Consider the following 57,671-nt stretch of genomic DNA (forward strand, 5'->3'; position numbering starts at 1 on the left):
GTGTTGCTGCTGTTTTCTGTGGTGTTAGTTCCCATCTGGCTCCAACTGATAGCTGTGTACATCTGGCCGCAGTGCTATTTGCCCTGAGAGTTTTAACATGTTGGTGCTGAGTATCACACTCCAGGCATTTGCCTATTAATCATACCGTTGCTATATGCATATACTCCGTGAGGATTTTTTCACTGAGGGATAAGTGATGTCTTCAATACCTGTTGCAGGGCCGGGGATTGGCATTGTGCGCAACAACATGAAAGAGGCGAGGAAACGCGGTGAACCACGAGGTATGGCGCTTCCTTTAACTTATTACTGGTTCTATCAGAAAGTTCGCAATAAAGGCCCGTGGGACTATAAGCAGTTTGACCCATATTGGGCTGATTTTGGTAACTTTAATTTTGGTGCAACGGGTTTTGCTGCGGGTATTCCGGTTAATATTCTCTTAATGGGAGCCGGATGGGCGCAAACCCGAGCTAAAACATCACGCTCGGAATGGGGAAAATGGTATAAAGATCCTCCCTATGGTGACGATCCCTCCGATCAGTATTGGATAAAGGAAGGAGTCAAATATGCCGCTGAAAACGGTTATTAAGTGGTTTCATTATTCCCTGACTGCCGTCTTGCTGATCGTTGTTATTGGCTTTGTGATACTTAATGCTGATGGGGATAAGATGACAGGCACCCGGTTGGTGAGTTCACAACAGCTTAGCGACAGCACCTGGCTCTATGTCACGGAATATTCAGGCGGCGGGGCCACCGTGGCCAACTCTTACCGCTACTATTTATCCGGGAAGCTGGAGGGGAATGTGAACGCCAGCCTTGCAAAGCAGGTTCCATTTCTGGTCGCTGCGGGTAGTGCAGCAAATGTCAGTGCTGATGGCGATATCATCAATATCAAGTACAGTGGTCGGGTGTTTTCTTTTAGTAATTCTGTGGTTTATGAGGTGAATGGGAAAACACAGATGCCGAATCTTCGGTTTGAGGTGAGTAATTGAATTGATAATGTATTTTTTATGTGTATAACCAATTTATTGTGATGTTTTATTGAGCGTTTTCGAGTGAAGATATAACATTCTCTGCTAAATAGCTGCGCCTAATACCGCTCCACTTTTGCCAGGCCATGTTTTCCTCCGGGGAATGGGCTGGCGGTTTCCATAAAATGCCGTACCTTTTTCAGCAGTTGCCACATTGAACGGCATTGATGGTTGCGCGTTATCGTGTTGTGCAACGCCTGCCATAACCGCTCAACGTGATTCACCCACGGCGAGTAAACCGGCTGATAAATCACCCTGAACTTCGGGTTCTCCTTCAGCCAGCGCTGGGTTTCCCGGCTTTTGTGGATAATGTAGTTGTCCACGATCAGCGTGATGGTTTTCGCCCGCCGGTACGTCGCTTTAAGCCGCTTCAGCAGGCTGATGAACAGCGCCGAACTTTTGCTGTTGCCGCCCACGTAGCTGACTTTGCCCGTGCCGCAGTGCAGTGCTCCGGCCAGATAGTATTTTTCGTTCTGTCCCGGCGTCACCACGCGTTTTTGCTGCCCGCGTAGCTGCCAGTCCGCACCGATTTTGGGATTAAGATGGATATCCACCTCATCTTCATAAAATACCGGATGCTCTGCGCTGCATTCGTCCAGTGCTTTGTGGATTGCCGCCATCTTTTCATCCTTATGCGGGTCACGGATACGCAGAGTTGGCGCGGCCCTGCGCCATACCATCCCGGCCGATGGCAGCCAGCGGCGAAGGGTCCCGGCATGTAACTGACATCCGGTTATCTCATTGATTTTTATTGCCAGCAATTCGGTACTCCAGCGTGAACGCTGATAGCCAAAATCACCGGGAGTGTGTTTTATCAACTCACGTAATAACGTGCAGATATGCTCAAAAGGCCAGCGACGGGAACGCCCTGCGGGGAGTGATTTGAGGCCTTCAACACCTGACTGCGTGAACCAGTTAATCCAGCGTCCGACGGAGGAACGGGCACAGCAGAGCGTTCTGGCAACGTCGATGACGCGGTCACCCCGATGTAGCATCAGCATGGCAGTCAGCCTGCGGGCATAATTTTTATCGTGCGTTTTATGGATTGCTTTCTGCATCAGGCGTCGTTCGTCACGGGGAATAGGTGCTATGATCGGCATCGCTCAGTCCGGTTAGTGATTTGGGATATTCAGCGATTGATCAGATCGCACAATCCGGACTGAGTTCCCTCAAAGTGATCTACTATTCCGCGCAGCTATTTAGGACATGCTCTGCTATTCCTACAGACTCCGGCAGTGGAAGCCCTATCGTGGAGTCAGACTAGGATTGTCTATCGAAATAAGATAGTCTGAGTATTATTACCACGAGTGATTATATTACTTCACAGAAGTGGTTAAATGCTCGGTGGAGAGAACATACATAATTATATAGAATGGGTATTATTCTTCCTTAGGGACCCTGCGGTTATGAGTGCGATCACATTACGTCAAGCATTGAGTGTACTTGCGAAGTCATCCTCTTTCTCCGTTACCACGGTGACAAATAGAAAAAAGGATGAACTCGATGAGTTAAAGGAAAAACTTTTTGTAAAACAAGAGATTGAAGTTGATCTACAACGTCATTTGGATGCTGCTAAGCCCGGTGAAATCATTTTTTTGTGCGGAAGTAGTGGGGATGGAAAGTCCGAAATTTTAACCCGTTGCCAGTCTGATCCTCGTTATCAGCAGCGATTTAGTTTCTATATGGATGCCACGCATAGCTTTGCACCTCGACAATCAGCTATTGATGCATTGAATGATTTATTTTCGAATCACCATCAGCAATCATCTCCGCTTCTCATCGGCATCAACACCGGTATGCTCGCAAATTTTGGCAGAGAAGGTGCTGAATGCCACTATGAGCTCCGGTCTGCAATTGACTCTTTTTTATCTATTCAGCAGAACGCAAACCGTCCTTATCGTAACGAAAATTGTACTTTTTTTGATTTTGAACATTATCCTAAATTCAAATTTGACGAAAATAAACAATACTCATCATTTATTAAAGAACTATTATATAATTTAACTCGTGATGATGAGGGTAATTTATTCTATTTTATTTTTCGGCGTGATGAATCTGTGAACCCTGGCCTGAAAGAGGTCGCGAACTTTAAACTACTTTGCTTACCTGGCGTACAGAATGTTTTAATTACGCAGTTATTTAAAGCCCGGCTAATTAAAGATCAGTTTGTAACAACAAGAACATTGCTGGATTTTTTGCATCATCTGCTGATGGGGCCTGGTTACTTATTTGATAACCTTTTCACTGGTGTAGAAAATGATCTGATTAAAAAGGTTTCTGATTTCGATCCCGCCAGATTGCATACTTATGAACTTGATCAGTTTATTTTACGCTATGAGCTTGGGCTGGCTGATGTAGAACTTGACGATTTTTTAGTCGCACTTGAGACGTTGCACATAAAGTTTGATCGCCAGTGTGTTAAGCCTGGTGACGCAACCTCATTGGTCCGGCTTTTTTGGCTGCTACAACACGAATCGCTGGGGAATGATTATCATCGGAAATTTTCCGCGTTCTTTAACGAATCGTTGTTTGAACGTTACTCAGAAATCTGGCATCTGCATAGAAATTACACAGCAGATCCGGAGCAAAAAAGGTCACTGAATCGCTTCTATATTTTCGAACTTATCGCGGGTATTCAGCGCTATGCGAACCGCAAAGCGCCTGAGTTAAGTATGCAAAAAGAAGAGTTCTTTTTGGGGGAATTCGGTGGGATTAAGATAACCGCACCGGTAGAGGTGAAGCCTGATTGGGATGCCATCCGCAATAAACAGACGGCCCACCCAACTGGCTTCGATGTTTATTTAAAAGTTGGGAAAAATCCACTGCCACATGTCCATGTCGGGCTTAATCTTTTTGAACTATTGGACAAGCTAAATAATGGCTATCGCCCGAATAAATACGATAAAAATGCCATTGTATTGCTAGATGAAATTGTTGATTTGATTGCAGAGCAGGCTAAATCTAGCAATGAAATTAAATTTTATGATGGCGGACAACGGGTTTATCGCGCAAAGGCGGATGACGACATGATCACTATTAGCGGTATGGAGGGCTAGAATAATGTATCCTATCTCAACCGCGTTAAAAGTTGGTAACAATCAAGTGGATAGTTACCTACCAGTTCGCAATAAAAACAATGATGTTAACTGGCAATTTGTCACCGGCCTAGTCCTTAGCTATGCTCTGAAGCGCAAAATAGAAGCCTACGATCCTGATCAATTCCGTGTAGATTGTAAAACATATATGCAGGAGCTGCTTGATGAGCCTGCATTCTGGTCCGTGTTGGAAAGAATGTATTTTTCCAGTCAGGATATTTTCCGTGTTTCCCCACTTTTTTTATTGTTTCACGCTCAGTTTGTGGGTGAAAAAATAAGTGCAGGCTCAACAGCAGATAAACGCCTTGGTACGTTGTTTGCCAATTTGATGGGCGATTTCAGTCTTAGTTATCCCATACGGGATAGACTGAACTTCATTGAGCAGAAAATGCTGAATAAGCTCAATGAAAAAATAAAGGTGTTAGGGAAAGGACCGTTTACCGAAGAGCAACCTTATCTTCCGTATATGGTAACGTGTTTTCAGTCCGATTTGGCGTTTCTGGCGGAACATCCACAGTACCTTTTACAGGAATTGACCAACACCCTGCGCTTGTATGCCTTTAGCTGGTGTGCACAATTGGCGCTCAATCTGGACAACTGGCAAGACGGTGAACCACAAAGCAAATCTCTGTTTTTTATTCTTGACAGTGAAAAAGCCAGCTCCGAGCGAGAAAAGGTGAAGCGTTATGGCTATAAGCTGTTCGCTAGCCAGAGCGAAAAACTTTTCCCGGTGCTCTCTGCGCTGGAGGTTTTACAATGGGGAAAAGGACAAAAAAAGCGTCCGTTATGGCAGATTTATCAAGACGCCCTGAATGATTCAGACTCATCTTTTCAGGTATTAAATGATCTTAACGATTATTTGCAGGAATTTATTATGGATCGCGGTCTTCTGATTCGTGACCGTGCAACAAACCTGGAAAGTGCATTCAAACAGCTATTATCCGTTGCCGTAGAGCAGTTTCAGGGTAAAAAAACTGACCGTGCGACGGTAAATCGTAAATACGTTAATGAATTGGAAAATCAGATTTGCACTGACTTCATTCAGGTGCGCGGCCGTGCGGGGAAAGTGTTAGTGCTGAATCAGGATCGTCTGCTGTTACTAACCAATCTCACCGTGGGCAAAAATGACAAACTCCGCCTGCATGAACTGCTGAGTGGTTTTGAACAGCGCGGTTTTTATCTGGATAACCAGTCGGCGCAAACGCTGGTGGCGTTTTATGAACGCATGGGAAATGTAGAACGAATGAGTGACAGTGGAGACGCCGTGTATGTCCGTAAAACAGTATGAAATCTATCTGGCGGAAACCTTTATTGAATGGGTTGGTGGTATCATCCAGCCGGGTGAGCGCTACCAATTTAAATCTCCCGATCCCGATAATGCTTTAAAACTCTGGGAAGCATTCGTCTCTCTGTCGGACGGTAATCAGCTGGAAATTTCGCCAGGGCAACATATTAATTTCCTCTCTTGCAATGGTATTCAGCTTATTCCGGTACTGCACGGTGTTGAGGCTCCAGCATTCACAGAAAACTATATTTCTCATCTGCGTGATAAAGTGGCTGGGCGCAGCGGCGTTTTCGCCCAAACGGCACTGTTGATTATTCATAACAGTATGCTCGATACCCTGATTAACAGCACGAAAGATGTGGCGGCCTCGGATGCTATCTGGTATCCACAAACCTTCAGTCGTCATCTGGAAAAACTCATTACCACCGACAGTAACCGTTCGGAATTATCCCGCTGTTTGCTCGATGATCAACTAGCGACGGTACTGGATGAGGGTGCTACCGTATTTGGTTTCTCGTCGCTGTATCGCTTGCTGGATGATGGCAATCTTGATTTCTCCGAGCTTCATCTATTTAAAGATGATGAACTACTGAACTATAGCCAGAAACAGTTACGCACCCGACTGAATGAAAATCGGAAATTATATCGCCAGATAGAAGACAGCGTTGAACGCTACGGTGGACAGCTGGAGAATGTACTGCCTGAGTTTAGTACAAAATTCATTCAGGAGCATTTTTACGATAAAGATGACTGGCGTGAGCTCGATTTCTCCGATTATAGGAAAGAGAAAGAACAGAATAGTGAACAAAAACTGGTGCTGGAGAACGTCTCCGTCGAAAACGGCGAGGTTTGGCAACGGGCGAAAAGCGCCAGTAAGGCAGGCAAACGTGATATCAGCCTGCTGGTGCAGGTGCAGCCAGGGCAATCAAAGGCTGAGCTAGAGTTCAGTTTCCAGGGTAATGATCTTCAGGATAACCAGATAAAGATTGCCCATAATCGCCAGTTAAAGAATGCACCTTTCTGGCGCACCAGCCGGGCGGGCGGCAAGACTTCCCGCATTATGGCGTCGGTGCCTTTTGACGGGCATCCCTGCTTCTTTAGTCTCGAACTGACCAACCGCAATAATTCAGCCGAAGAGTATAAATTTCGCCTGTTGTTGGTCGAGCAAGGGCAATTCTGGCTAAACGATATTCAGCACTGCTACCGCGTTGAGCCAGGTAAAGATCAAATAACCCTGCAACTGGAAGATAACACGCTGCGTATTGCCGAGTCTGGTAACCTGATCTGTACGTTGGATGACGAGAGCGAAGACATCGACTGCCAGCATTATGCTCTGGTGAATTTTGAGACGTTGGCAAATCAAAGTGACTTGGTTCAGTTTACGCTCGTTTCCGGTGATTCCCGTCTGTCGTTTAACATCGAGGGGCCGGGAGCCGAAGAGGGGCTAACGCTTCCACTACTTTTTGACCAGAGCCGTTTCAATAAGTTGTTCAAAGAAGAGGGCAATGCGACCTGGAACCGACTAAAAGGGCGTATCATTCTTGATAACACCGAGCACAAGGTCGTCGGTGTTCGTCAGCAGTTGTTGATGCTGGAAGCCTCATTAATTGAGCGCCGTCTGTTGGGGACTGGAAGTGACGATAGCGAGTTTGCGCTGGATGAGCTTCTTGCCAGTTACCCCGATCTCCATAACGCCTATGAGCAGTTATTTGTCTACTATCAGCGTCGTAACACCCTGCCGAGTCTGGTGTCGTGGTCAGCGGAATATCGTACGCTGGTTAGCTACATTGTTACTACGTTTGAACAGGCACTCCAGCAAATCGGCCTGAGCAGAGCGCTGACAGCGCAGGAGAAACGTCTTCTGCATCTGGGGATTTGCCGCAATGATAGCCATGAGCGCCTCTCTCCACTGCATCCGCTAGTGCTGGCCTACCATCTACAACTGGCAGAAACTATCGTTGCGGAGTCGGAACAGCACGATTCGGCTTCATTTGCCACACTACCGCCGATCACTCTTGATCGCTTGATGGTTTCCGGGTTAATGCCGTTTGTTTACCACAGTGAGCATGAATACGCACAACTACAGCCGGTGGAGGAAAACCGCTTCTGGATTGATGTGGTTCCCCAGCGGCAGGTCAGCCATGACTACGTTAAACGTCTGGTAAAAGACAAACTCAATGAGTTCACAGACGCTTACGCCAGGTTGTTCCAGAGCGCTGAAAACAGTGCGTTGATTATCAATGCCATCAATCAGGGGAACGCCAAAGAGCTGTTTCTGGGATTAGTAGAGTATTTTAAGCAGGAAAAAGAGCACGCTATTTCGGTGCATGTGAACTGCTATGATGAACGCCTGCTGCCCAATATGTTCGATCACTTTGCCGAAAGTGGCAGTTATGAACAGCTTAAAAACGATCTCGATCTGAATAGCGGTGTATGGCGGGCGGAAGCTGATATGCTGATTGATTTGCTCCGCAGCCGGTTAACGTTCAGCAAATTTGTTCTGCCGTCAGAAAGCGACAAGCTGGCCTATGCACATCTGGCATTTTTCACCAATACAGCACCTGTAGATTGCCGCCAGATCCGCATTGAAGATGCGTCCAGCGGGGTATTGTGTCATGGATTAATAGCTGGGGAAGGTGCCGAAACGCAGGGGGATGCTTACTTTACCGCGTTTGGACTGCGTGATGTGGATACTGAGTCCTACTGCGCCCTGCGTCTTGCCCGACTAATCGGCTGCCTGTGGCAACCCGCACGTCAAAGCAACAGCCAGTATCATGGGCAAGGGATTGGCCTAGCTGTAAGCGGCAATTTTAAACAGCTACTCAATTACTCCTACAATAGTGCGCTCTGGACCACCATTATCGATCCCAAAGTCACCCTCGACTTTTTCACCAGCCAGAAAGATGTGGTGCTTATCCACTATTCTGACCAGTACACTAGTTGTGCAGGCTATGATGCCGTCACGGTCACGAAGCAGGTTGATTTGTTCCTGCGCCTGCTCCAGACCGGAAGCCAGTCAGGGCAATCAGCTATGGACAGTCAGCATCTGTTGGCTGAATTTAACGCCTTTAACGGCGAATGGCTTTTGAAAATGCTGCGCTCCAGTGAAAAGGAACGTAAAGAGAAGCACGGCATTATTGGCGCGTATAAATTTGTACAATCCATGCTGCATCAGTCCGATATTTGCTGGATTCCGCTATCGGTGGCCGAAATGATCCGCGTGTCTGGCAACGTCGGGCTGAAAATGAAAGAGAGCGATTTATCGAGAAAGTTACAAGGGTATCGTAAAGGTGCGATCTCTGATGATGTGCTCTTTGTTGGATTCAAAGAAAACCGCCTCTATCTGTTACCGCTGGAAGTTAAAACCGGGGCACGACCGGACTACAGCTATGCAGGCAAGCAGGCTCATGAACTGAAACGTTATTTACAGCAGGATATTCTAGAACCACAAACGCTGGCATCACAGCTGTACCGGGCGCTCTTTATACGTCAGGTGTTGATGCAAGTGGAGAAACTGCGTCTGTACGGTGTGCTGGACAGCAACAAACTGGCTCCCTTGCTGGATCGACGTGAATGGTGGTTGACGGGCGACTATCAGTTAGGTGAGTTGGCCGACTATGCTGACGGCTTCGTCGTGGCGCATGTGGACAGCGCAGCCTGCTTCGACCTCTCTTATAAAGAGACAGCGGAGAATATCTTACAGATCGAAATCCCTTATTCACTGCTGCCTTCGCTGATTGCCGCACAGGGGGATGAACTATCTCTTGCCGAACGTTACCGGGTGCCGGAAAAATACCGGCTTAAGCCTGAGTGTGATGCCAGTCCTTCACAACCCGAGGTCGTGGTAGAAGTCACAACGCCGACTGCTGCACAGCCCATTTCGGAACCGGAGTCTTTACTGCCTGCTGTACCGGTGGTGACACCTGATATTAGCGATACTCCATTACAGATCCTGTTTGGTCATGATGCTGTGCGTCAGAGCCCGTTACATTGGGAACCAACCAACACCGCGAAGTTCATGAATACCAATACCGGCATTATTGGAACGATGGGCACCGGTAAAACTCAGTTTACTAAATCGCTGGTCACACAGTTGATTCGTAATCAGTCCTGTAACGTTGATGGTAAACCTATTGGTTTGCTGATCTTCGACTACAAATCAGACTATGTGGACGAGGCTTTTCTTGATGCCACGGGGGCGAAAAAGTACAAGTTATTTAAGCTGCCTTACAACCCCTTATCTCTGTTTGGCGACACGCCAATGCTACCAATCCACACTGCTGGTGGACTATCGGAAACGATGGCGAAAGCCTATGGGCTGGGCCATAAACAGCAGCTCAAATTAGAAAATCTAATTTTAGACTGCTACGAAGCGGCAGGTATTTCTCCAGAAGATCCGACAACATGGTCAAGAACTGCGCCGACGATTGAAGATGTATGGCAGCGCTTCCTCGATCAGGAGAAGGTTGAAGAGGATTCGCTTTACGCAGCACTTTCTAAACTGGCGCGTTACAAGATATTCGAGACTATCCCGGAGAAGATGACCAGCTTGTACGAATTGATTGACGGCGTCACCGTGATCGAACTGGCTGGTTACCCGCCAGAAGTGCAAAACCTGGTAGTCGCGCTCACGCTGGATCTGTTTTACGCTCAGATGCAAAAGCGCGGTAAACCGGTGGTGCGGGGGGATTATCGTCAGCTCACCAAAATGATTCTGGTGGACGAAGCCGATAACTTTATGCGTCAGGATTTTTCCAGCCTGCGTAAGATCCTTAAAGAAGGCCGTGAATATGGCGTTGGTGCGATCCTGTCAACGCAGGAAATTACCCACTTTAAGACAGGGGATAACAACTACGCTTCCTATATTCTGACTTGGGTTATTCATCGGGTGTCAGAGATTAGGAATGCAGATATCAAGGCGGTGTTTAACGTTGACGATAAAGGTGAGCAGGAATCTTTGATGGGGCAGATTCGGCAGCTTGAGAAGCATTTTAGCCTGTATGTTGATGGGGATAAAAAGGTGAGAAAAATGCGCGATAAAGCATTTTGGGAGTTGAGTGGAAATGAGTGATTCAACACCTCAAAATATCTGCACGCTTTTTAGCGAGCTTTGGCGTAGACTGAAATTGGTATTCAGTAATCATTACTTTTTGGGGTTTTTTATATTAATTGTGGTGATTATAGGTAGTATAAGTATTTGGTTTACTGCTGTCTTTAACAATTCACCAGGAAGACTTGACCGATTGATAGTAAACATGAATACGCTTAATTTTCTCGCGTTTTCTGCTCCGCTATTAGCTACTACTATTTTTGAAAAGGCAGTCAATATTATTATAAATCGTAATGAAGTCGATGCTAGTAATATTGCAGTTCTTCTTTGGTTGCTATTTGGTACAGTGTTTACAATTTCAGCCATTATCGTACTGTATAGTATTGGTTCCGGTAATGGAAGTTATTTTTCATGGTATTCATTATTCGCATGGATTATATCTTTAATGTATTGGGCTGTTGCTAACATCGAGAACCCTAGTTACTCAATGAATGTTGATTCAAAGTCTGCATCTGGTGGTGCTGAAGTTGGTTCAGCTAGTTCTTTGAATAGGTGATAAAATGCCATTTTATGAAGGTCAAACAATAAAAGTCAAACAGCCTTTTGGCGACTTTTATATAATTTCGATTCCGGCTAAATTATTAGTTCAAGTTTGTTATTCTTTTGCGGCTAGATATGGTGACGATGTCTTATCGGGAGTGCAACGAGGAATTAATGAAAATAGAGTTAAAGCGATAGCACAATTCTGTGCGACAAGTGATGCAATGTTTCCAACGTCAGTAATTTTATCGGTCAACCTTGATGAGAATGGAGAATCACCATTACATCCTTGGTATATTAATGATGATTCTAAATTAGTTATCCCAACTTCAGATGAGATTGCATCTATTGTAGATGGTCAGCATAGAGTTGAAGGACTTAAAAAAGCATTAGAAAAAAATGAATTATCTGCTGACTTTGATATTGTTTGTGCCATTTACTTCGAATTACCAGCACCGAAACAAGCTGAAGTATTTGCAACAATTAATTTTAATCAACAGAAAGTTGATAAAAGTTTAGCTTATCAGTTGTTTGGCTACGATTTGGATTCTGTTGAAAGCAAGTATTGGTCCCCTGATACACTCGCTATTTATTTAACTAGGTTGCTAGACAAAGAAGATGATTCCCCATTTAAAGGGCATGTCGATTTTGGAATGAAAAAAATGGACCTAGCCATTCAATATGAAGGGGGGGAAGATTCTTTTGATAAATGGTATGTATCTACATCAACTATGGTGCAGGGTATTTCATCGTTGATAACTACTAATCCGTCTAAGGATAGATATTTTTTGCATAAAAAAAGAATAATAAGAAGAAGTCGTGAAGTTCTGAGTGATATAGAAATGAAAATAACTCCACCATTAAGGGGGTATTATATTGAAAATAAAGATGGTCAAGTTTATGATTTAGTAAAAGATTATTTCACTTGCTGTGATGAAATGTTTTGGAGACGAAGTGATATTTCTTTTATGAGAAAAACAATAGGTATTCAAGCATTGTTTGATTTTTTGAAATATGTTCTTAATTATATTAATAAACATGGCCAAAAAATTTCATCTGAACAGGTTGAATTATATTTGAAAAGAATAGATCCTGATAAGCTAATTGGTTTTAATATTAACTACTCAGGGGTGGGGCGTACCCAAATTAGAGACTTTTTAAAATCTGAATGCGGTATTAATTAAACTTGTCAAGAGAGATATGTAATAAGAGCCACTCTTCTAATTTAATTAGAAGAGTGGCTCTTTGCCTCAACTAAACGCCATTAGAGAAATCTTTTAAATTACGATAATTCCTTAGCGCTGCAATTCCATCTTCGACATGCGCAGCCCATGCCTTAATCATCGCCTTCTGCTCCAATTGTGGATAAAGCATCTTTAACACCAGTTCTGTAGCTTGCAGTGTTTCCCCAAGCCACGTAATTTTATCCAGCACTAGCGAGCCATCCAGCTTCTTACTATCCCGTTCAGGCGAATAGCGAAACTCACTCTCCACCGAGCGGAAAAATGCCAGCCGAGCCGCGACATTTGGCGTAATCCCAGTATATCCTTTTAACTTCTTGAGCTGGTCTTCAGTCTGACGACTAAGCACCATTCGATTCGGGAGCATCAGACAGCCTCCTTAGTTAGTTCCCAGAAATAACCGGGTTTCAGCGCAGATGATTTGGTATGCGCGTTAAACACAATCTCATAAGCATGAGAAATATCATCACGCAGTCGATCGACGAAATAACGCTCGTCCACTTCAGTATCGGTGGATAGCAGCACAACCTGATGGCTGGCCTCCGGGAAATAATGATTAATCAACTTATCCCGGTGCTGAGAGTCCAGACGCCCTAACGGTGTATCAATAATCACCGGGAAATCACGCCCAGAGGTTTTTGCCAGCGCCTCAAGAATGGCAATCGCATAAATCTGTTTTTCACCCGCAGAAAGCAGCTTACGATTAATCACCGACCCCTTTTCATCCACCAGTTCAACATCAAATGTCTGTGGATTTATGTGCGCATTAAGCTGTAAATCCTCTTTACGGGCCAGCTTGTGGTAGGCAATTTCAAAGTTAGCAGATAACTTTTTCACTCGCGCCTGCGTTAGTACATTGCTGTAATAATCGAGCAGGTTAATGGTCTCTTGTGCATTTTTAAATGCGCTGCTCAAACCATGCTGGCTACGGGTGATGTCATGTGCTTTCTGTACCTGACGAACACAGTCCAGTTGCTGCTGTTTCGTCCGTTTAGCCTCTTCCAGTAGAGAGCGGTATTTTTGCCGCTGTTTTTCACGCTTATGATCGAGATCGCGTAATGCTGCAAAGATATCCATTAACTGCTCGTCTTCCGGGGCGCGAGCAATATTGGCAGCGGCCTGCTCCAGTTGTTGTTCAATATCCGCTAATTGATGGCGGTACATATCAAAACGCTGCCATGCTTTTTTGCTGTCCTGCTCAATGGATTGCTGGAGCATACCGGCTTCACGTTCAGAAATATCAAACAGCAAATCACCTTTTGGTTTGGCTGCCATATATGCGTCCAAATTATTGGTAATCGCTTCGGTAGCAATGGCTCTGGTACTACTCTCACTGCTGGAACGGAACGCGATATCATTTTTGAGTTGAGTTAAAAATTGATTTAACTCTGTCTCAAAAATTTTCGCCTGCTTGATCTGCGCTTCATTGGCAATTTTTTCCAGCAACCGCGACAACGTATTAGGCGCTAATGCATAGGGCAACGATCCATCGCATTCCTGTCGTAACGCTTTTTCCAGACGCTCTTTTTCTTTTAACAGCGTTTCAACTTTCTGTTTTTCCTGTGCTTTGGTCTGGGCAAATGCGCCGCCCTGCGCATTTAACAATCCCTCATGGCGAATAATGTCCTGGGATAAAAATTCGATCCGCGAGTTGACGAAATCGGCCTCTTCCAGCAATTTCTCTGCCTGACCGGCAAGCGTTTTAATCTTTGTCTCAAGCGCTTCGACCTGCTGTTGCTGGGAGCCACCTAACTGCGCGGTTTGCTGGCGTTTGACAAAAATCATCAGGTCATTTTGCAGTCTGGCAATCAGATCCAGTCCCAACAAACGACGCACCGCTGTACGCAGAATATTGCCGGATTCATCTTCCGCCAACTCTGCAATCTTCTCTCCATCAAAAAAGAAAAGATCGGCAACACCGTGAGGAATTAATTCATTCAAAAACCCCTGGCACTGGTCATAACTGAGTTCACTACGCGGTTGTCCATCCTGCTGCAAAGAGAGACGATCTTTCTTTCCTTTCTTCCAGCTACGCGTGACGGTGAATTCAGTCTCATGACCGTTTTGGTTGTAGGTAAAGGTCAGTTCTACTGCGGCTTCATCCGGACGCTCTGCTGTATACGTCCCGTTGTGCACCAGTGCTCCGAGTTGTTCAACATACTCCTGCTGCTGCATTGCCGAGCCAAACGCTAAACGCCCATACAGTGCCAGTCGAATTGCCGACAAAATAGATGTTTTCCCTGCACCATTTAAACCACCAAATAGCACAATCGGGCGAGGGTTTACTTCATGCGGGCGCTTTCTGGGAGCCAGATCGATGGTGTGTGTGCCGCAAAATACGCGAAAATTATGTAATACTAGTTGCTTAATGAGCACGTTCATTTTCCTCATCGATAAGCACAGACGATTCGCCCGCATCGATAATTCTGCGCTGTAATGTCTGGAGTTCAGCTTCTAGCTTATCCACCTCTTCCTGATGAATATCCCGATCGTTGCGTTTTTGCAGCGTTGCCTGTTGCTGCTGGATCTCTTCTAGGCTGCCCCAGTCCTGCTTCAAAATTGTGCCGAGCTTGTCAAAAATCCCCTGACGACGACTTAACCCTTCCATTGAGGTTTCCAGCTCAATCAGTTTCATTACCATTTCAGGTACTACGTCAAACCCTTGCGTTATCTGTACCAGCAAATCAGCATCGCTGGCATCAAAGCGAGACTGATCGTCAACCACCCAATTCAGATCCTGCTGATATACCTCGCGGTAAATCCCCGGCAATGTATCGTACCAGTCTGGCTCGTTAGGGTCTTTCAACCACTCCTGGCGGATAGCGTGCAGCTCCGGCTGGGTAATTAACGTAATCGTGTGGCCTTGGGCGTTTAAATCACGCTCAATTTCCAGTAAGTCTTTTAACCACTGCTGGCGGTATTTGAGCCAGTAGGGGCCAGGAACATGCTTACGCTCTGCACTGCGATCTTCGCCGTCTTTAGCGTACTGATAGCTCACCTTACCGGTCCGGCGTTTATAGTTGCGATAGGTGTCTTTATTCGCCGGATCGGTGGTAAACGCCAGCAGATCACGATATTTCAGCAATGGCGACATCCATTCTTCGCCATTTTTGATCAGACTTTCCATCGCTTTATCTTTGGTGACTACGGTACAGGTCCAGCAGCCAAAACGAGAGTTCCCGCAAGAGGGGGTACTTTCGTCGATCACCAGGGGACACTCACCCTGTGCGGAAGAGTCCATATACAGCGTCCACAGAGGACGATTGTTTCCACCCCATGGGCTTTCCCATTCGTCGATATCTTCAGGAGCATAGCGGAACGCGCCGCGCAGCAGTTTCCAGACATCTTCTACATCCCAGGTATCAATAGGGGTATAGATAAACGCATTTGCCAGAGTGGTATGCCGGGCTAGGCGTGAGCCATCAATTTTGTGCTTTGCGATTACCTGAGCACGGGAGGCACTCTCGCTGCTACGTGAGCCGAGGACAACAATCACCTCATCAAATTGGCTGACTTTATCTTTAATAAAGTCACTGACCGGGTTGATCTTCATACGCTCGGTACACCAGCGAAAACTACGGGTTGGGGCCGGATAACCTTTCCCCAGTAAATTGACCCAGAAGGTTTCATTAGTCTTAGGCGTTACCGCATGTTGAGTGATTGGCAGACCGTTACGCTTTGCGCCTGCCTCAATCTGCAACATCGTTTTCTTAATCAAATCCACAACTACTGGCGTTTCCACTAGCGTATCGGATGACACCAAAAAAACATCTTTGCTGCGCATTTCCGGAGGCAGACCGAGCAATGCCAAATACACCAATGTGATTACGGCGGAAGAGTCTTTCCCTCCACTGTAGCCAATGACCCACGGACGCTTGTCCGCACAATAAATTCTTTGTACTTCGGCAACATATTCGGCCAGAGGGCGTCCGGCAAACTGCTCCTGATTAATAAAATCTTCATATTCGGCCAGATCAAAGGCCTGGACTAGTTTACTCATAAGACAACCATTTGAGCTTCAAGCTCTTGTTCTTCAAGGGTGAGGGGAAGCGACAATGCATTTTTTAGAGCATTATAAGTCAGTTGAATAGCTATACTGGTTTTACTCAGTTTTCCGTGTTGCATAGCTCGCTTAATCAGGTCGGGATTACTTTTACGCCAGTCAAAGGTTTTGAGTTCAATGATTTTTTGTTGCCATTGCTCAGGATACGTTGTCAACAAGCTACGTCCCAGCAACCCTAATGCTTGGAGACCAATACCGTGCGCATGTACGTAATCTTGACGCAACTGTGCTGGGGAGACCTCTTTGCGGGCTGCGAGTTGCCAGTCTGGCATAACTTGAAAAATAGCTTGCCAGTATGTTGTTGCAATATTTGTGCTTTCTTCGAAATCTTCTTCTTTTGGGTCTTTGCCTAGAAGCGCACGGGTAGACTGTTTGATACTACTTAAGGTGAATAATTTGTTGGATAACGTACTAATGCTAGATTTCTCTAACTCTGTTAGCCCCACAAACGGTTCTACAGACATTGCTAGGTATCGAGCTAGGTTTGAGCTAACATCGCGATGGTCGTATAGTGCTGAAAGAGAAGGACTAGGGCGAATTGCATACTTATTCAAATCAGCAAACATTTGCTGACTACGTTTGAGACCTTCATCGACAAAGAACAATACAGGGATGTTATCCTGGCCAAGCTCCGGCTTTTGTTCTAAGGCATCCTCAATAGCCTTACGGCGATGTTGGCCATCATTGATTAGTATTTGTGCTTCCATCGGTACACGTAACATACCGAGGTTGTTTGAGCCGGAAAATTCGTCAAACTGTACATCAATAGCTATTGATGCCGTCAAGGCAGAAAATATGTAATCTTTTGGATTTTCAAGTAAATACCTAGCCATTTCAGGGATTCTTGACTTGTTTAGGCTCCTTTGTGCCCTGAGCTCAGGCGGCACTTCGTTTTCATCAAAGCTGAAAATTTTAGGGATGACGCGCATTGGGCACATCGCGACATAAAAGGGTTTTCCCGCTTGAATGCCACGTATTGCGGGGAATGAGTAGCAGTAATCTACATCAATATTAGCCATTGCGGTAACCTTCCTTCTAAACTATCCATGTAAAATCATTTACGTCATATTTTACGTAATTAAAATTCAATTTTCACGTAAAAAATGTTGTTGTGCGAAGTTTTTTGAGAAAACAACCTGAAAGAGAGCATGGTTTAACCATGTGGTGTGATACTGATTCCAAATTCTAGATCACACTTTGACCTTTTAATTTTTGTGGGTTTTGGCTTGGTTGTTATCATTATGTGTGAATATATTTATTCAATATGAGAATCACTCCATTTATTTTAAAAGCCACAGAGTAAAAGTAACTAATTAATTACCTTTAGTTTATTCAAACCATTTACCCGATATATCTTAGACCCCACCGATTGACGGTTCAGCTGAGAAAGTGCTCTTATCTCATCCGGTTCAGGATGGCAGGATTTTCATATGGAAAATGGACAGGGTAAGTCATGAACAAATGGATATTATCAGGAGTAATACTCCTGCTGACGGGGTGCCCCTGTAAATAGACCCACTTTAGTTCCATGCACTTTTTGAGATCTCGGCCTGGTAATGCTGTTGGCGATACTCCTCCGGTGTCATATTATTCAGCGATTCATGCGGACGTTCACAGTTATATTCTGACAACCATTTCTCCGTGAGCTCACGCACTTCATTCAGTGTTCGGAACAGATAAAAATCGAGTACTTCTGTACGGTATGTCCGATTAAAACGTTCAATAAAAGCATTCTGTGTTGGTTTCCCCGGCTTGATAAATTCCAGCTTTACTGCATGCTTTTCTGCCCATTCAGCCAGTGTCAGAGAGATAAATTCCGGGCCATTATCCATGCGAAGCATTATCGGATAGCCACGGTTTGCCGCTATCCTGTCGAGAACACGAACCACTCGCTGGGCGGGTAGATTCAGGTCTATTTCAATCGTCAGTGCCTCTCGATTAAAGTCATCGACGACATTGAACGTGCGAAAACGACGACCGCAGATCAGGGCGTCATGCATGAAGTCAACAGACCAGCTCTGGTTCAACGCTTCAGGCGTAGCGAGCGGTGATGGATTACGTACCGGCAGACGCTGCTTGCCTTTGCGACGAAAATTCAGCTTCAGCAGACAGTAAATACGGTGGACCCTTTTGTGATTCCACGGATATCCCTGCCGTCGCAGAACCTGAAACAACTTTGGAAAACCATAGCGTGGATACCGTTCGGCGGCAGCCAGTAAGGCGGAAATAACAGGCTCGTCACGCGTAGTATTCGGGCGGTAATGGTAAACCGTTTCTGCTCAGGTTTAGGCTCCGGCAGGCCTGACGGATACTCAGTCCAAACGTCGTTATCAGATGTGTGACCAGCTCACGCTTAAAGGCTGGTTTCAAAGCTTTTTTTCGATAACGTCTTTCAATGCCCGGTTCTCAAGGCTGATGTCGGCAAACATCTGCTTGAGACGTCGGTTCTCGTCCTCAAGATCTTTTATTTTTTTAATATCAGAAGCTTCCATGCCACCGTATTTAGACTTCCAATTGTAGTAAGTCGCTTCAGAGATACCTGCCTCGCGGCAAACATCCTTAACAGTTCGTCCGGCTTCAACGGACTTAATCACGGCGATGATCTGATGCTCAGTAAAACGGGCTTTACGCATAGCGATCTCCTTCGTTGACAGAGTGAGTATGCCGGAAGATCTCTAAATGTGAATGGTTCGATTATGCGGGGTACTTACAGCTTTAGCACGTGGAGCAATATGTTTGTCGTGGGCGAGTTCTTTTATGCAGCGGTCTTAAATCAGCCGGCGTCGCATGTGATTATCGCCGGGTTTTCTGTGTCTTCTGACAGCACACTGCTCTGACAGGCCGAGTCAGGCGCAGCCCGCAGGCTGCGCTTATCATGATGACGTTAGCCCTTCAGCGTTCCGCCGTGGGTTTTAATCACCTGCTGATACCACCAGAAGCTGTCCTTGCGGCTGCGGTTCAGCGTGCCGGAACCGTCCTGGTTCAGGTCGACGTGGATAAAGCCATAGCGCTTGCCGACCTCCGCCTTGGAGGCGCTGATCAAATCTATCGGCCCCCATGAGGTATAGCCCATCAGCTCCACGCCGTCGTCGATCGCCTCGCGCACCTGCACCAGATGGTCGTTCAGGTAGCTGATGCGGTAGTCATCGTGAATCTGGCCGTCGGCGTCCGGCTGGTCATTGGCGCCCAGGCCGTTCTCCACGATAAACAGCGGCTTCTGGTAGCGATCCCACAGCGTATTAAGCAGCGTACGCAGGCCGAGCGGGTCAATCTGCCAGCCCCACTCCGAGCTGGCCAGATGCGGGTTGGGCACCATATCCAGAATATTGCCGCGCAGCTTCTCCACCAGCGCCGGGTCGGCGGTGACGCAGCCGGTCATATAATAGCTGAAGGAGATAAAGTCGACGGTGTGGCGCAGCGCCGCCAGGTCTTCCGGCAGAATCTGCAGGCTGATGTCATGCTCGCGGAAGTAACGCTGCATATAGCCGGGATAGGCGCCGCGGCACTGCACATCGCCAAAGAACTGCCAGCTGCGGTTGTCCTGCAGCGTGGCGAACACGTCCTCCGGCTTACTGGAGAGCGGATAGGTCAGGCCGCCCAACAGCATATTGCCGATGCGCGCGTCCGGGATCAGTTCGTGGCAGGCCTTCACCGCCAGGCCGCTGGCCACCAGCTGGTGGTGTATTGCCTGATACACCGCCGTGCGGCTGCTGCCCTCCGGCAGGCCGACGCCGGTCATCGGCGCGTGCAGCGACATATTAATCTCATTAAAGGTCAGCCACAGTTTTACCTTGTCGCGGTAGCGGTTGAACACCGTGCGGGCGTAACGCTCAAAGAAGGCGATGACTTTACGGTTGCCCCAGCCGCCGTAGTTCTCCACCAGCGCCCAGGGCATCTCGTAGTGCGACAGCGTCACCAGCGGCTGAATATTGTGGCGCGCCAGCTCATCGAACAGCCTGTCGTACCAGGCCAGCCCGGCTTCGTTCGGCTCCTGCTCGTCGCCCTGCGGGAAAATACGCGTCCAGGCGATGGACACCCGCAGGCAGCTGAAGCCCATCTCGGCGAACAGGGCGATATCCTCCGGGTAGCGGTGATAAAAGTCGATGGCGACGTCTTTAATGCTGAAGTCGCCGGGCGTGCGCTCACGCACCTGGCCGAACACGCCGTCCGGCATCACGTCCGAGGTCGACAGCCCTTTGCCGTCCGTCAGATAGGCGCCTTCAACCTGGTTGGCCGCCAGCGCGCCGCCCCATAAAAAACCGTCCGGGAATGTCTTATTCATGGTTATCTCCTTTGTTGTTGCGCTTAACCTGCAGGAACGACGCGCCTGCATGCACATCAGGGGTGGGATAGATGCTCTCCACGCCGGCGTAATCCTCGCTGTTGCTGATAATCACCGGGGTGCTGAGGTCGTAGCCGGCGCGCAGAATCGCCTCGCGATCGAACTCCACCAGCAGGTCGCCGGGGGCGATTTTGTCGCCCTCTTTGATATGGGCGGTAAAGTGCTCACCGTTCAGTTTTACCGTGTCGATGCCGACGTGGATCAGCACCTCGATGCCGCTGTCGCTCAGCAGGCCGAGGGCGTGCCTGGTGGAAAACAGCGACGCTACCTCGCCGTGAAACGGCGCCACGACTCGTCCTTCGGCGGGAATGATCGCCGCACCCTGGCCCATCAGGCCGCTGGCGAAGGTCGGGTCCGGCACCGCATCCAGCGCGACGGCCACGCCGGTCAGCGGCGCCAGAATATCGTCGTCGCCGGCGGCGGCCGGCGCTGTAGCGGCGTCTTCAGCCGTTGCCGGCTGTTTCGGCAGCCCGGCGATCAGAGTCAGCAGCGCGGCCAGCACCAACGCCACCACGACGCCGATAATTGCGCCCCATACCGTGGTGTCGAAGCCGCTGGCGGGGATGACCTGCGCCAGCGTAAAAATGCTGGCCAGACCAAAGGAATAAACTTTGCTTTGGGCAAGGGCGATAATTGCGCCGCCAACCGCGCCGCCGACGCAGCCGAAAATAAACGGGCGGCGGTTGGGCAGCGTGACGCCGTACACCACGGGTTCGGTAATGCCGAACACGCCGGCGACGGCGCCGGAGCCGGCCAGCGTTTTCAGGCGTGGGTCACGGGTCTTCAGGAACACGCCGATCGCGGCGCCCACCTGGCCAAATACCGCCGGCAGCAGCAGCGGGATCATCGAGTCATGGCCCAGCACCGCCATGTTGTTCATCATCAGCGGCACCAGCCCCCAGTGCAGGCCGAAGATCACGCAAACCTGCCACAGCGCGCCGAGAATGCCGCCCGCCAGCCACGGCGCGAATTGATAAACTACCTGGAAACCGGCGGCCAGCAGTTCGCCCAGCCCGGTCGCCAACGGCCCGATGAGCAGAAAAGTCAGCGGTACGGTGACCAGCAGGCAAAGCAGCGGCGTGAAGAAGTTTTTCACCGCTGACGGCATTACTTTATTGCTCTGACGCTCCAGCCAGCAGCAGAACCAGGCGGAGGCGATAATCGGGATCACCGAGGAGACGTAATTAATCAGCACCACGGGGATACCGAAAAAGGTGATGGTTTCGCCCGCGCTGCTGGCCTGGAACGCCTCCAGCATCAGCGGGTGCACCAGCGCGCCGCCGATCACCATGGTCAGGAACGGGTTGCCGCCGAATTTTTTACCGGCGGTGTAGCCCAGCACGATCGGCAGGAAGTAGAACAGCGCGTCGCTGGCGGCAAACAGCATGCGGTAAGCGCCGCTGCTCTCGCTCAGCAAGCCGCCGACCAGGCTGAGGGCAAGAAAGCCTTTTAAGATACCCGACGCCGCCATCACGCCGAGGAACGGGGTGAAAATGCCGGAAACCACATCGATAAAGCGCGCCAGCAGGCTGGATTTCTCCCCCTGCTGCGGCGCGGCTGCCGGCGACTCGTCGTTCAGCCCCGCGGCGCGGCAGACCGCCTGATACACCTCATGCACATGGTTGCCGATCACCACCTGAAACTGCCCGCCGCTTTCGACCACCATAATCACGCCGGGGTTGTTCTTCAGCCCGGCGGCGTCCGCCTGCGCCGGGTCGTTGAGTTTAAAGCGCAGCCGGGTCGCGCAGTGCACCAGGCTGATGATGTTTTCCCGCCCGCCGACACCTTGCAGAATGTCGCCGGCCAACTCCTGATATTTCATAGTTATTCCTGTTACTTGGCCCTGGGCGTAGCGTCCGGGCATTTCCGTGGTGAGTGCTGGCTGAGGCTGAATAAAATGCAAAAAAAAACCTAAGAGACCTGCGCGCAATCAATATTGGCGACAGGTCTCTTAGGTTTTGCCTGAATCAGTAACAATCCCAGAATGATAAGAAAATACCCCCGACGGCGTCAGGCGTCCAGCGTGTAAACGACTATTCTGTGATGGGGATCAAGATATCATCGTGGCCGAATGCCGATAACCTATTTATTTATAGAAATGTCCGATATTTCTCTGAGTGTCAGCGATAAGGTTAATTACTTTGTTTTCTCGGCTTGATGGCACTGATAAATAACCATTCTTCTAATGCGTTATTTTTATGCGAGCCGTTAGTCAGGCGGAAATGATATGAGAACGATCACATTTCAGCAGGTATAAAATAAAAATGGCGTGTTATTTTATTCTGCTTGGTGTTAACGTTCCGCCTGTTGGATTGTTACTGTACCTTACAGGCAAAACCTACGCCGGATAGCGAAAGCCGTTTGCATAACAGCAACGGTATTTCGGCTATCCGGCGTAGGTTTTTTTGTTTCTGCTCTGCATCAGGGAAAACTTTCATCAGGAAGGAATTAAAAAATGAAAAAATGGTTAGCAGCACTAATATTATGCACCAGCACGGCGGTTGGCGCGGCGGAAAATACGCCGCCGCAGGCCGACGAGGCGATCTCCATCTATTTCGCCCGCCATGGAAAAACGCTGTTTAATACCTTTGACCGCGTACAGGGATGGGCGGACTCACCGCTGACCGAGGACGGCATCCGCGTGGCGCGCTATCTGGGCGAAGGGCTGAAAGGCATCAAATTCGACAGTTATTACTCCAGCGACGCCGGCCGTCAGCGTGAAACCATGGCGGTTATTTTACGCCAGGCAGGGGTAAAAGATTACCAGCTAACCGAGCTGCCTGGCCTGCGCGAGGCCTTCTTCGGCGGCTTTGAGGGCGGCTGGAATAAAGATATGGCGGACGCCGGCGCGCGGCAGTTGGGGATGAAAGACGGCGGCGAGCTGTTCAGCAAAATGAAGGCGGGCGAGCTGACGCAGGATAAGAGCCAGAACGCGCTGGCGGCGGCAGACCCGAAAGGGATGGCGGAAAATTATCAGCAGGTGAAGCAGAGAACGCAGGCGGCGCTGCGCACTATTGTCGATAATGCCAAAGCACGCGGTGATAAAAACGTGCTGGCGATTTCCTCCGGCACCTCGATGCAGATTATGATTTCTGATTTGACCGAGGATCCGGCTAAGAATAAACCGTTGTCGAACGCCGCGGTGGTTAAAGTGGTGTATCAGAACGGCAAATATACGGTGCCGGAAATTGGCTCCATGAAATATGTTGAAGCCGGCAAACAGGCGCTCGATAAAAATAAATAACCATAAAACCTATTAAACATTACATGGACGAATAGGCCAGGGTAAATAACCCTGGCCGGGATCGCTACGATCATTTTCTGGGGATTAATGATGAAAATTAATTTATTAACCATCGCGTTAGCGACGTGGGTTATTCCCGCCTGCGCCTGGTCATCTTCAACCGACGTGCGTATTCAGGAAAAGGATGCTATTGACCAGGTACTGGCAGACCCCTTTTTTACCCAGTCACAGATGACGCTGTCGCTGAAAAATTACTGGAAATATCTGAAGGAAGACAATACCGAACCGAAAAAAGTGCATAACGCCTGGGGGCAGGGCGTGGCCGTGGACTATCAGTCCGGCTATTTTGCCGATGTGATTGGCGTGGATGTGGTGTATTACGGCGCGGTGAAACTGGGCGCCAGCGACTATTTTAATACGCGCGGCGTGCTGTACAACAACGGCAGTGGTAATGATAAAGGCAATGCCGAAGGGTATAGCAAATTTGGCCAGCGCAACCTCAAACTCAGGTACGTGCTCGGCGACGTAGGGTTACATGCCCGCTGGGGCTGGCAGGTGATGAAAAATGTCGGCGTGATCTCTACCTCCACGCGTCTGTCGCCGACCACCTATTCAGGCTGGCTGGGGGCCGTCGACTATGACGGGTTAACCCTGCGCGGCGCGTATATCGAAAGCTCAATGGACCGCAATTCGCCGGATAAAAAACGCTTTCAGACCAACACCGGTAAATACATTAACCATATTGCCAGCGGCGACCTGTCATGGAAAAGCAAACGGTGGGACCTGAAATACGGCTACGGGGAAAGCGAAAATTATCTGCAGCGCCACATCCTGCAGGCGCATGTTATGCCAGCAGAACGCTTAAAGCTCGGCGCGCAAATCTATGACACCCATGCGCTGGAGGAATATAAAGCGATGCCGGCCAGCAAGCGTGATTTCGATAATCACGCGCGCCATTATACGTTGGAAGCTGGCTGGCGGGCGGATAATTGGAGCACCCAATGGGGGCTGGGTTATACCGACGCTAAAAAAGAGCATCAGGTGGGGTTTTATCCGCGCCACATGAGTAAAAACTCCCGCGGTACTTTCGGCTCGATGGCGTATGCCGGTGATGACTACATGCGTGACGGCGAGGTGATGCTGGCGAATATCTCGGACTATAAGCTGACGCCAAATTTTGCGGTAGGCCTGGCGGGCAATATCGGCCAGTTTAATTATAAAGGCAACCACGTGCGCACCGGGGAAATCAGCGCCTTTACCCGCTGGACGCCTTCTCAGATGCCGCTGAAGAACCTGACCGTCTGGACCATGTTCGGGCCGGGCTGGTCGTATAAAGCCAGCGGTAAAACGCCGGTGCTGAATGATGACGGCCGCTATATGCGATCCCACACCCTCTCTTCCGAGGTGATTATCGAATACAAATTTAAACTGCTCTGATCCCGGTATGGCGACGCCGTCCCGCGTCGTTTTTATTCGCGATCCCGCTCACGTTTCTCCCGTTGCAAGCGCCCCCGGGCGGGGGAAAATGGTAGATTGCAGACGTGGATTGTTACTGCTAAACGCAGGCAAAACCTGATTTCCCGGCCTTCGTCGGGGTCAGGTTTTTTTGTTTCCGGGGTTCAGATGAAAATCGCCAAAATACTTAATAATAATGTGGTGGTGGTTCTGGGTGAGCATCAGCGTGAGCAGGTGGTGATGGGGCGCGGGCTGGCGTTCCAGAAGCGCGTAGGCGACCCGTTGGATGCCGCTCTGATTGAAAAAGTGTTCGCGCTGCAGAGCGATGAGCTGGTCAGCCGGCTGGGCGAGCTGCTCAGCCAGATTCCGCTGGAGGTGATGACCGCCTGCGACCGTATTATCGAGCTGGCGCGCGCGCGTCTGGGGAAGCTGCAGGAAAGCCTGTATATCACCCTGACCGACCACTGCCACTACGCCATTGAACGGCAAAAGAGCGGGCTGGCGATCAAGAACGCGCTGCTGTGGGAAACCAAACGCCTCTATCCCAGGGAGTTTGAGCTGGGCCAGGAAGCGCGGGCCATCATCGCCCGGCGGCTCGGCGTGGAGCTGGACGAGGACGAGGCCGGTTTTATTGCCCTGCATCTGGTCACCGCGCAGCTAAACAGCGCGATGCCGGAGGTGATGCACGTGACTCGGGTGATGCAGGAGATCCTGCAGCTGGTGAAGTACCAGCTGCGGCTGGAGTATGATGAAGAGTCGCTCAGCTACCAGCGCTTTGTCACCCACCTGAAGTTTTTCGCCCAGCGCATGCTGACGCGCACCGTGGTGCCGGACGACGACGTCACCCTGCACGGGGCGGTGAAGGACAACTACGCCAAAGCCTGGAAGTGCGCGGAGAAAATTGCGCAGCACCTGCGCAGCGGCTATCAGCGCGATCTGACGACGGAAGAGATTATGTTCCTGACTATCCATATCGAGCGGGTACGCAAAGAGGGCAACAAGCGAACAGGGTGATTTACCTTGCCGATGCCGTTGTAGTTGTAAAACGCATAGCGGAATCATTTTGCACCGTTAATGATTAGAACTGCTCCTCATCATCTTGCGGCTGGGCATCCCGCATCTTCTTTTTGCCGTTTTATACGGCTTGCTGGCAACCAGGCTTAACCATCGTGTTTGCCGCCGTTTCAGAAAAACTCATCCAGCAGCCGGTAATAATCCAGGCGCGCTTCATCCGGCACGATGCCATACGCGCGGAAAAACGGCGCCACCCAGACGCTGCCCAGGTTGTAGTCGATGCTGCGCGACGCCAGGGCCAGATCCTGATAGCGGTCGGCATAGCCCAGATGGCCGCAGTCGATATAGCCGCTAAAGCGATCGCCGTCCGCCATCAGGTTAGGCAGGCACGGGTCACCGTGGGTCACCACTATATCTTCCGCCTCCGGCGCGGGGCGTCCGGCTAGCAACGTTGCGAACAGCTCGGCGGCGGATTTGCCCTGTCGGCTGGGGTCGAAGTCCGACTCGTCCACCAGGCCGCTCTGCAGGCGCTGCTGCGCCTGTGGGATCAGTACGCTCAGGCGTTGATCGAACGGACAGGCGTGATAAGGCAAGTCATGCAACTGTCGCAGCGCCTGCGCCATGATGGCGACCACCCGTTCAGGCGGCAGCAACGGCTCAGAGGCCAGATCCCGCCCCGGCAGGGCGCTCATCAGCAGCCAGTGATGCTCGGCGTGGCGGGTAAATTCCACCACCGCAGGTACCGCCAGCCCCTGCTGGCCCATCCAGCTCAGCTTTTCCACCTCGGCCGGCAGCCCGCTAAACGCATCGGCCCGTTCCGATTTTAAAAACAGGTCCTCGCCGTGCCGCCGCCGCAGGCGGAAGACGTCCGCATCAGAGCGGCCGATATGCTGCCGCTCAAGGTAGCCCTGTTCCAGCAGCGGCTGCCAGGCCGGGGGGAAGAGCGGGATATTTGGGGTGTCCGCCATGCGAAATTTCCTGTTTATCCTGACTGAGGTTGACTCATTCCTGAATGCGGTAGTATCAGGGATGCGAGTAAATAGTAGTTGCTAATATTATGAAATGTGGAGTCATATGATAATAAAAAATATTGTTTGATATTTTTCATCATGTTTATGACTCCATCATTAATCATTGAAAATAACGATAAGGAAAGTCGTAAAGATGAAGAAAGAAGGAAGTCTGAGACTACTGACGCCAGGGGAAATTGGATTGGCCAGAAGCGTATTTGGCGGCTCAATTGTTTACAGCAAAGTGTGGGTACATCATGATAGTTACCTTCCGTTTGGTCTGCAGCATCGCAATGCAGCAATGGCACCTAACGGTGAGTTGTACTTCAGGGACTGGTATGCCGATGATTTTTCCAAGAAGGATTATCGTTATAACCATCTGTTTATCCATGAAATGGCTCATGTCTGGCAGTTTCAGAAGGGGATGTGGGTTAAGGTCAGAGGGTTATATAGCTGGTTGGCGCGCTATTCCTATGAGCTGGACGGAAACCGGATGTTAAAGCATTACCCTATGGAGCAGCAGGCGCAGATTATTGCAGACTATTATGTTTTTTCAGCAATGGGGTATGCTCGCTGGAGAAACTCGCGAGGGAAAGAGGTTACTTACTCGGGTAAAGATTATGTTGATGCCAAAATAGTGAAAGAAAAATATAAAAAAGTGTTGGCTGGCTTTCCTTATAAGTAAGGGTAAAAGAAATGAGTTATAGATTAATATTGACGATCGCCGGCATCAGTTTACTCAGTGGTTGTTTCGGCGACCGGCTGGACCGGCGTTATGTGCCTGACTTACCGATAGAGGCTTCACTGCGCGCCAATCAAGACGTTTGTATTTATCCGCCGCAAAAAGATGGCGAGCTGCAGGATACGCTGCTCATCACGGATGGTGCGGAAGACAAGCTGCTGGAGGTGGGCGGGCGGGCATTGGCACAGGGACTCTGCGTTACTCCGCATGACTACCGCTTTCAGGCCGGCCGTCTTTATAGCATGAGGCTGAACTTTGTGCCTGAAGAGCCGCGCCGGCAGCTGCAGGATCGCTATGCACGGGCTTTTGTCGCCAGGTTTAAGATCATCGAGCAAAACGGGCAGCGGCGGCTTGATAATCTGCCTGTTGAAAATGGGAAGCCGTGAAGATACCTCTCCTGAGGCTTGGTGGCAAAAAGGGTGAGTAGGACATGGAAACCCCCGTGTCCTGCTATTGTTGTTGCCTTCTCGCTTTTATTCCATTGTGTTGACCAATCCCGAATTGGCATTCTTGTCCTACATTTGCTCAATCTGTTTTATCTGGTGAAGTATTCTCAGGCGTTTTAATTATCAAACTTGCCGTTGACTCTCATCTTTAACTGACCTGATCCCGGCAGCTGATGATGAAAATTTATCTTCGGATAATTTATCGTTATTTATAAGAATAATTCTTGATACTGGCATGTTCTCTATATACACCAACGTCATTTATCTCGGTTGTTTCTTACACAAACAATCAGAAAGCCTAACCAATATTTCCATCTGCGGCGGCTTATGTCATTCTTTGCCTCCTGTTGAGTAAAAGGACCTTGCGTAATGCCTGATTTCTCCCGTTGCGCCTTTACCGAAGGCAGCGTCAAGCTGCCTGAAGGCTACCGCGATCGCAGCGTTAACGTGCTGTTGGCCGGGGATGACATCTCCCCCTCTTTAAATATTTCCCGCGATGAACTGCTGGCGGACGAGACGCTGGCGGACTATGTGACGCGCCAGCTGGCGACGCTGGCCGACGGCCTGAAAGGCTGGGTGCAGAAAAGCCGTGAACCGGCGACGCTGGGTAATGGCGTCCTGAGCGGCGAGTGCGTGCATGCCAGCTATATGCGTGACGGCAAGCGCATCTGGCAGCGTCAGGCGGTGTTTGCCCTGCCGCAGGGGCAGGTATTGGTGTTCACGCTGGCGCAGCCGCGCAAGCTGACGGCGCAGGACGAGGCGTTGCTGCAACAGGTATTGGCGAGTTATCAGCCGGCGGCGGATGCCGCCTCACGGGCGTAAAAGGAGCAGGAACATGGGTGAAGCAGCGCGCGTCGGGGACAGCATCGGCCATTCCCACGCGCTGGCAGGGATGATTGGCGGCACGCTTATCGGCGGCCTGATTGCCGCCGCCGGGGCGGTGGCGGCGGGCGCCCTGTTTGTCGCCGGGCTGGCGGCCTCCTGCGTGGGCGTCGGCGTGCTGCTGATTGGCGCCAGCCTGGCGGTGGGCTACCTCTCCGGCGAGCTGGCGACCCAGGCGCGCGACGGCATTGCCGCCGCCGGCGCCGGCAGTTTGTCGCCCAGGGGCACGATACTGACCGGATCTGGCAACGTGTTCATCAACGGCAAACCGGCGGCCATCGCCACCGTCAGCCGCGTCGCCTGCGAGGACGACGGCCCGAGCATGCAGATGGCGCAGGGCTCGGACAAGGTGTTTATCAACGGTTATCCGGCGGTGCGCAGCGGCGACAAGACCAACTGCGACGCGCAGGTGATGGCCGGCTCGCCCGATGTGCGCATCGGCGGCGGCACCGTCACCACGCTGCCCATCAAGCCGGAAGTGCCCGACTGGCTGTATAAAATCTCCGACCTGACGCTGCTGTTTGCCGGCCTGATAGGCGGCGTCGGCGGTGCGGCCAGCAAGCTGGGGGCGCTCGGACGCATGCTCAGCAAGGCGCCGGGCATCAACAAACTGGGCCGCGTCGCCTGCCGCGCCGGCGCGCTGATGACCGCCACCGCGGCGACGGGCATTATCGCCCGGCCGCTGGACGTGGTCAGCGGCCAGAAATTTCTCGACGGCGACGACGAGCTGGACTTTGTGCTGCCGTCGCGCCTGCCGGTGGCGTGGCAGCGCTACTGGCGCAGCGGCAACCCGGCTGAAGGCGCACTGGGGCGCGGCTGGAGTCTGTTCTGGGAGAGCAGCCTGCAGACCTGGCAGGAAGGGCTGGTGTGGCGCGCGCCGTCCGGCGACTACGTCGCCTTCCCGAGGGTGCCGCGCGGCCACAAGACCTACTGCGAAGCGGAAAAATGCTGGCTGATGCACAACGCCGACGGCAGCTGGCAGGTGTTCGACGTCAGTGAACAGGCGTGGCACTATCCGCGTCTGGAGGCGCAGCAGCCGAGCCGGCTGAGCATGATGACCGATGCGGTCGGCAACGCCACCTCGCTGTTCTACAACGACGCGGGGCAGCTGAGCGAGCTGGTGGACAGTGCCGGGCTGCGTCTGGCCTGCCGCTACCTGACGACGGCCGGCGGCGCGGTGCGGCTGGCGGCGGTAGCGTGGCAAAACGGCCAGGACACACAGGTGCTGGCGAGCTACGAGTACGACGACGACGGGCAATTGGTCACCGTCCGCAACCGTGCTGGTGAGATGACGCGGCGCTTTGGCTGGCAGGACGGGCTGATGGTCAGCCATCAGGACCAGAACGGCCTGCTGAACGAATACCGCTGGCAGGAGATTGACGGCCTGCCGCGGGTGGTCGCCTACCGCAACAGCGCCGGCGAGCAGCTGGATATCCATTACGATGTTGCCAGCGGGACGCGCCGGGCGGTGCGTGACGACGGCAAACAGGCGCTGTGGCAGCTGGACGATGACGACAACGTCGCGCAGTTCACCGACTATGACGGCCGCCGCTACGGGCTTATCTACGACGCGCGCGGCGAACTGTGCAGCGTGGTGCTGCCGGGCGGCGCGCAGCGCCAGAGCGAGTGGGACGCGTACGGCCGCATGCTGAGCGAGACCGACCCGCTGGGCCGCACCACCACCTATCAGTATTCCCGCAACAGCGGCCGTCTGTTCTCGGTCACCTATCCCGACGGCAGCCAGGCGTTTCAGCACTGGGATGCGCAGGGGCGGCTCGGCAAACAGACGGACGCGCAGGGCCATGTCACGCGCTACCACTATCCCGACGATGAAGAGAGCCTGCCGGACTGCATCACCGACGCGCTGGGCGGTGAGGTGCGGCTGACCTGGAACGCGCAGGGGCAGCTGACGCGCCATACCGACTGTTCCGGCAGCGTCACCGCCTACAGCTATGACGCGCTGGGCCAGCTGACGCACCGCACCGATGCGGAAGGGCTGCTGACCCGCTACCGCTGGGACGCCGCCGGCCGGCTGCAACAGCTGCTCCACCCGGACGGCAGCGAAGAGCAGTTTGGCTGGAACGCGCAGGGCCAGCTGGCCGCACACCGGGACCCGCTCGGCAGCGAGACGCGCTGGCAGTACAACCCGCTGGGCCAGCCGGTCAGCATCACCGACCGCATCAGCCGCACGCGGCGCTACCACTACGGGCCGCGCGGCTGGCTGACGCGGCTGGAGAACGGCAACGACGCCGACTACCAGTTCAGCTACGACGCGGCGGGCCGCCTGCAGGTGGAGCAGCGGCCGGACGGGCTGCGGCGTTACTACCATTACGGCGCCGACGGGCTGCCGACGATGCTGCTGGAGACCGGCGCGCAGGCCGCCGACGGCACACAGGCGGAGCGCCGGCAGCACTTCCGCTTCGATGAGGCGGGCCAGCTGACGGCGCGTACCACCGACAGCGCCGAATGGCGCTACGGCTATGACGCCGGCGGGCGGCTGACGACGCTGACGCGCACGCCGACCGCCGCCGGCGCGGCGCTGGGCATCGAGCCGGACAGTATCCGGCTGCGTTACGACAACGCCGGTAACCTGCTGAGCGAGCAGGGCGTTAACGGCGAACTGCAGTATCAGTGGGACGCGCTGGGCAACCTGCTGGCGCTGACGCTGCCGCAGGGCGACCGGTTGCAGTGGCTCTATTACGGCTCCGGCCACGCCAGCGCCATCAAGTTCAATCAGCAGCTGGTGAGCGAGTTCAGCCGCGACCGGCTGCACCGGGAGACCGGACGTACGCAGGGGGCGCTGCACCAGCGGCGGCAGTACGACGCGCTGGGCCGCCGTAGCTGGCAGAGCAGCGGTTTCAGCCACGGGCAGCTGACGAAACCGGAAGACGGCGTACTGTGGCGGGTGTACCACTACAGCGGCCGCGGCGAGATAGCCGGCGTCGACGACGCGCTGCGCGGAGAAATCCGCTACGGCTACGATGCGGAAGGACGCCTGCTGCAGCACCGCGAGGCGCAGCAGGGCAAGCCGGGCCACCGTCTGCAGTACGACATGGCGGATAACCTGCTGGGCGCGCAGAGCGCCAGCCGCACGCTGGAGGAGCAGTTGCCGCCGGCGCCGCTGGGAGACAACCGGCTGACGCACTGGCAGCAGCTGTTCTACCGTTACGACGCCTGGGGCAACCTGATAAGCCGGCGCAACGGGCTGTACGAGCAGCACTATGTCTACGATGCGGACAACCGGCTGACGGCGGCGCACGGCCGTGGCCCGCAGGGCGAGTTCCGGGCGCAGTATCACTACGATGCGCTGGGCAGGCGCACGCGCAAGCAGGTGGACTACAAGGGCAAGGCGGCGCAGAGCACGCGTTTCCTGTGGCAGGGCTACCGGCTGTTGCAGGAGCAGCGGGACGATGGCACGCGCCGCAGCTGGAGCTACGAGCCGGACAGCCCGTGGACGCCGCTGGCGGCCATCGAGCAGGCGGGGGAGAGCCGGCAGGCGGATATCTTCTGGCTGCACAGCGAGCAGAACGGCGCGCCGCTGGAGGTGACGGACGGCGAGGGCGGGCTGCGCTGGTCGGGGGATTACGACACCTTCGGCAGGCTGAAGGGACAGACGGCGGCGGGCATCATGCAGCGCCGGGGAGCAGCCTATGAGCAGCCGCTGCGCTACGCCGGGCAGTACCAGGATAGCGAGAGCGGGCTACACTATAATTTGTTCCGCTACTATGAGCCGGAGGTAGGTCGCTTTACTACCCAGGACCCGATAGGGCTGCAGGGTGGGCTGAACCTGTATCAGTATGCACCTAATCCGTATGGGTGGGTGGATCCGCTGGGGTTGAGTAAGTGTGGGAGCTTTACAAAGAATCCTGACGACATCCATTTCATGCAAAGTTCAATCAAGAATCAAACGGGCGAGTATACCGTTCTTAGTAACGCAGCGGCTCTTAAAAACGGTACTCTTAAGCCTACTGATTTACCGGCAATTAAGATCTGGCAAGACTCGAGTGGAAAATTATGGACTCTGGACCACCGGAGACTTGCCGCATTCAAGCTGTCAGGGCTGAAAGAAGTACCGGTTCAGTGGGCTACGGAGAAGGAAATTGCCGGTCAAATGTGGAAGATGACCACAAAAACTGAAGGGAAAAGTATCATTCTTAAAATGGGTGATGGTATTAAGAAAGTTATAGGTGGTTGAAATGTTGGATGATTTATTACCAGTTAGCAGTAAAGATGGACTTGTTAAACTTGTATTGGCTCTGGCGAAAGATCTTAAAGACAACCCAGATGAATGGGAAAATAAAGATCTCAGCTCTTATCTTGAAGCTATAGCTTCATGGATAGAAGATATGGATGGGTATTATGAAAATACTAACCAGCCGTTACCAAAGGATACGAACTGGAAAGTTCTTGCAGATATTTTAATGGCTGCAAAGGTCTACGAATAATAAAAGCCGGAAGGATCTTCCCGATTCTTCCGGCTTTTTGTTTTAGCCATCTGTTGTCTGCTCCGTCGTCAGGATCAGGCACGCGCCGAAGCTGGAGCTACGAGCCGGACAGCCCGTGGACGCCGCTGGAGGTGACGGACGCCGGGGGGGCAGCTGTGCTGGTCGGGCAATTACGACACCTTCGGCAAACTGCAGGGGCAGACGGCGGCGGGCATCATGCAGCGCCGGGGTGTAGTTTATGAACAACCGCTGCGCTATGCCGGGCAATACCAGGATAACGAGAGCGGGCTGCACTATAATCTGTTCCGCTACTACGAGCCGGAAGTGGGGCGCTTCACCACCCAGGATCCGATAGGGTTGCAGGGCGGGCTGAACCTGTACCAGTATGCGCCGAACCTAGCAGGGAAGATACGCCCCGCAGGAGTGAGTTCTATAAACCTGTCAGAGACAAAACGCTCAAGCATTCAGTCTGGAGCTAGAAGCCCTGCTGTATTGCAGGCTTGGTTTTCAGGAGGATAGCAGCACGTCAGGGAAACTCCCCCTTTAGAGATGTAAAGGGGGAGGAAGGGGTTAAGAAAGGGGTTGCGTACCGTTCTTCAACTGACTTTTTCTTTTCTTGAAAAAGTTGATGGTTGGCAGCTCAATCATCTTATGCGAAATGATACCGACGATTAAGGACAAGATAACGGCACCAGATATTGTTACTACAGGAGGAAGGTGCAACATCTTATTGGCAACCACATACACAGCATTGATTGATAGAATATGGGTTAAGTATGCAGCGTAAGAGGAGTTGCCCAGCAGCACTAAGAAATCCACTTTGCGGAACTGACGTTCCAGTGCAACCGTGCCAATAAAAATAATGGCTGCAGGGAGGCCCCACAAGAGCACTCTGTCGAAGCCTGTGCCGTCTATCTCGTATCCTGGAATTGTGCACAAAAGCCCAGCGCCTAGAGCAATAAGCAGTAATGATAGTGCTTTTCCTGGCATTCTTTCTGGTTTATAAAGGAATTTATAGATGGCCATTCCCATAATGAACTCTAGAACTATTGCTGACTTTATAAATGGGATGTTAAATATTTGGCCAATGGTCAGTAGCAGTAATATTAAAGCCGATGAGGTCCAGAATAGATCTCGCTTGAGGAACAGGCCTATGGCGAACATAAAATAGAAATAAAACTCAAAGGTTAATGACCATGCAACAATATTAACCAGCCCTCCATTAACCGGAAGTGGCAAGAGACTGATAGACTTAAATATAGATGGCGTCTGACTGGCATGAGAGTTAACTAACTCTGGATATAGCATAAAAATTGCCAAATATGGGGTTAACAGTATAAGATATGTGGGATATATCCTGATTAATCTACTTTTAAGAAATGAAATAACTTCGGTGTTTTTATCTGAAATATAGATGATAATAAAACCAGAAATTACAAAAAAAAGATCCACCCCAGATGCCCCCATGTATATATGATATGGAATATCACCGTTTAGGAGCATTTTTTTTGTAATATGTAAAAGAATAACAAGGAAACAGGCAATGGCCCGAAGGTACTGCAAAGATATAATCATTATTAAAACCCAACCGTTTATGTTTTATTAACTATAGTTCATTGATTGATATTATCGCTGGGCCCGGATCTTTGCTATAAGGGTGGTTTTTTTGTATTTACAGTTTTTTTGTGTCAAGGGAAAGAATACAAACAGTTTTAACATGAAAAATAAAGCACTATAAATTAGCCACTTAACATCATTACCCCTACTACTGCCGTGACATCTTATCTTATAAAAATTAAAATAAATTAGCGTATGAATAATGGAAAAAATCTTAAAAATTATCCTTTATTTTCAGATTATTCCCTATCCGTGGGCACAGGAAAAGACAAACGGCATAGGAGCTGAGCTAGTGTTATTCAACATGAGTTATTACGGGAAATAGACCGATGTCAGGAAGGAGTGAGATTTCACTTGTTTCTGATTGCAGTACCGGGAGTAGAAAAACCGCCCTCAGCGAAGGCGGTATGCGAAGCCGTGCAGCGCAAGCCGGCGCATGCCGTCAGCAGCGCAAGCCGGCGCATGCCGTCAGCGGCGCTGGCCGGCGTCTTTGTAGCTCAGGTAACTGCGCTGGGTAGCGATATGGTCGGCAATGTATTTTGCATCGTGCCAGACGCCCCAGAGTGGGGGAAATTCAGGGCGCCGGCGCTGCAGTTTGCCGAAGAGAAAGCCAGCCGCCGGCGCTGGTGGCGACCCACGGCGAGATTGATGAACTGCTGGAGAAAACCAAACGCGCGGTGGACCGCACCGCCCGCGATCTGGGGCTGCTGTAACGCCAAACGGCCGCCGGCGTGGATACGCCGGCGGCATAACCGCGCTTTAGAACTGCCACTGCAGGGTGAAGCCGAGGTTGACCGGGCTGGTGTCGAATCCTTTGGGTTTGGCAAGCGGCGCGCCGACAAAGGCGTCGTAGCCGATCCGGCCGATCCTTCCCCTGAGGCCGAGCACGCCGCCCGCCAGATTCCCGCGGGAAAAATCGTTGTTGCCACCGCTCACCCGGCCGTAATCCAGCCCCATATATAGCTGCTGGTTATAGTTGGGCAAGTTCAGGTTCAGGTCGTTGCGCAGCACGTAGCCCCGATTTGCGGAAAGATTATACTCGCCGTCAAAACCACGCACCGTCCAGCGGTTGCCGATGCTGAACTGATCCTGCGTCGCCAGGCGATCGCGGCTGTGCTGCTGCTGATAGCGCGGTTGGTAGCTCATTGACTGCCCGAGCAAAATAAACGGGACTGAGGCGCTGATATCCAGATTGACGGCGCGGCTGTGCGGGCTGGCGGCGGCCTGCGGTTTGGCGCCGAACCAGGAGGTATTACGCTGGTAGCTGACCATCGCGTCGACGATGGAACGGCCGATATAGTGGCGGTGATTCAGCCTGACGATCGCTTTGGTGACCTTGCGCTCCCGGATAGTCAGCCTGATGTCATTGATAAAATAACTGGCGTCATTTTTTAACAGCTGGATGCTGGCCGTCGTTTTCTGGCTGGCGTTGCGGTACAGCAGGCGGTTGACCTTCAGGCTCAGATTGCGGCTTTTGCCCTGGTACTGCAGGTCGGCCCAGGTGCCGTTGAGCCGCTGAAGATATTCACTGTGGCTGGCGTACATATCCAGTGACCAAAAGCCGTAGGGCACCGAGTAGTACAGCGAGCTGTTTTTGGAGTTGCGCCATTTCTGCCACGCCAGATCGCGGCCAAAGGAGACATAGAACAGATCGTTCAGTGAGGTCGGGTTATCCAGATAGAGCGCCAGGCCGCCCTGATAGCGTCCGGTATAGCGGCTGCCGGCGTCGTCGAACCAGCCGCCAATCCGCCAGAATGAAGGTTGGCTGCGTGCGATCTCAATATCGGTTTCCCCTGCGCGGTCCCCGGGGCGGAGGATCACGTTGGCGTCGGCGCCGGGAATGCGCTGGATATTCTCCAGCCCCTGTTCAATCGCGCGCAAATCCAGAATATCGCCTTGATGGCCGGGGAAGGTGGTGTACAGGTTGGCGTATTTATCGCTGTTTTCGCTGAAGGAAATGTTGCCAATCACGCCGGGTAAAATGGTCAGCGTCAGCACGCCGGCGTTGAGATCTTGCCGGGGCACCACCACGCGGGTGGTGATGTAGCCGTGGCGGATTAATTTGTTCTGGATGGCGTTGGCCAGCGTACGGACCCCCTGGATGCCGAGGCATTGTCCTTCAGCCTGAGCGGTTAGTTTGCGCAGCGGCAGCCAGTGCGGAATCTTGTCGTCTTTATTGAGAATAACCTGCGACACAGCGAAACAGTTGGCTTCGCGGGGAAACGTTATTTTCGCGCTTTTTTCTGCGCCGCTGTCGGCCGCGCGGACATCTTTCCCCTGCGTTTCCAGCTGGCTGTAGCGCGCCCTTTCTTGTTCTTGCTGGTGGCTGGCCTGTTGTTCAATCAACCGCCCGCTTTCTGCGCCTTGAACGAGGGGAATAAAAAATACCAATAGCAGGGAAGCGGAAAAGTGAACGCGCATGTTGGTTAATATCCTTATCGTGCTTTTTGGCATCCGTTAGCCGTTTATCGGGCTGTAGCCGGGAAAAATAGCGGCAGTGTTGGTTGATGACGCTCCTGAGACGGCCCCCGAAGAGGCCGCCTGCGTTGGCAGGGTTACTGCTTGTTGATGGTGATGGTGCCGTTAACGGTACCGTTGTTGGTGAAGGAACCAGGCTTGCCCAGCATCAGTTCAACGCCGGCCGGGCTGTCTACCAGCGCGTTTCTCTGGTTGGCGAAGCTGCGGCTGTTAATGATGGTTTTACCGTTGGCGGACGCCAGAGTGCCGTAGTTATAAACGGCGCCTTTCTCGGCGTTAATACGGATGTCTTCTTGTGCGCTCAGCGTGCCTTGGTGGCTATAGCCGACGGCCAGCGTCAGCGTTGCCTCACCGCCGGCGTTGATCGTGCCTTTGGTGTTGCTGACGGAGCGGGCGTCAATCACCACGTCTTCAGCCGCGTTGATCGTGCCGTTGTTGTTATTGAGGCTTGAGGTGGTCACCAGGACGCTGCCATTGCTTTCGATCAGGCCGTTGGCGTTGCTCAGCGAGGATGAGGTATGGGTGATGATATTGCCGTTGGAGACCACTTTCCCGTTGTTGTTGTTGATGGAGCTGGCGACCAGCGTCATGCCGCCCTTGCCGCTGAACAGCCCTGCTTCGTCGGTGTTTCTGGCATTGTTGGTGTTGGTAATACTGCTGCCGTTGGCGTTGATGTTCAGGTGGTTGTCGGCCATGATGCGCCCGGCATGGTTATTGACGCCGAGGCTGCTGATCGACACGTCGTTACCGCCGCGAATCACGCCGGACTGGTTGGTTAGCGAACGCCGGTTGGTGTTAATGGTGACGTTCTCGGTGGATTGAATTAAGCCGGCGTTATTCGTCAGCGTACCGACATCCAGATTCAGTTCACAACAGGATTCGATGGTGCCGCGGGTATTGGTCAGCGTGTAACCGGCGGTGTGAATATCAACGCCGCCCATATCACTCTTGATAAGCCCTTCGGTATTGTTCAGACCGCGCGAGGAAATAGCCACGCCGTTGAAGCCGTGGATGACGCCGCCGGCGTTGTTTAACGTTCTGCTGAAGCCGTAATGGTAAGGGGCATTGCGCATATTGACGGCACCCTGACTGTGTATATTGCCGTATCTGTTGTCGATATCACCACTGACGATATTGATATCACCGTCTGCCAGCAGTTCGCCGCCGCTGTTGCTCAGTTTGCTTTTGGCCAGATCGATGTTGATATTTTTGCCGGCGCTGATCACGCCGTTCGCGGTGTTGTTTAATGTACGACCGTGCGCATAGTAATAACCGCCGTTGCGGTTGCGCCCCTGCGTCGTGTCAATATTGACGTCGTGGTGTGCGGAGATGGTGCCTTTATTTTCCAGCACGCCGTCGGTGGTGATATTGACGTCGCTTGCCATGGCGCCGATGGTGCCGGCGTTACGCACCCCGACGCCGTAATCGGTGCTGACCAGGGTGATTTTATTGGCGTACATCCCGCCTAACTTGGCGACGTCGATGGCGATTGACGGCCTGCTGCCGCCCGCCGTCAGTTCGTTAATCTGCGTGTTGTCCGCATTGACGTTGTTGCGGCCGGCGGTGATCTTCAGATCTTTGGCGACGATATTGGCGTTAATCTGTACGGCGCGCGCGATAATATCGGTGTAGTCGGCATCGCCGGTATTCAGGCCGTCGCCGTTGATGATGACGCTGCCTTTCTCCACGGTATAGCCCAGCAGCGTGCCGTTGGCGACCTGTGCTTTACCGGTGGTCAGGGTTGCGCGATCGGCGTTGATAAAGCCGCAGCCGCTGCAGCTGATGCCCGATGGGTTGGCGACAATCACCTGCGCTTTGTCGCCGGCGACTTCGATCAGGCCGTTCAGCTGGCTGGCGCGGGTGGAGTTGACTTCGTTCAGGATAATGGATGCGGAACCGCCGGCCAGATTGGCGTTACCGGCGATATTGCCGGCCAGGTGCGAGGTTGAGCCGGTGGCGCTGTTATTGAGCACTACGCCGCCCCGGTCTACGTCGAATTCCGAGTAGATGTTGTGGGAAACGCCGCCTTTGCCTGCGGTATTGATGTCGATAACGGTACTGCCGTTGGCGCCGGCGCTGACGGAAGGGCCACCGTTCATCGGTGCCGACGGGGTGATGGCCGCGTGGGCGACCGCGCCCCAGGAGAGCAGGCTCAGAAAACAAATGGGAGAGAGTTTGGCGATCAGCTGGTTTTTTTCTTTTCTGTTCATTTAAAGTATTCCTTTCCTTAATTGGGCGCTAGATATCCATATACAATCAAAATAAATTGATTGATATATTTTAATGAAATTGATTTTTGATTTATTTTGCCTGTTCGACTTAGGCATGAATATTGTATCAGCGGACACTGAGGGTGTAACTGAGCGGTAAATAAACAGGATTTTTCTGTTGTTTAATTGAGGGGGGAGGGAGTTTATTCTGGTGTGCGAAATGATTTTTATTATTAATAAATATATAGGTAATTTATTTTTATTATTTTTTATTTTAGTTTTGGTTATTAATTGATATAGCCAAGATAAATTTTGGCAGTCGCGTGCCGGGATATTCACGATTCCCGCATGGCCATATAGGCGCGCGGCGGGCTGCCGGTCATATTCCTGAAGAAGGTGGCAAAGGCGCTGTCGCTGGTGAAGGCCAGCCGGGCGGCGACGTCGCACTGGCGATGTCCTGCGGCCAGCAGTTCGATCGCGGTAATCAGCCGCCATTGCTGCCGCCACTGCTGGTAACTCAGCCCGGTCTCCCGCCGGAAAATGCGGCTGATGGTCTTTTCCGAGGCGCCGCTGTAACGCGCCAGTTCGTGCAGCGGCGGCAGGGTTTCCAGGCCGGCCAGATGGCGCAGACGCCGGTCGGCGGGCAGCGGCAGCAGCGTCAGTTCCCGCGGCGCCTGCGCGATCTCATCCAGACAGACCGCCAGAATATTGGCGGTGGGGCCATGTCGCCAGTCGGTGTCGAAAGCGGCGAGGGCGATGCGCTCCAGCGCCGCGCGCAGCAGCGGCGTGGCCGTCAGCACCGTCAGTCCTTCCGGCAGGCCGGGATAAGGCGCAGTGTCGAGGTATACCGAACGGTAGCCGACGACGCCGCTGACCTGTACGCGGTGCACCACCCGCGGCGGGATCCAGGCAATGCGCGCCGGCGGTAGCATACAGATGCTGTTATTCAGCGTAATGCGCATGCAGCCCTGTTGGCTGAACAGCAATTGTCCCATGGCGTGTTGGTGTGGGCCGGAATCGTGCCGTGCCAGCTCGGCGGCAATGCCCAGTACGCTATTATCGAGCTCGTCGGGATCGAAATGATCCTGGGCGCTGAGCCATGTCATCATCTTGTCCGATTTTATCAATTTTTTGTCTTTTATATTGTAATGGCCGCCGGTGCGAAGATGCTAGTTTGTCCCCCTGTTTTGAGGGAAGGGATAGAGGCGATGCAACGCAAACTGACGTTGACACTGGCAACCGTGATGATGATGTTCCCCCAACTGGCGGAGACGATTTACAGCCCGGCGCTGACGCACATCGCCACCGGGTTTCAGGTGAGCGCGGAAATCGCAGCGCAAACCCTGTCGTGTTATTTCTTCGCTTTTGCATTCGGGGTGGTGGTGTGGGGGCGCCTGTGCGACCTGATCGGGCGTCGGCCCACCCTGCTGGCTGGGCTGGCGTTATACCTGTTGGCTTCGCTGGCGGCGCTGTGCAGCGGCAGTTTCAGTATGCTGCTGGCGGCGCGGATAGTGGCGGCTTTTGGCGCGGCGGTCGGGTCGGTTGGTACCCAGACCGCCATCCGCGATCGTTTCGACGGCGAGCAACTGGCGCGGGTATTTTCGCTGATGGGGATCGCAATGGCGCTCAGCCCGGCGCTCGGCGTGTTGAGCGGTTCGCTGTTGAGCCATTACTGGGGTTATCAGGGGGTGTTCGTTGGCCTGGCGCTGCTGGCGGCGCTGCTGCTGGCCTATGCCGCCTGGCGGCTGCCGGAAACCCGGCCGCAACGGCTGGCGCCGCCGGCCTTCTGCGCCACGCTGGGGCGCATGGTGCAAGACGCCGACATCTGGCGCAGCGCGCTGCTGGTGGCGCTGTTTAATATCTGTATGTTCAGTTACTACCAGCTGGCGCCGTTCCGCTTTGCGGCGCTGGGGATCCCCGCGCCGTGGTTCGGCTACAGCGGTCTGCTGCTGGCGGCTGGGGTGGGCATCGGTGCGGCGATCAACAAGCGGCTGCTTACCGCCGGCTGGCGTTTTGGCGCGCTGCTGACGCTGGCGTGCGCGCTATCGCTGGGCGGCGGCGTGCTGGTGTGGCTGCTGGAAGAGACGCGCGGGTTCGCGCTGCCGATGCTGCTGGTGGTGATGGCGTACGGTATCGCCATTCCCAATATTCTGGCGCGCGCGCTGCGCAACTATAAGGCATGTATGGGGACTGCCGGTGCGCTTCTCGGCCTGATGTACTACCTGATGCTGGGGGCGGGGCTGACGCTGGCCGGGCTGGCGCAGCGGCCGGGCGTGGTGCTGACGCTCGGCAGCCTGTGTGCGCTGGGGCTGGCGTGGCGCGTTTGTTCGGCGAACGGCAAACAGGGCGAGGGAGCGCCTCGCCCTGAACGGTGCGATTAATTCAGCTTCGCTTTGGAGAAATCACTGCCGTTGACGTCCACCACGTAGCCGCTGAGGTTGTTGCGGGTGGCGTAAAACACCTTGCCGTTCGCCAGCGGCAGCCATGGCGCCTGTTTGGCAAACACTTCCTGCGCCTGCTGGTAGAGCTTGCCGCGCTCTGCCGGGGTGTTGACCGCAATGGCCTGCTTGATCAGCGAGTCATACGACTTGTCGCACCAGCGGGCGACGTTGGCGCCGCTCTGCACGCCGTCGCAGCCCAGCAGGGTGGCGAAGTTGTCCGGGTCGCCGTTATCCGATACCCAGCCGTACAGCGCGCTGTGCTGCTCGCCCTTGCGCAGCCCGGCCAGATACTGGCCCCATTCCCAGGTGACGATTTTGGCTTTGACGCCCACCTGCGCCCAGTCGCTCTGAATCATCTCGGCGATGCGGCGCGAGTTGGGGTTATAGGGGCGGGCGACCGGCATTGACCAGATATCGGTGGTGAAACCTTTCTCCAGCCCGGCCTGCTTCAGCAGTTCGCGCGCTTTTTGCGGGTTGTATTCATAGCCCGGTAGCTTATCGTTGTAGCCCAGCATGCCCGGCGGCAGCAGCGAACTGGCCGGTGAGCCGCTCTCTTTAAATACCGCAGCGACGATGGCTTTTTTATCCACCGCATAGCTCAGCGCCTGGCGCACCAGCAGGTTATCAAACGGCTTTTTGGCGGTGTTGAACGCCAGATAGCCGACGTTCAGCCCGTCGATGCTGTGCAGCTGCAGGTTCTTGTCGCGTTTAATCGCGTCGAACTGCTCGGGCAGCGGCGCCGGGATAATCTGGCATTCGTTGGTTTTCAGCTTCGACAGCCGGGTTTGCGCGTCCGGGGTGATGGAGAAAATCAGGTGCTTGCTGGCTACCTCGCCCTGCCAGTAGTGCGGGTTGGCGATGTAGCGGATCAGCGAGTCCTGTTTGTACTGCTGCAGCGCGTAAGGGCCGGTGCCGATCGGCCAGTTGTCGACATTCTCCGGCGTGCCTTTCTTCATCATCGCATCAGCGTATTCCGCCGACAGGATCGAGGCGAAGTCCATCGTCCAGTCGGCGAGGAACGCCGCGTTGGGCTGGGTCAGAGTAAAGCGCACGTGATAGTCGTCCAGCGCCTCGACCTTGGCGATCAGCTTATCCAGCCCCAGATCGGTGAAGTACTCGTAGTTACCGCCGGACACCTTGTGGTATGGGTGGTTGGGGTCTTTCTGGCGCATTACCGTAAACACCACGTCTTCGGCGTTAAAGTCGCGGCTGGGGGTAAAGAATTTATTGCGGTTGAACTTCACCCCTTTGCGCAGGGTGAAGGTGTAGGTCTTGCCGTCCGGGCTGATGGTCCAGTCGGTGGCCAGCGAGGGGGCAGGCGTTTTGTCACTGCCGCGCAGCGTCACCAGGCGGTTGTACAGCATCTGCGAGGTGGCGATAAAGGTCGGCCCGGAGGTGGACAGCTGCGGGTTGAATGATTCCGGCGAGGCCACGGTGCAGTAAATCAGCGTATCAGAGGCGGCCAGCGCGTTATTGGCCGACAGCAGGCCGGCGCCCGCCAGCAACAGGCCCAGGGTTGTTCGTTTTAATGGCATACAGGTGATGATCCTCTGAGTGATGACTGCCGGTGCGCATCGGCACACGGCTGCAAAATAAGGGCGGCGCGTCAGCGCGCCACTCCATGATTAAAGTACTCAGATCGAGGATTCGTCAAAGCCTGTTTGCGGCGACGGCGGTTTTATTGCTCAGCTCAGGGCGGCAAAGCGTGCGCGGATCTCCGCTTCCGGCAGGTCGATGCCGATAAACACCAGTGTGCTCTGGCGCGGCTCATCCGGCTGCCAGTCGCGGTCCCAGTCGGCGTTGTACAGCCGCTGCACGCCCTGAAACAGCAGGCGGCGCGGCTCGTCTTTGATCGACAAAATGCCTTTGTAGCGCAGCAGATTGTCGGCAAACTGCAGCAGCAGTTCCTCCATCACCGTGGAGATCTGCGCCAGCTCCAGCGGCGGCTGGTGGTAGAGCACGATCGAGTGAATGCTGTTCTGCGGCTCCGCGATGCGGCGGAACACCGGCGTGCTCAGGTTCAGCCTGTCATTAAGCACGAAGCCCTCAATATCAAACAGCACCTTGAGATCGATATCGCCGTGCAGCGCCTTGTGCACCGGGGCGCGGGCGTTGATACGCTGCAGGCGCCGGATCAGCGCCTCGCTGTCGCCGGCGACGTCGGTTTTGCTCAGCAGAATACGGTCGGCATAGCCCACCTGCGACTGTGCGATGCTGTATTTATCCAGCTGCTGTTCGGCATGCACCGCATCCACCAGCGTGATGATGCCGTCCAGCAGAAAACGTTCGCAGATCGCCGGGTGGGTGAAGAAGGTCTGGGCGATCGGGCCGGGGTCCGCCATGCCGGTGCATTCGATAATCAGCCGGTCGAAGGTCAGCTCGCCGCGGTCAATGCCGTCCAGCAGGTCGAGCAGCGCGTCCTCCAGTTCATTGGCGCGGCTGCAGCAGATGCAGCCGTTGCTCAGCGTGGTGATGCGGCTGGCGCGATCGCCGATCAGCGCGTGGTCGATCGGCACTTCGCCGAATTCGTTTTCAATCACCGCGATGCGATAGCCGTGGTCGGCATGCAGGATATGGCGTAACAGGGTGGTTTTACCGGCGCCCAAAAAGCCGGTCAGAATGGTGACTGCGATGGGTTTCATTGCGGATCCTTAATGCTCGGGGCCTAGCAGCAGCGCATGCCGCCTTTACCGTCGCCGCCGTAGCGCGCTTGCTGGCGCTCGCGGAAGAATTCTTTATAGCTCATCACCGGCTTATCCGGGTGGTTGTCCTGCATATGCTGGACGTAGGTGTCGTAGTCCGGTACGCCGACCAGCATCCGCGCCGCCTGTCCCAGATATTTTCCCGCCTGACCAAGATTGCCGAACATAGGTGTACTCCCGGAAAACGTGGTTAACGGGCGCCGCACGCAGCGCCCGTGACTCACTCTATTATGCAGGCAAATTGCCGTTAATGCTGGGGTGAAACTTTGACCTCGCCCTCAGAGTTGGACGCCGTCTGTTCCGGCACCGGCACGTAAGGGGCTTCCTGGTCGCTGCGCTGCGGGTTTTTGCGCGCCGCCAGCGCGGTTTTTATCCCGTAGAAGATAATGGCGTACACCACCAGCAGGAACAGAATGCTCAGGCCGGCGTTGGTGTAGTTGTTCACCACGATATGCTGCATATTGGCGATCTGCTGCGGGCTCAGGTCGCCGCCGGCGGCAATTTTCTGTTTGTACTCGTTGGCGAGATAGAAGAAGCCTTCCAACTGCGGGTTATCGCTCAGCAGCTTCAGCCCCAGCGCATAGGTGGTGCAGATCAGCAGCCACACCGCCGGCAGCACCGTCACCCAGATGTAGCGGGTGCGCTTCATCTTGATCAGCACCACGGTGCCGAGCACCAGCGCCACCGCGGCCAGCATCTGGTTGGAGATGCCGAACAGCGGCCACAGGCTTTTCACGCCGCCGAGCGGGTCGACCACCCCCTGATACAGCAGGTAGCCCCACAGGCCGACGCAGCCGGCGGTGCCGATAATGCCGGCCACCAGCGAGTCGGTTTTTTTCAGGAACGGCACGAAGTTGCCCAGCAGATCCTGCAGCATAAAGCGGCCGGAGCGGGTGCCGGCGTCCAGCGCGGTCAGGATAAACAGCGCCTCAAACAAAATGCCGAAGTGATACCAGAAGCCCATATCCGCCGCCGGCATGATCTTGTGGAACACGTGGGCGATGCCCACCGCCAGCGTCGGTGCGCCGCCGGCGCGGTTCAGCACCGACGGTTCGCCGATGTCTTTCGCGGTTTGCAGGATCTGCTCCGGGCTGATGACAAAGCCCCATGAACTGACGGTGGCGGCGGCGTGCACCGTCACATCCTTCAGCTGCGCCATAATCAGCGGCGCGTTATCGCCCCCCAGTTCGTGCAGGTTCGGCATGGTAATGCCCAGCGCCGCCGGCGGGGTATTCATGGCGAAGTACAGGCCCGGTTCGATAATCGATGCCGCCACCAGCGCCATGATCGCCACGAAGGATTCCATCAGCATCGCGCCGTAGCCGATGAAACGCGCGTCGGTTTCACAGGCCAGCAGCTTCGGCGTGGTGCCGGAGGCGATCAGCGCGTGGAAGCCGGAGACCGCGCCGCAGGCGATGGTGATAAACAGGAATGGGAACAGCGAGCCTTTCCACACCGGGCCGGTGCCGTCGACAAACTGGGTGACCGCCGGCATTTTCAGATCCGGGTTCAGGATCACGATGCCGATCGCCAGCCCGACGATCACGCCGATTTTCAGGAAGGTCGCCAGGTAGTCGCGCGGCGCCAGAATCAGCCACACCGGCAGCAGGGCGGAGATAAACGCGTAGCCGATCAGCGTGTAAGTGATGGTGGTGTCTTTAAAGGTCAGCGCCGGGCCCCAGTACGGATCGTGGGCGATCACGCCGCCGAACCAGATGGACGCCAGCAGCAGCACGATGCCGATCACCGACACCTCGCCGACGCGGCCGGGGCGCAGGAAGCGCATATAGATCCCCATAAACAGCGCGATCGGCACGGTGGAGCAGACGGTGAACACGCCCCACGGGCTTTCCGCCAGCGCTTTCACCACGATCAGCGCCAGCACCGCCAGAATGATGATCATAATCAGGAAGCAGCCGAACAGCGCGATGGTGCCCGGCACCGGGCCCATCTCCTTCTTGATGATCTCGCCGAGCGACGCGCCGTTACGGCGTGAGGAGATAAACAGCACCATAAAGTCCTGCACCGCCCCCGCCAGCACCACGCCGCCGAGCAGCCACAGCGTGCCCGGCAGGTAGCCGACCTGCGCCGCCAGCACCGGGCCAACCAGCGGGCCGGCGCCGGCAATGGCGGCGAAGTGGTGGCCGAACAGCACGTTTCTGTTGGTCGGCACATAGTTCAGGCCGTCGTTATTCACCACCGCCGGGGTGGCGCGGCCGGCGTCCAGCTTCATCACCTTGGTGGCGATATACAGGCTGTAGTAACGGTAGGCCACCAGATACACCGCGATCGAGGCGACGATGATCCACAGTGCGCTGATGTGTTCGCCGCGCCGCAGCGCCACCACGCCGAGACAGGACGCGCCGAGTACCCCCAGCAGCATCCATGGGAGATGTTTGAAAATCCCCGTTTGTTTCATGAGATATTCCTTATTCCAGTCTGCAAAAAATGTGTAAAAGCATCCGCTTATAGATTTTTAGGGTGCGGATGTGGTCAGGTACGTCTTCCCCGGTAATAAGGGGCAGGTTTAGGAACAGCTCATCATCGCGCGCGGCGTAAAGCGATGGCAGATGAAATTGGCCGAGCGGTGCGATAGCCCGCCGAGCGGTTGAAATCGTCGGCTGAGCGGTTCCACCGCGCAGGGCGCGCGGCGGGCGGGGGCGTCAGCACAGCCGGCTGGCGTGCTGCGCGTCGGGAAAGATGGCGGTGCTGAAGATATGGCCGTCGACCTGATACTGATTGTCGGGCAGCGGCTCGACCTGGTAGGCGTTCGCCAGATAGTTGTGGAAATTATTGGCGTCGCCGAGGCTGCGAAAACCGATCAGATCGTAATAGAGCAGCGACTCAACCAGCTCGCGGTGCTGAGGAATGTTCTTCAGCAGCGGCGCGGCGGGAAACGGCAGCGCGAAAAAGAAACCGCACGGGTTAAGCAGCCCCTGTTCCTTCAGCGCCGCGCCGCAGGGCAGCAGTTGATAATCATCAATGCAGATCAAATCGCTCGGGCAGATGTATTCGCTGGCGATGGCGGCGATCTGCCGGTTGACCTGCCGGTAGGCCTGGTAGTTTTCCGGCGTGAAATGGGCCAGCTCGGGGCGGTTGTGGAACACCGGCCACAGCCCGTCGTGGTAGTAGCCCTGATAGTGGTAGTGAAACTCGCGGGTGGAAAAGGGAAAGGTCACCAGTTCATAACCGTTGCTGTGCTGCACCTGTACCGGCCGGTCGGCGGCGTCGGCGAAGTTTTCCACATTGCTGTCCCAACCCAGCCACAGCCCCTGGCTTTCATCGGTCAGGGTATTCAGCGCGTAGTCCTGAACGGCGGCGATAATATCATTGGCGTCACAGTGTTTATTGGAGAGCAGAACCAGACGAGACATCAAAGGGCTCCTTGGTTATTCGTCATCAATCGGGATTACAGCGGCCAGGCGCGTTCGGCGTCGGTAATCAACTGCTCAAACTGCGCCAGCTCCGCGCTTTTACAGCTGTGCCACAGGTCGCAGAATGCCGGGCCGAGCAGGCGTCGCAGCGCCGCACAGCGTTGAAACAGCGCCAGCGCCTGCGGCTGGCCGAGCGGCAGCGGCGTTGCCTGCGGATCGTCATAGCCGTTGCCGCAGCTGGACGGCGGCAGCGGCAGGTTCTGCTCCAGCCCGAACAGCATGCCGGCGAGGATGGCGGCGACGGCCAGATAGGGGTTGGCGTCGGCGCCGGCCAGCCGGTACTCGATACGCTGGTTGGCCCGATCGGCGCAGGGCAGGCGCAGCGCCACGGTGCGGTTGTTGTAGCCCCACGAGGCGCGCAGCGGCACATGCATCTCGGGGCGGAAGCGGCGGAACGCGTTGACGTTGGGCGCCAGCAGCGCCATGGAAGCCGGCATCAGCGCCAGCATGCCGGCGAGCACCTGGCGCATGGCGTCGCCGGGGGCATCGTCCTTCATGCTCAGGCGGTTGCGGCCCTGCGCATCCTGCAGGCTGATGTGGAAGTGCAGACCGCTGCCGGCCGTCTGCGCGTCCGGCTTGGCCATAAAGCAGGCATGCTGCCGGTGCTGCTGCGCCACCTGACGCACCAGCCGCTTCAGCGCCAGCAGCTGGTCGCAGCTGGTCAGCACCTCGGCGCTGTGGCGCAGGTTCAGCTCATACTGGCCGGCTGCCGCTTCGGCCACCACGCCGGTCAGCGGCAGTGCCTGCAGCCTGGCGTGGCGGGCGATATCCTCCAGCAGCGCACCGTGGCACGCCGGCGCATCAACGGCAAAGTTCTGCGATAACAGCGCCTCTTGCTGCCCGGGGCGCTGTTGCGGTGCATGGAGATAAAACTCCAGCTCGGCGGCGATCACCGGGTAATAGCCGAGGCGGTGCAGCCGCTCAAGCAGCTGCGCCAGCACCACGCGCGGCTCCAGCAGGCAGGGCGCGCCGTCCGTTTCTTGCATGGTCAGCAGCAGCTGCGCGCTATGCTGCGGGTCTTTGGCGCAGGGGCGTAGCGTGCCGCACACCGGCAGGCACAGCCTGTCGGGTTCGCCGGCCTGCTGGCCCAGACCGCTGTACTCCACCACCTGGCCGTTGAGATCCATTGCATACACCGACTGCGGGAAATAGCAGCCCTGCCCCAGGGCGAACAGTTCCGAGACGGCGATGCGTTTGCCGCGGATTTGGGCGTTCAGATCGTGCAGATAGATATCGACGAACTCGGTGTCGGGATAATTGTGCAGATAGTTCTCGACCTCGGCGGCGAACGGCGCTTGCCGCGCCGGTTCCGGCGCGGTTAACAGCGGATGAAAATCGATGATATTAGCGTACATGGCGGCCCCCGGTGCATTGCGGGACGCGCCGGGAAAAGGCGGTGATAACGTGCAGAGATAAATGCATGAGGAGTGCTCTCAACAGGCCATAGCGGCGACATGATGATGTTATCCGGCACGCGTAAAACCGTCTGTAAAAACGCCGTAACGATTGCGCAGGGGGAGATAAAAATGGCGTAAATAACGGGGGAAGGGGGAGTTTATGTGGCGGTGAATACGCGAGGGTTTATAGGGCGATAGTGTAAAAGGAATTGCCGTTCACGTCAGTAGCAGAGGAATACTGCACGTTTACGGCAATGCCTATGAGGCCATCTGCGCAGGGATCCCCCTGCGCTCTGGGGACGCAGGGTTATTTCAGGCTGACGCGAATAACATCGTCAGGAGCGGTAGCCTCTTTCTCGCGGCTGGCAGCCTGTTTCACGCTGACGTACAGCGTCTTGCCGTCCGGCGACAGCGCCAGGCTGTTCGGGTGGGTCGGCGTTTTCAGGGTTTCCCGCACCTGGTAGGTTTTGGCGTCAATCACGCTGACGGCGCCGGCCTTACGGTGGGTGACGTACACTTCGTTGCGCGCCGGGTTAAACAGCACGGCCAGCGACTCCGGCACGTCGATTTTCTGCAGAATATCGCCGTTGCGGGTATCCACCACCAGCAGCTGCGGCTGTTTGGAGTCGGTGATAAAGGCGCGGTGATTCGCCGTATCCAGGCTGATATTCAGGAAGAAGTGCTCTTTGGATTCATCCAGCTTCTTGCGCGTCAGCACCTTGTTGGCAGCGGTGTCGATGGTGACCAGTTCGCCTTCGCTGTTGGTGACGTACAGGCGCTTGGCGGCGGCGTCCAGCGCCAGGCCGGTGCCGAATTTGCCGGTGTCGGTAATGGTGGTGCGCAGGGTCATATCCTTGCCGTTTACCACCCAGACCACGCTGGACTCGCCCAGACCGGTGATATAGACGGTATCGGTGCTTTCATCCGCCACCAGTTCGCGCGGCGCCAGCGGTTTCACGCCTTCGGCGCGTTTGCGCGCATCCAGCACCAGCCGGCCTTTCACCTCGCCGCTGGCGGCGTCGATGGCGGTGACGGAGCTGTTGACGGTGTTGCCGAAGAACAACGTGTTGGTTTTGTTATTGATTGCGGCGCCGAACGGCTTGATATCGTTGTGAATAATCTGGGTTACGTCCAGCGTGGTCGGATCCAGGCGATACACCACGCCGCCTTTGTCCAGTTTACGGCTTTGCGAGGTCGCCAGATACAGCGCGTTTGCGCTTTGGCTGTACGCCATTTCATAGGCGCCTTTACCGACCGGCTTGCGCAGCAGTTCGGATTCGGCCTGCGCCTGGGACGCGGTGGCAAACAGCATGGTGGTCAGCAGCATCAGAGGGAAAACCGCGCGCCCGCCAAGGCGACGGCCGGTTGTCATTACAGCGTTCATAACATCTCCATATGGTTAAAATTATTATTGCCGCGCAGCGGCCGGAACGGCTCAACATTGGCTTCAAAGGCAGTAGCCTGCCGGGCGTGTCGTCGCACGCCGGTTATTATTTGAGAATAATAATCATTATTTATACGAAAGGGGAGCGGTTTATTGCCGACGGGCCGTTGAATGGCCGTCTGCGCAGCGCTCAAGGGCGGAGAATCAGCCGGCCGTCGGGGGTTTTGGCGAGGGAAAATTCGTGGGTATATTTACGCCGCTCACGATCGTGATTAAGCGAGACGCCCATCATCACCGCATAGTTGCCAACCTGCCAGGCGGCCTGCGGGTATGTGACGCACCGGCCGGGCTGCAGTGCCGGCAGCGGATGAATGTCAGGCGAGGTCCAGACAATATCCCATTGCTGCGATGACTGCCGGGAGACGATGATGCCGCGGTTTTGCAGGCTATCGTGAGGGCTGACGCTGTCGGCAGGTACGGCGAAGCAGGGCTGGTTATCTTGCAGCGAAACCTGCAGCGGGTAATACCACTGTTTTTCCAGCTGGCAGCCGCTTAGCGTCAGTAGGCTAAGCAATATCCAGGGTATTTTTCTCATGGTAAATTCCTTCTATTTGCGGGGTCTTTCAAAAATAGTCGTAGAACCCATTCGTAGCGCCTTTTTAAGTCAGGTCCTTTTATCCCCTGCATATTTGATATGGCATCAAATCCGTTACGCCCGAATTTGATTAAATAAAAATAATCAGCAAGAATGCTTGCCTGAACTTCCATTCCATAATCTGATAATAACCTATAGTCTGGCAAGGAATACTTGTATGACACAGCCCAGCTACCTAACCCTCTAAGTCGTACATTTACGCCCAGTTGATACTGCCAAACATGAGCCATTTCATGAATGAACCAATGTTGATCATTAGCATTGGCTATGGAAAAATCTTCTTTGAAATGTTTGGGCATAAAGTATATTTCACCGTTCGGTGTGACGGCTGTGTCTTCGTTTTGTAGTCCAAAAGGAAAATAGCTTCCGTTATGAACCATCACTCGTGAATAGTCGATTGAGTTCTTATATATATAGCGTGATAAAGTTATTTCACCAGTACTAAGTTTTCTTGACTTCCCTTTTGGAATGACCATTTATTTTTGTCCTTAAAAATAATTTTGGAAAAAATATAATATCTTTACATCAATGGAAATGATCCATGACATGTTTATCGCTGTTATTTTTTCGTCCTATTTTCCTGCCCCACCGGCGACGGCCGGCGCGTCGATGGATGGCGGGTGTTGACCGATCTGGCCTATCTTGAAAGAGAAGACGGCGCATTTGTACTGCGCGAACGCGCGCCGGACGTGGCGCTGGCGCCCCCCTGAGCAGAGGAGCATGAGATGCAGCAGATGAACACGATGGTACTGGGTGCGGGGCTGATGGGCATCGGCATCGCTACGCATTTTGCCCGTCACGGGCGGCCGGTGCTGCTGTACGACACCGACCCCGCGCGTCTGGCGGAGGTGCCGGCGGCGGCGGGCAGCATTCTGGCGGAGCTGGCGGCGGCCGGACTGGCCGATCCGCAGGAGAGTGTGGCCACGCTGGCGCGTCTGCACACCACGAACGAGCTGGCGCAGGCGGCGTCGGCGCAGCTGCTGATCGAGGCGATCCCTGAACGGCTGGCGCTCAAACACACGCTGTACGCCCAGCTGGAAGCGCTGATCGCCGACACGGCGATTATCGCCAGCAACACCATCGGCCTGCCGCCGGACCAGCTGGCGGCACCTCTGCGCCATCCGGAGCGGCTGCTGATCGCCCATTTCTGGAACCCGCCGCATCTGATTCCGCTGGTGGAGATCGTGCCCGGCAGCGCCACCGAAGCGCGTCATCTGGCGACGGTCGAACGGCTGCTGACGGCGCTGGATCTGGAGGCGGTGGTGTTGGATCGTGCTGCGCCGGGCTTTGTCGGTAACCGCCTGCAGTTTGCGCTGCTGCGCGAGGCGCTGCATATCGTGCAAAGCGGCATCGCCAGCCCGCAGGTGGTCGACCAGGTGATGCGCGCCTCGCTGGGGCGGCGCTATGCGATGGTCGGGCCGCTGGAGGCGGCCGATATGACCGGGGACACCGTGGCGGATATCGCCCGTCATCTGTTGCCGACGCTGGCCGCCGGCGACGGGATGATGACGCTGGTGCAGGAAAAGGTGGAGCAAGGGCAAACCGGCCTGCGCAGCGGCGACGGCTTTTATCGCTGGGACGACGCGCGTAGGACGCGCATTGCGCAGCGGCGTACCCATCAGCTGCGCTTTGCGCTGAAGCCTTAAACCACCGCGAGCATCAGATCGATGCCGGCCATGAATGCATTGGTCGCGTTAGCGGCCTGCAATATGGACGGCGGCTGGCTGGCGCAATAAATAACGCTTTGGCGGATGCCGCCGCGACGGCATCCGTTAGCCAATATTTCCATGTGGTAATTATCACGCCCCGCACCTATTTTAACGTCCGTTTTATTTTTTCTGATTTGTTATGAAATATTAATGGCCGGCCGTATTATCGGTTAGAGAACGACATTTATGCTGATTATTTGCACATCATTTATTGTTTTGTTGCCGTTGGTAGCATTCTGATACGTTTTTATTTCTTCGCCGCTGCCATTTATCTTTTTATGTATTAGGTCATGAGATTTTATCCCTTGCGTCGCTTTGTTATATCGGGTAATTATTAATTTATGGCCAAGAGCCATGGCAGTTAATAATAAGAAAAACTTATTTCAGACAGGGGTAGTAATGAAAATGATAAAAACGCCAATTATTATTGGCGGCGTCCTGCTGTCGGCGTTATCCGGCGCCGCGCAGGCGGAAATTACCATCTTGGAGAAAAACCCGCAGAGCAATGTGTTGTTGGCGCCGCTGAGTTTAAAAGTGGGCGGCAGCATTCGGCCGGAATGGATTTTTAATAATGGCCCGGAGCCGGGCTATGATAAAAACGGTCATGACGGCGGCACGCGCTTTCGTTTCAGCGCCGATTACGCCCTGAGCCAGCATACCTCAGCCATCGGCTACTACGAATGGGGTGTGGATCTGGCGCACGCGCTGAGCTGGGACGGGCATTACGACGAAGACGGCAAGCGCGACTATCAGCGCCAGCTGTATGGCGGTTTTAAAGACGATCGCTACGGTACGCTGACCTATGGCCATCAGTACGGCATCTATTATTCCGTGGTCGGAATTAAAAGCGACGTCTGGGATAACGATGGTCACGCCGGCGGCACCGGCATTGGTATTTCCGGCGACTATGACGGCGGGAATAAACCCAAAAACAGCCTGAAATATACCAATGACTTTGGTCCGCTGACGCTGTACGCCAACTATTTGCTGCCGGAAGATGATTTGCACACCGCCAATAACCTCAGCTACCGGCGTTCCGGCGGCGGCGGGCTGGGGTTCGATTATAAAATCGATCCGACGCTGACGCTGAGCGCGGCGTATAGCTACACCGACGCCAAGGTGAAAGATGACCGTTATAACGAGCAACAATATCACCAGCAGCTGTCAGGGACGGCGCTGACCTGGCAGCCGGACAACTGGTATATCGTCGGTACCGCCAGCTACTATAAAGATTATGTGCCCAGCACCCGCGAGCGCAGCCTGTCGCACTTCTTTGCCGGCGACGGTTACGGACTGGAAGGGTTTGTCGGCTATACCTTTAATATCGACAAGCCGTTCCTGAAATCTGTCCAGCCTTATGTGGCGGCGGACTCGCTGCGGCTGAAAGGGCAGGAAGATTACCACGCCAATCACGTCTATCTGGGGGCAGGCACCACCATCGGCTACGGCCTGTCGGTGTATGTTGAACGCACGCTGGCCAACAGCAGCGACAATGAGCCGGACTCCACCTGGGTGACGGTGTTTTACGACTTCTGACCGCCGGGCGCCGCGCTCGCGGCGCCTACATGGCGATGGTGCCGGACGGCATTGGGCCGTCCGCCGCCTTTTCCGCCAGATAGCGCGCCGGCGGCTTGCCGACCGCTTTCCTGAACATGGTGACAAAGCCGCTGGCGCTCTCATAGCCCAGGTCCAACGCCACGCTCTGCACGCTGACGCCCTGCGTCAGGCGTTGCAGCGCCAGCATTACGTGCAGCTGACGTCGCCAATGGCCGAAACTCATCCCCAACTGCTGCTGCAGCGTACGGCTCAGCGAGCGTGTGCTCATGCCGATATGCTGCGCCCATTGCGCCTGCGTGCGCTTATTCGCCGGGTCCGCCAGCAATTGATCCATCAGCTGGCGGATACGCGCGTCCTGGGAGACCGGCAGATGCAGATTTTCCACCGGCGCCGCCGCCAACTGATCCAACAGCACCGTCGTCAGCCGGCCCTCGGCCCCGTGCTGATCATACAGCGGGGTAAAGCGGCTGGCAGCCAGCAGCAGTTCGCGCAGCAGCGGTGAAATGGTCAGGGTGCAACTGCTGGCAGGCAGATCGCCGGCGGCGGCCGGGTCGACAAACAGGGCATAACACTCGGTGGTGCCGGTGCCGCGCGCGCTGTGCAGCACATTGCCGGGCATCCATAGCGCACACTGTGGCGGCACTAGCCACAGCCCGTTTTCCACCTCGCAGCGCAGCATGCCGCGCGCGGTATAAATCAGCTGCGCCTTTTGGTGACGATGCGGCTCGACTTCCCAATTTTCGTGAATCGTCGCGCCCTGCACGGCGAACACCGGGCGCGGCACGTTATCAATGTCCAGACAGGCCTTTTTGGTGACAAAAGACATGAGAATGACTCTCATTTTGGCGTAAATGAAAAATAGTATGTCCTGATTGTGCAATGCGGTCTAGTGCCGTTGTCGATAAAGTAAGCGGCAATCCGATAACTGTTTGCAGGAGATGCAAGATGTCCTTTGACGCCGCAACCTTCCCTTATGTCCGCATGTATCGGCCCGCCGGGCAGCCGCGTGACGTCGTCGCCGAATTTGCCGAATTTGGTGCGCTGCTGGCGCGGCGGCAGCCGTTTGTGATTGTGTGTGAACCGCGCTCTGACGAGCAGGGAGAGCCGACCCGCGATGAACGCACGCAGGTCGCGCTGTGGAAACGCGAACACCGCGCCGCGCTGAAACAGTATGTAAAAGGCATGGTGATGATCGAGCCGGATAGCGCGCGGCGACTTGCTGCGGGGCCGTTTGCCGAGTACTCCAGCAAGTTTTGGGGATACCCGGTCGAGGTTGTGGCTGATAGCGAACAGGCGCATCGGCTGGCGCAGGCGTGGTTGAATCAATAAGGGGGCTATATGCATCAACGGGAGGTGATTAATCAGCTGCTGGCGTGGATCGAACAGAATCTGGAGCAGACGCTGTCGCTGGATGAGATCGCGGCGAAAGCCGGCTATTCCAAATGGCATCTGCAACGGATGTTCAAACGCCAGACCGGCCACGTGCTGGGCACCTACGTGCGGCGCAGAAGACTGAGCGCTGCGGCGCGCGAACTGCGGCTGACGGGCACCAGCGTGGCGATTATCGCGGATAAGTATCAGTTTGACTCCCAGCAGACCTTCACCCGCGGTTTCCGCCGGCAGTTCGGGCTGCCGCCGGCCGCCTACCGCCGCAGCGCGGAGTGGCCGGGCTACGGCATGCAGCCGCCGCTGCGCTTGTGCGCGCCGCCGCTGCCGGCGGCGGATTTTGTCGAACTGCCGGCAATGCGGCTGGTGGGGCGGACGCAGCGCCGCACGCTGACGTTAAACGAACTGAGCCGGCGGAAAAAAGAGCTGCGTCAGAGCGCCTGGAATGCGCTGCGCTGCCCGCTGTCCGGGCCGCCGGCGGTGGCTTACGGCCTGGCCCGGCTGGATGTCGACAGCCGCCAGCAGGATCGTCAGTGCATGGCGTACACCGTTGCCCTGGACGATGAGCAAACGGCGGGGGAGGAGGTGAGGATTGAACCGGGAGAGTACGCCAGCTTTGTCTACCAGGGGCAGGCGGAGGATTTCCAGAATTTTATCGCCCGCGTTTACGACAGCGTGATGCCGGCGTTGAACGTGGTGCGCCGTCCGGGCAGTGATATTGAGCGTTTTTACCCCGCGCAGGGCGGGTTTTACCATCAGGCCGGCGCGGCGATCCACTGCGAATATCTGATCCCCATCCGCCGTTTATCGGCGTCGAGT

The 57,671-nt window shown here is 54.2% G+C and carries 44 protein-coding genes and 2 pseudogenes (1 of these 46 running past the window's edge); 22 read left to right on the plus strand and 24 right to left on the minus strand.

Annotated elements, in window-relative coordinates; genetic code table 11:
* Window positions 1–196 precede the first annotated feature (196 nt).
* Window positions 197–586 carry a polymorphic toxin type 44 domain-containing protein gene (locus tag CLM71_RS02465; protein WP_105229596.1) on the plus strand — a complete coding sequence of 130 codons (390 nt, stop codon included), beginning with the start codon at window positions 197–199 and terminating at the stop codon, window positions 584–586.
* Window positions 564–989 carry a hypothetical protein gene (locus CLM71_RS02470; RefSeq protein WP_105229597.1) on the plus strand — a complete coding sequence of 142 codons (426 nt, stop codon included), beginning with the start codon at window positions 564–566 and terminating at the stop codon, window positions 987–989. The genes CLM71_RS02465 and CLM71_RS02470 overlap by 23 nt, the downstream gene beginning before the upstream one ends.
* 98 nt (window positions 990–1,087) lie before the next feature.
* On the opposite strand, the gene CLM71_RS02475 is transcribed toward CLM71_RS02470, so the two are convergent.
* Window positions 1,088–2,128, minus strand: a complete 1,041-nt coding sequence (locus tag CLM71_RS02475; protein ID WP_004966524.1) for an IS630 family transposase — start codon at window positions 2,126–2,128, stop codon at window positions 1,088–1,090.
* 306 nt (window positions 2,129–2,434) lie between these two features.
* On the opposite strand from CLM71_RS02475, the gene dptF reads away from it, so the two are divergent.
* The 5 genes from dptF to CLM71_RS02495 are packed head-to-tail and all read left to right on the plus strand — an operon-like array spanning window position 2,435 to window position 12,182.
* A complete protein-coding gene (gene dptF / locus CLM71_RS02480) occupies window positions 2,435–4,084 on the plus strand; it encodes a DNA phosphorothioation-dependent restriction protein DptF (protein ID WP_105233198.1) in 1,650 nt (549 codons plus the stop codon).
* A 4-nt stretch (window positions 4,085–4,088) separates the two neighbouring features.
* Window positions 4,089–5,411 carry a DNA phosphorothioation-dependent restriction protein DptG gene (dptG, locus tag CLM71_RS02485; protein ID WP_105229598.1) on the plus strand — a complete coding sequence of 441 codons (1,323 nt, stop codon included), beginning with the start codon at window positions 4,089–4,091 and terminating at the stop codon, window positions 5,409–5,411.
* Window positions 5,392–10,479, plus strand: coding sequence for a DNA phosphorothioation-dependent restriction protein DptH (gene dptH / locus CLM71_RS02490; RefSeq protein WP_105229599.1), 5,088 nt, complete (start codon window positions 5,392–5,394; stop codon window positions 10,477–10,479). The genes dptG and dptH overlap by 20 nt, the downstream gene beginning before the upstream one ends.
* The gene (locus CLM71_RS23830; protein ID WP_158684777.1) at window positions 10,472–11,014 is read left to right on the plus strand and encodes a hypothetical protein; all 543 of its coding nucleotides are present in this window, start codon (window positions 10,472–10,474) and stop codon (window positions 11,012–11,014) included. The genes dptH and CLM71_RS23830 overlap by 8 nt, the downstream gene beginning before the upstream one ends.
* Before the next feature lie 4 nt (window positions 11,015–11,018).
* Window positions 11,019–12,182, plus strand: coding sequence for a DGQHR domain-containing protein (locus tag CLM71_RS02495; protein WP_105229600.1), 1,164 nt, complete (start codon window positions 11,019–11,021; stop codon window positions 12,180–12,182).
* A 70-nt stretch (window positions 12,183–12,252) separates the two neighbouring features.
* On the opposite strand, the gene dndE is transcribed toward CLM71_RS02495, so the two are convergent.
* The 7 genes and pseudogenes from dndE to bglF all read right to left on the minus strand — a co-directional run bounded on the left by dndE (window position 12,253) and on the right by bglF (window position 22,466).
* Window positions 12,253–12,606, minus strand: coding sequence for a DNA sulfur modification protein DndE (dndE, locus tag CLM71_RS02500; protein ID WP_105229601.1), 354 nt, complete (start codon window positions 12,604–12,606; stop codon window positions 12,253–12,255).
* The gene (dndD, locus tag CLM71_RS02505) at window positions 12,606–14,615 is read right to left on the minus strand and encodes a DNA sulfur modification protein DndD (RefSeq protein WP_105233199.1); all 2,010 of its coding nucleotides are present in this window, start codon (window positions 14,613–14,615) and stop codon (window positions 12,606–12,608) included. The genes dndE and dndD overlap by 1 nt, the downstream gene beginning before the upstream one ends.
* Window positions 14,605–16,239 (minus strand): DNA phosphorothioation system sulfurtransferase DndC, encoded by a 1,635-nt coding sequence (dndC, locus tag CLM71_RS02510; RefSeq protein ID WP_105229602.1) that lies wholly within the window; start codon window positions 16,237–16,239, stop codon window positions 14,605–14,607. Before dndC ends, dndD begins: the two co-directional genes overlap by 11 nt.
* Window positions 16,236–17,321 (minus strand): DNA sulfur modification protein DndB, encoded by a 1,086-nt coding sequence (gene dndB, locus CLM71_RS02515; protein WP_105229603.1) that lies wholly within the window; start codon window positions 17,319–17,321, stop codon window positions 16,236–16,238. The genes dndC and dndB overlap by 4 nt, the downstream gene beginning before the upstream one ends.
* 501 nt (window positions 17,322–17,822) lie before the next feature.
* A pseudogene (locus CLM71_RS02520) lies at window positions 17,823–18,935 on the minus strand (IS3 family transposase).
* A gap of 251 nt (window positions 18,936–19,186) precedes the next feature.
* Window positions 19,187–20,584 carry a glycoside hydrolase family 1 protein gene (locus CLM71_RS02525; RefSeq protein WP_105229604.1) on the minus strand — a complete coding sequence of 466 codons (1,398 nt, stop codon included), beginning with the start codon at window positions 20,582–20,584 and terminating at the stop codon, window positions 19,187–19,189.
* Window positions 20,577–22,466 carry a PTS beta-glucoside transporter subunit IIABC gene (gene bglF / locus CLM71_RS02530; RefSeq protein ID WP_105229605.1) on the minus strand — a complete coding sequence of 630 codons (1,890 nt, stop codon included), beginning with the start codon at window positions 22,464–22,466 and terminating at the stop codon, window positions 20,577–20,579. Before bglF ends, CLM71_RS02525 begins: the two co-directional genes overlap by 8 nt.
* A 633-nt stretch (window positions 22,467–23,099) precedes the next feature.
* Between bglF and CLM71_RS02535 the strand changes: the two genes are divergently transcribed.
* From CLM71_RS02535 to licT, 3 genes are all read left to right on the plus strand, one after another.
* Complete coding sequence (locus CLM71_RS02535) at window positions 23,100–23,888, plus strand: histidine phosphatase family protein (protein WP_105229606.1); 789 nt, start codon at window positions 23,100–23,102, stop codon at window positions 23,886–23,888.
* Window positions 23,889–23,978: 90 nt separating this feature from the next.
* Window positions 23,979–25,325: an OprD family outer membrane porin gene (locus CLM71_RS02540; protein WP_105229607.1), complete on the plus strand. Its 1,347-nt coding sequence runs from the start codon at window positions 23,979–23,981 to the stop codon at window positions 25,323–25,325.
* A gap of 186 nt (window positions 25,326–25,511) precedes the next feature.
* Window positions 25,512–26,357 (plus strand): BglG family transcription antiterminator LicT, encoded by an 846-nt coding sequence (gene licT / locus CLM71_RS02545; protein WP_105229608.1) that lies wholly within the window; start codon window positions 25,512–25,514, stop codon window positions 26,355–26,357.
* A 170-nt stretch (window positions 26,358–26,527) separates the two neighbouring features.
* Here licT and CLM71_RS02550 read toward each other — a convergent pair whose 3' ends face one another.
* Entirely contained in the window at window positions 26,528–27,325 is a 798-nt protein-coding gene (locus tag CLM71_RS02550) for an APH(3') family aminoglycoside O-phosphotransferase (RefSeq protein WP_105229609.1), read from the minus strand.
* Between the two features lie 196 nt (window positions 27,326–27,521).
* On the opposite strand from CLM71_RS02550, the gene CLM71_RS02555 reads away from it, so the two are divergent.
* From CLM71_RS02555 to CLM71_RS24405, 6 genes and pseudogenes are all read left to right on the plus strand, one after another.
* A complete protein-coding gene (locus tag CLM71_RS02555) occupies window positions 27,522–28,052 on the plus strand; it encodes a type IV secretion protein Rhs (RefSeq protein WP_105229610.1) in 531 nt (176 codons plus the stop codon).
* A 29-nt stretch (window positions 28,053–28,081) separates the two neighbouring features.
* Complete coding sequence (locus tag CLM71_RS02560; RefSeq protein WP_234008609.1) at window positions 28,082–28,495, plus strand: putative T6SS immunity periplasmic lipoprotein; 414 nt, start codon at window positions 28,082–28,084, stop codon at window positions 28,493–28,495.
* A 429-nt stretch (window positions 28,496–28,924) separates the two neighbouring features.
* Window positions 28,925–29,377: a DcrB-related protein gene (locus CLM71_RS02565; RefSeq protein ID WP_105229612.1), complete on the plus strand. Its 453-nt coding sequence runs from the start codon at window positions 28,925–28,927 to the stop codon at window positions 29,375–29,377.
* Window positions 29,378–29,390: 13 nt separating this feature from the next.
* The gene (locus CLM71_RS02570) at window positions 29,391–33,632 is read left to right on the plus strand and encodes an RHS repeat-associated core domain-containing protein (protein WP_105229613.1); all 4,242 of its coding nucleotides are present in this window, start codon (window positions 29,391–29,393) and stop codon (window positions 33,630–33,632) included.
* 1 nt (window position 33,633) lies between these two features.
* The gene (locus CLM71_RS02575) at window positions 33,634–33,882 is read left to right on the plus strand and encodes a hypothetical protein (protein WP_105229614.1); all 249 of its coding nucleotides are present in this window, start codon (window positions 33,634–33,636) and stop codon (window positions 33,880–33,882) included.
* 74 nt (window positions 33,883–33,956) lie between these two features.
* Window positions 33,957–34,311, plus strand: a pseudogene (locus CLM71_RS24405) (RHS repeat-associated core domain-containing protein); the annotation flags it as partial.
* A 141-nt stretch (window positions 34,312–34,452) separates the two neighbouring features.
* Here CLM71_RS24405 and CLM71_RS02585 read toward each other — a convergent pair.
* Window positions 34,453–35,457, minus strand: a complete 1,005-nt coding sequence (locus CLM71_RS02585) for an acyltransferase (protein ID WP_105229615.1) — start codon at window positions 35,455–35,457, stop codon at window positions 34,453–34,455.
* Between the two features lie 581 nt (window positions 35,458–36,038).
* Between CLM71_RS02585 and CLM71_RS24085 the strand changes: the two genes are divergently transcribed.
* Entirely contained in the window at window positions 36,039–36,212 is a 174-nt protein-coding gene (locus CLM71_RS24085) for a hypothetical protein (protein WP_199776395.1), read from the plus strand.
* 46 nt (window positions 36,213–36,258) lie between these two features.
* Here CLM71_RS24085 and CLM71_RS02595 read toward each other — a convergent pair whose 3' ends face one another.
* The 3 genes from CLM71_RS02595 to CLM71_RS02605 form a co-directional block, all read right to left on the minus strand.
* Entirely contained in the window at window positions 36,259–37,845 is a 1,587-nt protein-coding gene (locus tag CLM71_RS02595; RefSeq protein ID WP_158684778.1) for a ShlB/FhaC/HecB family hemolysin secretion/activation protein, read from the minus strand.
* A 209-nt stretch (window positions 37,846–38,054) separates the two neighbouring features.
* Entirely contained in the window at window positions 38,055–40,187 is a 2,133-nt protein-coding gene (locus CLM71_RS02600) for a filamentous hemagglutinin N-terminal domain-containing protein (RefSeq protein WP_105229618.1), read from the minus strand.
* A 335-nt stretch (window positions 40,188–40,522) separates the two neighbouring features.
* Window positions 40,523–41,293: a helix-turn-helix domain-containing protein gene (locus CLM71_RS02605; RefSeq protein ID WP_105233200.1), complete on the minus strand. Its 771-nt coding sequence runs from the start codon at window positions 41,291–41,293 to the stop codon at window positions 40,523–40,525.
* Between the two features lie 102 nt (window positions 41,294–41,395).
* Here CLM71_RS02605 and CLM71_RS02610 point away from each other — a divergent pair, with 102 nt between their 5' ends.
* Window positions 41,396–42,568 (plus strand): MFS transporter, encoded by a 1,173-nt coding sequence (locus CLM71_RS02610; RefSeq protein WP_105229619.1) that lies wholly within the window; start codon window positions 41,396–41,398, stop codon window positions 42,566–42,568.
* Here the strand turns inward: CLM71_RS02610 and CLM71_RS02615 are convergent.
* The 9 genes from CLM71_RS02615 to CLM71_RS02655 all read right to left on the minus strand — a co-directional run bounded on the left by CLM71_RS02615 (window position 42,565) and on the right by CLM71_RS02655 (window position 52,676).
* Window positions 42,565–44,163 (minus strand): ABC transporter substrate-binding protein, encoded by a 1,599-nt coding sequence (locus CLM71_RS02615; protein WP_105229620.1) that lies wholly within the window; start codon window positions 44,161–44,163, stop codon window positions 42,565–42,567. The genes CLM71_RS02610 and CLM71_RS02615 overlap by 4 nt on opposite strands.
* Before the next feature lie 150 nt (window positions 44,164–44,313).
* On the minus strand, window positions 44,314–45,270 hold the full coding sequence (yjiA, locus tag CLM71_RS02620) for a GTPase (protein ID WP_105229621.1): 957 nt from the start codon (window positions 45,268–45,270) through the stop codon (window positions 44,314–44,316).
* Between the two features lie 23 nt (window positions 45,271–45,293).
* The gene (locus CLM71_RS02625) at window positions 45,294–45,497 is read right to left on the minus strand and encodes a YbdD/YjiX family protein (protein WP_015670749.1); all 204 of its coding nucleotides are present in this window, start codon (window positions 45,495–45,497) and stop codon (window positions 45,294–45,296) included.
* Between the two features lie 80 nt (window positions 45,498–45,577).
* The gene (locus CLM71_RS02630) at window positions 45,578–47,749 is read right to left on the minus strand and encodes a carbon starvation CstA family protein (protein WP_105229622.1); all 2,172 of its coding nucleotides are present in this window, start codon (window positions 47,747–47,749) and stop codon (window positions 45,578–45,580) included.
* 244 nt (window positions 47,750–47,993) lie between these two features.
* Window positions 47,994–48,704, minus strand: coding sequence for a trehalose-6-phosphate synthase (locus CLM71_RS02635; RefSeq protein ID WP_105229623.1), 711 nt, complete (start codon window positions 48,702–48,704; stop codon window positions 47,994–47,996).
* Between the two features lie 35 nt (window positions 48,705–48,739).
* Window positions 48,740–50,119, minus strand: coding sequence for a glutamine synthetase family protein (locus tag CLM71_RS02640; RefSeq protein ID WP_105229624.1), 1,380 nt, complete (start codon window positions 50,117–50,119; stop codon window positions 48,740–48,742).
* 349 nt (window positions 50,120–50,468) lie between these two features.
* Complete coding sequence (locus CLM71_RS02645; protein WP_105229625.1) at window positions 50,469–51,545, minus strand: YncE family protein; 1,077 nt, start codon at window positions 51,543–51,545, stop codon at window positions 50,469–50,471.
* Between the two features lie 190 nt (window positions 51,546–51,735).
* Window positions 51,736–52,140 (minus strand): putative T6SS immunity periplasmic lipoprotein, encoded by a 405-nt coding sequence (locus tag CLM71_RS02650; protein WP_158684779.1) that lies wholly within the window; start codon window positions 52,138–52,140, stop codon window positions 51,736–51,738.
* On the minus strand, window positions 52,137–52,676 hold the full coding sequence (locus CLM71_RS02655) for a hypothetical protein (protein ID WP_105229627.1): 540 nt from the start codon (window positions 52,674–52,676) through the stop codon (window positions 52,137–52,139). Before CLM71_RS02655 ends, CLM71_RS02650 begins: the two co-directional genes overlap by 4 nt.
* Before the next feature lie 249 nt (window positions 52,677–52,925).
* Between CLM71_RS02655 and CLM71_RS02665 the strand changes: the two genes are divergently transcribed.
* On the plus strand, window positions 52,926–53,846 hold the full coding sequence (locus tag CLM71_RS02665) for a 3-hydroxyacyl-CoA dehydrogenase family protein (RefSeq protein WP_105229628.1): 921 nt from the start codon (window positions 52,926–52,928) through the stop codon (window positions 53,844–53,846).
* On the opposite strand, the gene CLM71_RS23835 is transcribed toward CLM71_RS02665, so the two are convergent.
* A complete protein-coding gene (locus tag CLM71_RS23835) occupies window positions 53,843–53,989 on the minus strand; it encodes a hypothetical protein (RefSeq protein WP_158684780.1) in 147 nt (48 codons plus the stop codon). The genes CLM71_RS02665 and CLM71_RS23835 overlap by 4 nt on opposite strands.
* Before the next feature lie 319 nt (window positions 53,990–54,308).
* Between CLM71_RS23835 and CLM71_RS02670 the strand changes: the two genes are divergently transcribed.
* Window positions 54,309–55,445 carry a porin gene (locus CLM71_RS02670; RefSeq protein WP_105229629.1) on the plus strand — a complete coding sequence of 379 codons (1,137 nt, stop codon included), beginning with the start codon at window positions 54,309–54,311 and terminating at the stop codon, window positions 55,443–55,445.
* Window positions 55,446–55,470: 25 nt separating this feature from the next.
* Here the strand turns inward: CLM71_RS02670 and CLM71_RS02675 are convergent, their stop codons facing one another.
* Complete coding sequence (locus tag CLM71_RS02675) at window positions 55,471–56,292, minus strand: helix-turn-helix transcriptional regulator (RefSeq protein ID WP_105229630.1); 822 nt, start codon at window positions 56,290–56,292, stop codon at window positions 55,471–55,473.
* A gap of 119 nt (window positions 56,293–56,411) precedes the next feature.
* On the opposite strand from CLM71_RS02675, the gene CLM71_RS02680 reads away from it, so the two are divergent.
* Both CLM71_RS02680 and CLM71_RS02685 read left to right on the plus strand, forming a co-directional pair.
* Window positions 56,412–56,795, plus strand: a complete 384-nt coding sequence (locus CLM71_RS02680; protein WP_105229631.1) for a hypothetical protein — start codon at window positions 56,412–56,414, stop codon at window positions 56,793–56,795.
* A gap of 9 nt (window positions 56,796–56,804) precedes the next feature.
* Window positions 56,805–57,671: the 5' portion of a helix-turn-helix domain-containing protein gene (locus CLM71_RS02685; protein WP_105229632.1), read on the plus strand. It continues 3 nt past the right edge of the window; the window shows 867 of its 870 coding nt (coding positions 1–867); the start codon lies at window positions 56,805–56,807; the stop codon falls past the right edge of the window.

It is taken from the genome of Serratia sp. MYb239 (assembly GCF_002966855.1).
GTDB lineage: Bacteria > Pseudomonadota > Gammaproteobacteria > Enterobacterales > Enterobacteriaceae > Serratia_B > Serratia_B rhizosphaerae.

Excerpts from the sequence above, each read along its gene's own strand:
- CLM71_RS02565 (WP_105229612.1), top strand. The coding sequence starts at position 28,925 with ATGCCTGATTTCTCCCGTTGCGCCTTTACCGAAGGCAGCGTCAAGCTG.
- CLM71_RS02475 (WP_004966524.1), bottom strand. The coding sequence starts at position 2,128 with ATGCCGATCATAGCACCTATTCCCCGTGACGAACGACGCCTGATGCAG.
- CLM71_RS02465 (WP_105229596.1), top strand. The coding sequence starts at position 197 with ATGTCTTCAATACCTGTTGCAGGGCCGGGGATTGGCATTGTGCGCAAC.
- dptH (WP_105229599.1), top strand. The coding sequence starts at position 5,392 with ATGTCCGTAAAACAGTATGAAATCTATCTGGCGGAAACCTTTATTGAA.
- CLM71_RS02615 (WP_105229620.1), bottom strand. The coding sequence starts at position 44,163 with ATGCCATTAAAACGAACAACCCTGGGCCTGTTGCTGGCGGGCGCCGGC.
- bglF (WP_105229605.1), bottom strand. The coding sequence starts at position 22,466 with ATGAAATATCAGGAGTTGGCCGGCGACATTCTGCAAGGTGTCGGCGGG.
- CLM71_RS02555 (WP_105229610.1), top strand. The coding sequence starts at position 27,522 with ATGAAGAAAGAAGGAAGTCTGAGACTACTGACGCCAGGGGAAATTGGA.
- CLM71_RS02645 (WP_105229625.1), bottom strand. The coding sequence starts at position 51,545 with ATGAACGCTGTAATGACAACCGGCCGTCGCCTTGGCGGGCGCGCGGTT.
- CLM71_RS02495 (WP_105229600.1), top strand. The coding sequence starts at position 11,019 with ATGCCATTTTATGAAGGTCAAACAATAAAAGTCAAACAGCCTTTTGGC.
- CLM71_RS02675 (WP_105229630.1), bottom strand. The coding sequence starts at position 56,292 with ATGTCTTTTGTCACCAAAAAGGCCTGTCTGGACATTGATAACGTGCCG.
- CLM71_RS02665 (WP_105229628.1), top strand. The coding sequence starts at position 52,926 with ATGCAGCAGATGAACACGATGGTACTGGGTGCGGGGCTGATGGGCATC.
- dndB (WP_105229603.1), bottom strand. The coding sequence starts at position 17,321 with ATGGCTAATATTGATGTAGATTACTGCTACTCATTCCCCGCAATACGT.
- CLM71_RS02535 (WP_105229606.1), top strand. The coding sequence starts at position 23,100 with ATGAAAAAATGGTTAGCAGCACTAATATTATGCACCAGCACGGCGGTT.
- CLM71_RS02680 (WP_105229631.1), top strand. The coding sequence starts at position 56,412 with ATGTCCTTTGACGCCGCAACCTTCCCTTATGTCCGCATGTATCGGCCC.
- CLM71_RS02610 (WP_105229619.1), top strand. The coding sequence starts at position 41,396 with ATGCAACGCAAACTGACGTTGACACTGGCAACCGTGATGATGATGTTC.
- CLM71_RS02525 (WP_105229604.1), bottom strand. The coding sequence starts at position 20,584 with ATGAATAAGACATTCCCGGACGGTTTTTTATGGGGCGGCGCGCTGGCG.
- CLM71_RS02585 (WP_105229615.1), bottom strand. The coding sequence starts at position 35,457 with ATGATTATATCTTTGCAGTACCTTCGGGCCATTGCCTGTTTCCTTGTT.
- CLM71_RS02470 (WP_105229597.1), top strand. The coding sequence starts at position 564 with ATGCCGCTGAAAACGGTTATTAAGTGGTTTCATTATTCCCTGACTGCC.
- CLM71_RS02570 (WP_105229613.1), top strand. The coding sequence starts at position 29,391 with ATGGGTGAAGCAGCGCGCGTCGGGGACAGCATCGGCCATTCCCACGCG.
- CLM71_RS02540 (WP_105229607.1), top strand. The coding sequence starts at position 23,979 with ATGAAAATTAATTTATTAACCATCGCGTTAGCGACGTGGGTTATTCCC.
- CLM71_RS02640 (WP_105229624.1), bottom strand. The coding sequence starts at position 50,119 with ATGTACGCTAATATCATCGATTTTCATCCGCTGTTAACCGCGCCGGAA.
- dndC (WP_105229602.1), bottom strand. The coding sequence starts at position 16,239 with ATGAGTAAACTAGTCCAGGCCTTTGATCTGGCCGAATATGAAGATTTT.
- CLM71_RS02630 (WP_105229622.1), bottom strand. The coding sequence starts at position 47,749 with ATGAAACAAACGGGGATTTTCAAACATCTCCCATGGATGCTGCTGGGG.
- dndE (WP_105229601.1), bottom strand. The coding sequence starts at position 12,606 with ATGCTCCCGAATCGAATGGTGCTTAGTCGTCAGACTGAAGACCAGCTC.
- CLM71_RS23830 (WP_158684777.1), top strand. The coding sequence starts at position 10,472 with ATGAGTGATTCAACACCTCAAAATATCTGCACGCTTTTTAGCGAGCTT.
- CLM71_RS02635 (WP_105229623.1), bottom strand. The coding sequence starts at position 48,704 with ATGTCTCGTCTGGTTCTGCTCTCCAATAAACACTGTGACGCCAATGAT.
- CLM71_RS02655 (WP_105229627.1), bottom strand. The coding sequence starts at position 52,676 with ATGGTCATTCCAAAAGGGAAGTCAAGAAAACTTAGTACTGGTGAAATA.
- CLM71_RS02625 (WP_015670749.1), bottom strand. The coding sequence starts at position 45,497 with ATGTTCGGCAATCTTGGTCAGGCGGGAAAATATCTGGGACAGGCGGCG.
- CLM71_RS02600 (WP_105229618.1), bottom strand. The coding sequence starts at position 40,187 with ATGAACAGAAAAGAAAAAAACCAGCTGATCGCCAAACTCTCTCCCATT.
- yjiA (WP_105229621.1), bottom strand. The coding sequence starts at position 45,270 with ATGAAACCCATCGCAGTCACCATTCTGACCGGCTTTTTGGGCGCCGGT.
- dptG (WP_105229598.1), top strand. The coding sequence starts at position 4,089 with ATGTATCCTATCTCAACCGCGTTAAAAGTTGGTAACAATCAAGTGGAT.
- CLM71_RS02605 (WP_105233200.1), bottom strand. The coding sequence starts at position 41,293 with ATGACATGGCTCAGCGCCCAGGATCATTTCGATCCCGACGAGCTCGAT.
- CLM71_RS02670 (WP_105229629.1), top strand. The coding sequence starts at position 54,309 with ATGAAAATGATAAAAACGCCAATTATTATTGGCGGCGTCCTGCTGTCG.
- CLM71_RS02650 (WP_158684779.1), bottom strand. The coding sequence starts at position 52,140 with ATGAGAAAAATACCCTGGATATTGCTTAGCCTACTGACGCTAAGCGGC.
- CLM71_RS02550 (WP_105229609.1), bottom strand. The coding sequence starts at position 27,325 with ATGGCGGACACCCCAAATATCCCGCTCTTCCCCCCGGCCTGGCAGCCG.
- CLM71_RS02575 (WP_105229614.1), top strand. The coding sequence starts at position 33,634 with ATGTTGGATGATTTATTACCAGTTAGCAGTAAAGATGGACTTGTTAAA.
- CLM71_RS23835 (WP_158684780.1), bottom strand. The coding sequence starts at position 53,989 with ATGGAAATATTGGCTAACGGATGCCGTCGCGGCGGCATCCGCCAAAGC.
- licT (WP_105229608.1), top strand. The coding sequence starts at position 25,512 with ATGAAAATCGCCAAAATACTTAATAATAATGTGGTGGTGGTTCTGGGT.
- dptF (WP_105233198.1), top strand. The coding sequence starts at position 2,435 with ATGAGTGCGATCACATTACGTCAAGCATTGAGTGTACTTGCGAAGTCA.